General features: G+C 47.2%; 26 protein-coding genes. 13 read left to right on the forward strand and 13 right to left on the reverse strand.

Annotated features, from left to right (window positions below):
• Positions 1-171: 171 nt before the first annotated feature.
• The 9 genes from GO493_RS28575 to GO493_RS28615 form a co-directional block, all read right to left on the reverse strand.
• Positions 172-1,164, reverse strand: a complete 993-nt coding sequence (locus GO493_RS28575) for a PDDEXK nuclease domain-containing protein (protein WP_157309665.1) — start codon at positions 1,162-1,164, stop codon at positions 172-174.
• A gap of 1,357 nt (positions 1,165-2,521) precedes the next feature.
• Positions 2,522-4,711, reverse strand: coding sequence for a GH92 family glycosyl hydrolase (locus GO493_RS28580; protein ID WP_157309666.1), 2,190 nt, complete (start codon positions 4,709-4,711; stop codon positions 2,522-2,524).
• An 8-nt stretch (positions 4,712-4,719) separates the two neighbouring features.
• Positions 4,720-6,807 (reverse strand): alpha-L-fucosidase, encoded by a 2,088-nt coding sequence (locus GO493_RS28585; protein ID WP_157309667.1) that lies wholly within the window; start codon positions 6,805-6,807, stop codon positions 4,720-4,722.
• An 11-nt stretch (positions 6,808-6,818) separates the two neighbouring features.
• A complete protein-coding gene (locus tag GO493_RS28590; RefSeq protein ID WP_157309668.1) occupies positions 6,819-9,971 on the reverse strand; it encodes a glycoside hydrolase family 2 TIM barrel-domain containing protein in 3,153 nt (1,050 codons plus the stop codon).
• Between the two features lie 83 nt (positions 9,972-10,054).
• The gene (locus GO493_RS28595; RefSeq protein WP_157309669.1) at positions 10,055-11,731 is read right to left on the reverse strand and encodes a RagB/SusD family nutrient uptake outer membrane protein; all 1,677 of its coding nucleotides are present in this window, start codon (positions 11,729-11,731) and stop codon (positions 10,055-10,057) included.
• A gap of 22 nt (positions 11,732-11,753) precedes the next feature.
• Complete coding sequence (locus GO493_RS28600) at positions 11,754-15,176, reverse strand: TonB-dependent receptor (RefSeq protein WP_198315856.1); 3,423 nt, start codon at positions 15,174-15,176, stop codon at positions 11,754-11,756.
• 310 nt (positions 15,177-15,486) lie between these two features.
• Positions 15,487-16,680 (reverse strand): FecR family protein, encoded by a 1,194-nt coding sequence (locus GO493_RS28605; RefSeq protein ID WP_157309670.1) that lies wholly within the window; start codon positions 16,678-16,680, stop codon positions 15,487-15,489.
• A gap of 97 nt (positions 16,681-16,777) precedes the next feature.
• On the reverse strand, positions 16,778-17,323 hold the full coding sequence (locus GO493_RS28610; protein ID WP_157309671.1) for an RNA polymerase sigma factor: 546 nt from the start codon (positions 17,321-17,323) through the stop codon (positions 16,778-16,780).
• 180 nt (positions 17,324-17,503) lie between these two features.
• Positions 17,504-18,820, reverse strand: a complete 1,317-nt coding sequence (locus GO493_RS28615; protein WP_157309672.1) for a phosphatidylserine decarboxylase — start codon at positions 18,818-18,820, stop codon at positions 17,504-17,506.
• A 578-nt stretch (positions 18,821-19,398) separates the two neighbouring features.
• On the opposite strand from GO493_RS28615, the gene GO493_RS28620 reads away from it, so the two are divergent.
• The 8 genes from GO493_RS28620 (at position 19,399) to GO493_RS28655 (ending at position 37,380) form a co-directional block, all read left to right on the forward strand.
• Positions 19,399-21,732 (forward strand): T9SS type A sorting domain-containing protein, encoded by a 2,334-nt coding sequence (locus tag GO493_RS28620; RefSeq protein ID WP_157309673.1) that lies wholly within the window; start codon positions 19,399-19,401, stop codon positions 21,730-21,732.
• Between the two features lie 174 nt (positions 21,733-21,906).
• Positions 21,907-25,857 carry a hybrid sensor histidine kinase/response regulator transcription factor gene (locus GO493_RS28625; RefSeq protein ID WP_157309674.1) on the forward strand — a complete coding sequence of 1,317 codons (3,951 nt, stop codon included), beginning with the start codon at positions 21,907-21,909 and terminating at the stop codon, positions 25,855-25,857.
• A gap of 134 nt (positions 25,858-25,991) precedes the next feature.
• Positions 25,992-29,096, forward strand: coding sequence for a SusC/RagA family TonB-linked outer membrane protein (locus GO493_RS28630; RefSeq protein ID WP_157309675.1), 3,105 nt, complete (start codon positions 25,992-25,994; stop codon positions 29,094-29,096).
• An 18-nt stretch (positions 29,097-29,114) separates the two neighbouring features.
• Entirely contained in the window at positions 29,115-30,782 is a 1,668-nt protein-coding gene (locus tag GO493_RS28635; RefSeq protein WP_157309676.1) for a RagB/SusD family nutrient uptake outer membrane protein, read from the forward strand.
• A gap of 1 nt (position 30,783) precedes the next feature.
• Positions 30,784-32,268, forward strand: coding sequence for a glycoside hydrolase family 30 protein (locus tag GO493_RS28640; protein WP_157309677.1), 1,485 nt, complete (start codon positions 30,784-30,786; stop codon positions 32,266-32,268).
• Between the two features lie 10 nt (positions 32,269-32,278).
• Positions 32,279-34,105: a glycoside hydrolase family 35 protein gene (locus GO493_RS28645; RefSeq protein ID WP_157309678.1), complete on the forward strand. Its 1,827-nt coding sequence runs from the start codon at positions 32,279-32,281 to the stop codon at positions 34,103-34,105.
• Positions 34,106-34,456: 351 nt separating this feature from the next.
• Positions 34,457-36,115: a sigma-54-dependent Fis family transcriptional regulator gene (locus GO493_RS28650; protein ID WP_157309679.1), complete on the forward strand. Its 1,659-nt coding sequence runs from the start codon at positions 34,457-34,459 to the stop codon at positions 36,113-36,115.
• A 167-nt stretch (positions 36,116-36,282) separates the two neighbouring features.
• Positions 36,283-37,380, forward strand: a complete 1,098-nt coding sequence (locus GO493_RS28655; protein WP_157309680.1) for a hypothetical protein — start codon at positions 36,283-36,285, stop codon at positions 37,378-37,380.
• 33 nt (positions 37,381-37,413) lie between these two features.
• On the opposite strand, the gene GO493_RS28660 is transcribed toward GO493_RS28655, so the two are convergent.
• Together GO493_RS28660 and GO493_RS28665 are read right to left on the reverse strand one after the other, a co-directional pair.
• Complete coding sequence (locus GO493_RS28660) at positions 37,414-38,772, reverse strand: sigma-54-dependent transcriptional regulator (protein ID WP_157309681.1); 1,359 nt, start codon at positions 38,770-38,772, stop codon at positions 37,414-37,416.
• Positions 38,765-41,044 carry a tetratricopeptide repeat-containing sensor histidine kinase gene (locus GO493_RS28665; RefSeq protein WP_157309682.1) on the reverse strand — a complete coding sequence of 760 codons (2,280 nt, stop codon included), beginning with the start codon at positions 41,042-41,044 and terminating at the stop codon, positions 38,765-38,767. Before GO493_RS28665 ends, GO493_RS28660 begins: the two co-directional genes overlap by 8 nt.
• Positions 41,045-41,270: 226 nt before the next feature.
• Here GO493_RS28665 and GO493_RS28670 point away from each other — a divergent pair, with 226 nt between their 5' ends.
• Together GO493_RS28670 and GO493_RS28675 are read left to right on the forward strand one after the other, a co-directional pair.
• Positions 41,271-42,515, forward strand: coding sequence for a PQQ-dependent sugar dehydrogenase (locus GO493_RS28670; RefSeq protein WP_157309683.1), 1,245 nt, complete (start codon positions 41,271-41,273; stop codon positions 42,513-42,515).
• Between the two features lie 312 nt (positions 42,516-42,827).
• The gene (locus GO493_RS28675; RefSeq protein ID WP_157309684.1) at positions 42,828-43,409 is read left to right on the forward strand and encodes an LOG family protein; all 582 of its coding nucleotides are present in this window, start codon (positions 42,828-42,830) and stop codon (positions 43,407-43,409) included.
• A 223-nt stretch (positions 43,410-43,632) separates the two neighbouring features.
• On the opposite strand, the gene GO493_RS28680 is transcribed toward GO493_RS28675, so the two are convergent.
• Together GO493_RS28680 and GO493_RS28685 are read right to left on the reverse strand one after the other, a co-directional pair.
• Positions 43,633-45,399, reverse strand: coding sequence for a glycoside hydrolase family 2 protein (locus GO493_RS28680; protein WP_232539147.1), 1,767 nt, complete (start codon positions 45,397-45,399; stop codon positions 43,633-43,635).
• Between the two features lie 16 nt (positions 45,400-45,415).
• Positions 45,416-46,108 carry a DUF2461 domain-containing protein gene (locus tag GO493_RS28685; protein ID WP_157309685.1) on the reverse strand — a complete coding sequence of 231 codons (693 nt, stop codon included), beginning with the start codon at positions 46,106-46,108 and terminating at the stop codon, positions 45,416-45,418.
• A gap of 160 nt (positions 46,109-46,268) precedes the next feature.
• Between GO493_RS28685 and GO493_RS28690 the strand changes: the two genes are divergently transcribed.
• From GO493_RS28690 to GO493_RS28700, 3 genes are all read left to right on the forward strand, one after another.
• On the forward strand, positions 46,269-52,559 hold the full coding sequence (locus GO493_RS28690; RefSeq protein WP_157309686.1) for a LamG-like jellyroll fold domain-containing protein: 6,291 nt from the start codon (positions 46,269-46,271) through the stop codon (positions 52,557-52,559).
• 275 nt (positions 52,560-52,834) lie between these two features.
• Complete coding sequence (locus GO493_RS28695) at positions 52,835-56,938, forward strand: hybrid sensor histidine kinase/response regulator (RefSeq protein WP_157309687.1); 4,104 nt, start codon at positions 52,835-52,837, stop codon at positions 56,936-56,938.
• A gap of 30 nt (positions 56,939-56,968) precedes the next feature.
• Positions 56,969-57,535 (forward strand): T9SS type A sorting domain-containing protein, encoded by a 567-nt coding sequence (locus tag GO493_RS28700; RefSeq protein WP_157309688.1) that lies wholly within the window; start codon positions 56,969-56,971, stop codon positions 57,533-57,535.
• Positions 57,536-57,671 lie beyond the last annotated feature (136 nt).

Consider the following 57,671-nt stretch of genomic DNA (forward strand, 5'->3'; position numbering starts at 1 on the left):
TCGTTACTGAATGATATTTTTTGGACCTTTGGGATCAATGCCCCGCTGCATCAGAAAAAATATCATTCAGTAACGAGGCCTGTTAAGTACTTAAGTTTTATTGACACAGTTTATTTTACACACCCGGACAGTGTATTTGCTTAGGTTACATATTATATCGGCCCAACCTCACTATAACTTGCCATCAAGCTCATATCTTGCCCTATCTTCTTCAATCAATTGCTTTAGCTCATTTTCGTCCGGAAGATATAATCGATATTTGCTAGCAAACAACTTTTGATTTTCTGCCAATACAGAATATTTTACGATAGTCTCATCCTTTTCGGTACATAAAATAATACCAATCGTAGGGTTATCATCATCGCTCTTTTTCAAATCATCATACATTCTTACGTACATATCCATCTGACCAATGGCTTCATGAGTAAGTTTATGTGTTTTTAACTCGAGTAATACGAAACACTTCAAATAATAATTATAAAAAACCAGATCAATATAAAAATCAGAAGTATCAGTAACGATATGCTGTTGACGGGCCACAAATGCAAACCCCTTCCCTAACTCCATTAAAAATTGCTGCAGATGATTTATTAGTGCTGATTCTATTTTAGTCTCCGTTTGTTCCTTATCCAGCGATAAACCTAAAAACTCAAAAAGGTATGGGTCTTTAATAAAATGCGCAGCCTCCTTTGATTCATTTTCAGGAAGTTTAAGCATTCTTCCTAAATATTGACTATCTACGTTACGTTGTAATGTCCGGCTATTCCAATTTCCGTCAATAGCGTGACCAACCAGCAGTATCCTAAGAGACTGATTATCAATCCTACTTATAATCCGATAATGAGTCCAACTCAATTCAGGACGCACCGCGTCCCAATTCTGAAATGCCAGAAAAAAATTCCGCATATTCCTTAAATTACTCTCATCAAAACCTTTTCCAAACTCTAAGGTGAGTTTAGTAGCAAGGCTTTTCAGAACTGCTCGCCCGTATGCCGCCCTATTCTTACCATTTTGCTCATCCTCAATAATGAGCTTACCTATTTCCCAATACGTTTTTAACAATATCGTATTGGTACTCCTATAAACTGTTTTCCTTGCATGGGCTATTACCTTAGCAATGGAATCATACAAAGAGGAATTAAATTTATCAATAACATGACTCATTTATTACAAAATTTTTAGCCCGACCGCTTAGTCAAATACTGGTTTAATGTTTGGCAAAATTATTTTAATTATTGACAACTATCAAGTCAAAAAAAAATCATTAAATCCATAAAACATTGAATATCATAAAGATAATCACCAGTCAAGAATTAACACTGTCCTTCCTTCCAATTCTACTAAGGGATTAAATTGCTAATAGGGTATACGTTTCTTTTCATTTGACTAAGTAAAGGATGGGATGGATAGATAATCAACAATATTATAAGACCATAAAATTATCAATAGCAAGGATGCCAGCATATTTCCCCGATAAATTCATGAATTCTAGATAAATCTCCGGCGAACAGGTTCGAACTTCGTCCCCCATAGCCCGTAAACAATGCCCAGGTCATTAAAAGGTCGGCTGTTCCCCCGGTCATTAACTATTGGCCCGGTAGAGCAGCAGTATACAAGTGTTGCGGTATTGGGTTTATATCCTGGTCTATAAGTCCTCCAGGTACAGCGGTCTCACTGCGGGCTCGGTGCGAACAAAAACCGGTGCCAGGCTGCGCAGGGTTCGTTATCCCGCCATGTTCTGAATGCAGCCTGTCACGGTTTTTGCGCCCCTTCGTTCTACGTTCGGGCAGCTCTCGGGTTGGCGGCTGGCGCACGCTGGCTCTGCTACAGCCACCCCTGCGCTGCCCCTGGTTGGTCCGCCACCTGCCTTCGCCGCCACGGCCTTCGCTTTTTGATTTTGCCGTCCGCTGCGCTCCCGGCGGTTGATATGGACTAGCCGCGGCCTGCTGTGGCTTCGTGCTCCGCTGCGCTGCGCACTCCCGCCCCAGCGGCCGTGGCAGCATGGCGGTGGTGGCGGACGGATCGCTACCTGAGCATCGGTTATAGCTGCCAGACATTGTACCGCTGATCCAACGGCAGATGATACGCTGCGCGAACGTCGGCGTTAGTACGTCGATCAGCTGTAGCACTATCTTGCTTCCGTATGCAGGACAGTGGATGGTGGCAGCATCAGAACAAATGTTGATCAGTATTACGATCTTCAACAGCAGGATAAATGCTCAGCATCTGTACCCCAGCCACTATCCCGCCTACACGCGCGTGTTCTTATTTATTTCTTTCAATTGAAAAATCAGATGAAATAAAAAAGTATATCTTAGGCTCAGTTCTTTGAGTAGAAAACGGGTGCAGGGGTCAGCAATCGGACAGGTGGAATGGCTTGGGGCTATACCGTTTTTGTTTTAATGTTCCTGTTCCTTATGATGACTGGGATATGCCACAATGATATAAACTGTAGCCAGTAAGCACTGCTTACTGGCTATAATCTCCTGACATCTTCTGTACATTAAAATAATGCTCCCTACTACTCCCCCGAAAGAGAATACGGCGCATCTTCATCCCGTACCCCTCTTCCCTTCGAAGGAACCAAAGACATATCAAACTGCAAAACCCCTCCCTTCATCAACGCCTGATGACTTACCCAGTTCTTAGAATAGAAGCTCCCATTAAAACTAACCTTACTCACATACCTGCCATTCCCCCGGCCGACAATCACCAGCTGCTTACCGTTCTCCAACGATAACTTGATCTTTTTAAAAAGCGGAGCGCCGAGTACATACTGATCTGTCGCCGGACAAACAGGATAAAACCCCATGGCAGAGAACACATACCATGCGGAGGTCTGGCCATTATCCTCATCTCCGCAATAGCCATCAGGGGTGGCGGAGTAGAGGCGATCCATTACCTCTCTTACCCAGTATTGCGTTTTCCATGGCTCTCCGGCATAATTATACAGGTAGATCATATGCTGTATAGGCTGATTACCATGTGCATATTGACCCATATGCATGATCTGCATTTCCCGGATCTCGTGGATAACATTCCCGCCGTAGTAGGATGCTTCAAATAAGGGAGGCATAACAAATACTGAATCCAGCATGGCGGTGAACTGTTTCTTGCCTCCCATTAAGGTGATAAGCCCTTTTATATCATGAAAGACGCTCCATGTATAATGCCAGCTGTTTCCTTCTGTAAAGGCATCTCCCCATTTGAACGGGTTGAAGGGCGATTGGAAGGTGCCATCAGCATTTTTTCCCCGCATCAGTTTATGTGATGGATCAAAGAGGTTTTTGTAGTTCATTGCCCGTTTACGAAACAGGTCAGCCTCCGGTTTGTGTAGTGCTTTTGCTAAGCGGTATACGCAGAAGTCATCATAAGCGTATTCCAGTGTCCTGGCGGCATTCTCGTTAATGTTTACGTCGTAAGGCACATATCCCAGGGTATTATAGTACTGAACTCCTTTTCTTCCGGTATTTAGCGGACCTTCATTATTACAGTTCTTCAATACGGCTTCATACAATGTGGCGATATCATACCCTCTGCCGTTCTTCAGATAGGCGTCTGCAATAACGGACGCGGAGTTGGAACCTATCATACTATTCCTGTGACCCGGGCTTGCCCATTCGGGCAACCAGCCGCTTTCTTTGTACGCATTCACAAGCCCGGCCTGCATCTTTGCATTGAGCGACGGATACATCAGGTTAAAGAAAGGAAAGACAGCTCTGAATGTATCCCAGAAACCGGTATCAGTGAACAGGTATCCGGGTAACACCTGCCCGTTATACGGACTATAATGCATTATTTTTCCGGCAGCATTTATCTCATAGAATTTTCGCGGAAACAGCATCATACGGTACAGGCAGGAATAGAACGTCCTTGTCTGATCAACAGTTCCGCCTTCCACTTTTATCCTGCCAAGTTCCTTATTCCAGGTATCCCTGGCTCTTGACTTTACCGTTTCAAAATCAGCCGTCTCCCGGAGATTCAATTCCGCCTGTTCATGGCTGATAAAGGAAGACGCAGCGAACGCGCTTACTTTCTCGCCTTTCGCGGTTTTAAAGCCTATTATGGCGCTGGCATGATCTGCATCGGTAGAACGCACTTCCTGGAATGTAAATGGCTTATCAAACCGGATCACGAAGTAGTTCCTGAAATTGGCGGGCGCATCATCCGTATGTTGGGTACTATACCCTATTATCTTATTTTCTGACGGAACGATCTTTACAGACGAACCATCTACCACCACAAACGCACTATCTGTCTCAGGAAATGTAAAGCGCAGCACGGCCGCCCGTTCAGTAGGCGCCATCTCTGCCGTTACATCATGATCTGCCAGGTATACGCTGTAATAATATGGTTGGGAAATTTCAGCCTTGTGCGAGAACCAGCTGGCCCGCTCTGCTTCATCAGACACGGACTTCCCTGTTACAGGCATGATGGAAAACTGCCCGTAATCATTCATCCACGGACTCGGCTGATGCGTTTGTTTAAAGCCGCGTATCTTATCTGCATCATAAGTATACATCCATCCATCACCCCTTTCCCCCGTCTGCGGTGTCCAGCTGTTCATCCCCCATGGCAGGGAGACAGAAGGGTAGGTGTTCCCGGTTGACAGGCTGCCTTTAGAGTCTGTTCCCATCAACGGGTTCACATAATCAACCTGTGAAAAAGCCACACGGGATATAAGTAACAGGCATAAAAGAACAATTCTCATAATTACATTTATTTTGAAACAATACCCAGCTCAGCTACCATCACACCTTTTCCCGTGTTAATATGCAACGCAGAGAATTTAAAATACCGCGCTTTCAGCGTTTTAGGCAGCAACACCAGCTGTTGCACAGGATTGGCTTCTATATTATGAAAATCGCCTTCCCTTGCTAACTCCCAATCACGCCCGTTATTGCTTACATAGAAGGCATATCTGCCTATTAGCCCCTCGGTTTTCTTATCCTGCCTTGGCAGGTAGGTAAATGCCCTGATCGTTCTTGCTGCCCCCATATCTATTGCCACATCAACCGGTATCTTACCTGACAGCTCAGGCGTAAGCGTATTCCAGTTGGTGCTTTCATCCTCATCAATTACATTCTCCGCATCACTCCCGGAAGGAGCCTCTATCACCTTCCATCCCTTTTTACCGATACCAAAAATTTTGGTGCTGACATCTCCCGTTAAATGTGCCGCCTTTATGGTACCTCCTTCCGCTAACAGGAAAGGCCCTTTATATAGGGGAGATAACGACGTAGGATTTGTCCCATCCAGCGTATAATGCACCGGCAGCTTAGATTGCGTCGCGGTGATCGTCACCACACCGCTCTTATCCCTTTTAATTACGGGTGCTTTAATATGGAACGGCTCCTTATAAAGCCCGAAATCACTCAACGCAATACATACCGGCGCTCCTGTTATACGCAACCTTACCTTAGCAGCAGTGACATCATGCTCCAGTCGTATCAGCCTGTTGGCCCCAATACTGGTAGCCTCGGCAATCTGCTTCCATTGTCCCTTTTCAAAAACATCTATCGCCACAGAATCTATACGCTGGCCCAGCTTGATATTCTCACGCAGACGTATCACGTTGAATGTTTTAGGAGTACCCAGATCAAGCGTCAGCACCGGTGTCGTTACCGAATCATCCGTAGCCCAGTAGGAATACCGGTCATTGTCCATCAGGAACTTCGGGCCATAAACAGCAGCATTATTCTCACGGACATTACTGGCCTTCAGCTGTGCGCCTTTGGCAAGGTTCACGGCAAATGTCCGGCGCAGCAGGTCGCCGAAACCTTTCAGGGATGCTACATCAGCATCATTTAACAACCCTCTCAGGTCGGGAGATAATCCCAGGTCCAGCGCAGCACCCCGGCCAACACTTTCATAATACAGGTCCAGCAGCTCGGAAGGAGTTTTAACCTGGGGATTCTGAGACTCATGATAAAACCATCCCGGCCGCAAAGGAACATCGCACTCTGCCGGCATCCAGTATTTGCCGTTACGGGTGCCTTCCGTGGCTTTTTCTGTTTTAGCATAACCATTTGCAGGTTTCTTTCCCTCATCCGGGGCTTCCGGCGTATAAGTAGCCCAGCATGTTTGCCCGGCATGTCCTTCTTCATTACCTACCCAGCGTACATCAGGACCTACATCCCCAAACAGCACAGCGCCGGGTTGCATCTGGCGGGTAATACCCCAGGTAGAGTCCCAGTCATAATAAGTAGTACGGTCAATGCTCCTGGTCTCCCTGGCGCCTCCATAATAGCCATTGCCGCCATTAGCGCCGTCATGCCACGAAGTGAAGAGCGGACCGTAATTGGAATACAGCTCTTTCAGCTGGTTACGATATATCTCCAGGTAACCGGCCTTCCCATATTCAGGATTGTTCCGGTCCCACGGAGAACAATAAGCACCCAGCTTTAACCCCAGTTGATCACATGCCTGCTGATACTCCTTTATAAAATCTCCTTTGCCGTTTCTCCAGCCACTTTGGGAAATATTATGAGGCGTGGTTTTTGTAGGCCAGAGGCATAGCCCATCGTGATGTTTGGCTACTACTATGATGCCTTTAAATCCACCGGCTTTGGCTGCACCCACAATCTGCCTGGCATCAAACTGCTTTGGATTGACCAGCCTTGGGTCTTCATCTCCATATCCCCATTCATGGTCAAGGTAAGTATTAACACCATAGTGTATCAGGCAGTACATCTCCATTTCATGCCATTTCAACTGGGCATCAGAAGGAAGCGCTCCATATGGAGCAGGTTGTCCATATAAATTTAATGTAGTAAACAACCCTAAGAATAAGAGGATCTTTTTCATCAATAGTTCATTTAAAGTTGGACCTGTTTTCTTGCATATTCGGATGCATCGCCCATTACAGGCTGATACGGCATAAGACGGTAATGAATGATGGCGGGCGCTGTAGCAATTTTATATTCCGGCAACTGGTCAGGACCACAACTGGCATTACCAATTCCCTGTTGTGCATAGTCAAGGCTCAGCACCGTTTCCCGTCGTGGCTGTAACTGGTAAAGATGGGCTGCGCGATGAAGGTCCTGGTCAGTATAATGCAAAGCAGTAAAGCTCAGCTGACTGCCGGCAACTATCATTATCCCTTCATTATCTTCATTTGTAAGCTTTACCCAGCGGATATCTTCGCGGTTGCCCATTCCCTGCGGACGCTCATACTGCTCCAGCATACCTGCAACAGTCCCTTCGTACCGGCCCATAGAAGCCGATTCTTTGCGGTCAGCATAGTTCTCATGCGGCCCCCGGCCATACCATTCCACATTTTCAAGCCCTTCTTTCAGCATCATTCTCAATCCCAGACGTGGAATGGCCAGCTCAGCACGGGCAGGATTAAAAGCGGCTTTCACATCAATGTAACCATTGCCGTATACAATATACTCAATGGTAGTAGTAGCCGCAAACCCTGTACCCGCAGTAGCATCTGTGACAGTGGTAATACGAACATACTTCTCATTGACAGTGTCCACTTTGAACGAGATCAGCTTATACTGAAGACTGTCATAACCGGCCTTTTCCCATTCAAGATACGGACCTCTTTCTTTGGTACGGTCATTATCCATAGTGGCGCGGTATAGATTAAAAGAGGGACCAGCCGCTATAACAGCCCGTCCGTTATATATCAGGGATAACAAGTATCCCGTAGCAGTATTGAAAGATGCTTCAAATGTTTTACCATGTATAGTGACAGTACTATCATCCCGTAACACCTCCAGGGAAGCCACCTCATCCTGCTGAATAACAGGAGCAGCAGGCGTCTGGAACGGAACAGCAAACTGCTCAAAAGCAACGGAATGTCCCTGTTTAGCCCAAAGAGCATCTTCTTTCAAACTAAAATCCACTTTCAGCCAGTAGGCAGCGCCAGACCTCAGCTCGGGCATTGTAAATGGTATCAAAACCTCTGCAGATTGGTTCGGCCGCACATCCAGAGAAGGCAGTACACCAGATTGTATTACCTTCCCATCTTCCGATAACGACCATGAAGCCGCGAACCGGTTCAGGTTAATAAAATCATACCTGTTCTCCACCCTGATCTTTCCCTGTAAGATATCCTCCGCCTTTATCCGGATATATTGATATACTTTCTTTACTTCATTCAGCTCCGGCTTCACTTTCCTGTCTGACGTGATCAACCCCTTTATACTGAAGGTGCCATCATTGGGAACATCTCCGAAATCACCTCCATAACCAAAGAAGGTGCCGCCACCAGGCAACTGCTTGTTCACACCCTGGTCCACCCATTCCCATATACATCCGCCAATAAGGCGCTGATGAGATTCGATCACGTTCCAGTACTCTCTCAGGTTACCTATGGCATTACCCATTGCATGCGCATATTCACACATAAAGAACGGCTTGGCTGAACTCTTTTCCCCCTCTTCTTTTAAAGTATTAACAGAAGGATACATAGAAGACTCTATATCGGCAATTTCATTATAGCCTTCGTAATGGATAGGGCGCGACTTGTCAATAGCCAGTATCGCAGCCTTGCCGGCAACAAAATTCTCTCCACCCCATGACTCATTGCCGAGCGACCATATAACCACCGACGGATGGTTCTTATCTCTCTCCACCAGCCTTACCTCCCTGTCCACATAAGCGCCTTTCCAGCGCGGATCTTTGGTAAGCAGATCATCCGCTCCATGCGTTTCAAGATTAGCTTCATCAACAACATACAGGCCATACCTGTCACAGAGCTTATACCACTCCGGGTCATTAGGATAATGACAGGTACGCACCGTGTTGATATTGTATTGCTTCATCAGCGTAATATCCCTGATCATCGTCTCCAGCGGTACAGCCTTACCATAGGCCGGATGTACTTCATGACGGTTCACTCCCTTCAGCAACACTGGCTCTCCGTTTACATACAACTGCCTGTCCCTGATCTCTACTTTCCTGAAACCAAAGTCTGAACGCAGCACCTCCAGCACTTTACCTTTATTGTCCTTCAGGGTTAGGAGACAGGTGTAAAGGTCCGGCGTTTCAGCACTCCATAACCTCGGACTGGCAACAGGGGTTTCTAACGTAAACGATTGCCCGCCATTAGCCGCAATAGCGGGAATATCCTTTTTAAGAAGGGACAATTGCTTTCCGTCAGGAGTATAAAGCACTGCTTCAAGAACGCCTGCTACAGATCTTCCGGGGCCATTGTTCTTAACAGCAGACTTCACTCTAAAGACAGCCTTGCTGAAATCCGCTGTAAGCTCCGGCTGAATGAAATAATCCCTTATATGCGTTTTAGGCGTAGCAAAAAGGAATACATTCCTGTGAATGCCACTGAAACGGAACATATCCTGGTCCTCCAGGTAACTGCCATCGCTCCATTTATACACCTCTACTGCCACCAGGTTCTTCCCGGGTTTCAGATACGGCGTAATGTCAAACTCCGCGGGACTCATACTGTTTTCACTATAACCAACTTTCTGCCCGTTTATCCAGATATAAAAAGCGCTGATCACCCCTTCAAAATGTATGAACACTTCCTTACCACTCCATGCTCCCGGCAGCTCAAAATAACGCCGGTAAGAGCCTACCGGATTAGGCTCGCGGAAAGTAGTCCAGTCGGCTGGCACTTCTCCCATCACCCTCGGCGGATCTTTCTTAAAAGGATAGATAATATTCGTGTAGATAGGCGTACCATATCCCTGCATCTCCATATTGGAAGGCACAGGTATGGTTTTCCATGAAGCATCGTCAAAAGCAGCGCTGTAAAAATTAACAGGTCTTTCCGATGGCTGTTTCACCCAGTTAAACTTCCATGTACCATTAAGAGACAGGTAGTAAGGTGATACAGCAGGTACATCCTTTAACGCCTGTTCAGCGTTGGCATAAGGAATATAAGTAACATGCGTTGCTTCCTTATGAATACCGTATACCTGTTCATTCTCCCAGTCATTGCTTTGCGCTGAAACGCAGGCGGGCAGGAAGATGGCAATTAATAACTTTCTTATCATAGTGTGTTTATGTGTCGGTAAAATGCCTGCTGGCGGAATAGTACTCTCTACATAATTCCGCCGGCAGGATTGGCGGGAACGATTTACCACCCGGGGTTTTGAGGTAATAAGTTAGGATTGAGCGTCAGTTCCTGTGTAGGTATCGGGTACAGGTACATTTTATCATGCCAGGCCCTGGCAGTGATGCTTGTATACAACCTTATATAATTGTTGGCATCTACCTGTACACTGTTCACCTGGCTGGCTGGATATTGCGCACGTACCGCCGGCGTAAGTTTCATACCCAGTATAGTTTCAGGGTTCTCAATGAGCTTACCTGCTTTCCAGCGCAGAAGATCATCAAAACGGAAACCATCTGCCGCCAGCTCTATACGCCTCTCCCTGCGTATCTCGTCTAAAAGTACCGGAAGGGTAGGGAAGTCTGATGCAGGATCTTTTACCAGGCTGCCTATCTCCATATGCGGCATGGCAACCCTGTCACGTAGCTTGTTGATAGTATTGTCCAGTACGGATTGTGTACATTGTCCAAGTTCTGCCTTTGCTTCAGCTTCATTCAGCAATATCTCTGCATACCTGAATATAAAGAGGTCAAGCGTTGACTGTGCCGCATTCCACTGTGCAGGATCAGGAGACAGTGCCTTGATGATCATATAACCTGTTGGCGCAGTAGCTGTGCCTATCTGTGGCAGGGTGAATACGTTCTTTGACCCGTCGGCATTATTTAGCAATACAAATCCTCTTGTAGCTATCAGTTGCCGGAAACGCGGATCACGATTGGTAGCTTCTGCTTCCAGGGAATCATCTCCCTTGTATAATGGGCTCAATGAAGTAGGCAACCCATCCGTACAAAGAAAGGAGCGGACAAAATTCTTGCTGAACCCTGTTGAGCTTTCTCCCAGTTCCCGCGTAAGATTATGCGTATATACATTCTGTATATAGAGGCGGGGCATAATAGCTTCCTTGTTATTGCTCAGGTCTTCCTGGATGAAAAGATTATAATAATCCGTTTGCGGTTTACCTGTGGTATAAATATCGTATTTACCGGAATTGATGATGGCTTCAGATGCAGCAGCTGTTGCTTCCAGGTAAGGCACTTCATCCCCAAGTCCATGATACTTCCTGAATGTCCCTTCCCACAGGCATATACGGGATATTAAAGCATAAGCGGCATTCTTATGCAGCCGCCCTGCTTCTTCCGAGCCCGTCTCCGGAAGATTGGCCACCGAAAAGTTCAGGTCTGCCAGCACAGAATCCATTACCTGCTTATGCGGCATCTTGCTGCCATACAGAAGGGTAGTAGAGGTGTCCGTCAGATCAACCGTCAGCCAGGGAACATCGCCATAGGTCTTTACTTTCTCCCAGTAGTAATAAGCCCTGAAAAAACGGGCCTCAGCGGCATATCTGTTCAATGTGGCTTCATCTGCAACTGCTCGCCTGTAACGTTGTAAAAAGTAATTGCATGATCTGATAGAGCCCCAGTTCCAGTCGCCTCCGGTAATAGGTACAACATAAGAGCCATACAGGAAATCATCTGCATCCAGCGGCACCTCATTGTCTGAATTCTTTTCTGACCAGAAAGAGTTCTGAGTAGGCAGGTCCTGGTAGAACTGGTTACAGTATATCCTGAGGTCATTTGCATTTTTGAAGAAGGTCGGTTCACTCAATGCATCCTTGGGATAAAGGTCAAGCTGGCTGTTACAGGCAGCTGACAGCAAGGTGGTAAAAGTGAGTATATATTGAATGAAATATCTGTTTTTCATAATAAAGCGTTTAATCCTTGAATTACAGGCCTAATTGTACACCAAATGATACCGCCCGGCTTAACGGGTAAGTACCGAACCCGATTATCTCAGGGTCGTAAGCTTTGAACAGACCTGTCAGTTCAAACAGGTTCTGCCCCGTTACATACACCCTCAATCCCGTTATTTTAGCGCGTGAAAGAATAGATGCCGGCAAGGTATACCCCAGAGAAATATTCTTTAGCCTGCAATACCCTGCATTCTGCAGGTATTTGGTCTGCGTCTGGAAATTACTGCCCCCGCCAAACCTGAGCCTGGGAAAATAAGCATTGGTATTCTCCGGCGTCCAGTGGTCTTTCATATATTCGAACGGTACGCTCCATTCTGAATAGAAACCAAAGAACGCATTGTCCGAAGGCATTATATCCCGTTTTGCAACACCCTGTACAAATACGGTCATATCAAAATTCCTGTATTGCGCGGTCAGGTTCACTCCATACTGATAACGCGGAGTACTGTTGCCAATAACTTTCTGATCACCAGGATTGGAAACAGTATTATCTCCATAGCTGATCTTGCCGTCCTTGTTCAGATCCTTATATTTTATATCTCCGGCAAGCTGTGTAACACCGGTCAGCTGTGACTGATCATATGCAGCAGCTTCAGCGTCGGTTTTGAAATAGCCGTCTGTCTCAAATCCCCATATCTCGCCGAACTTCTGTCCAACATAGTAATTGCCCGGCCCAAACAACTTATTAGGATTCAGATCATACCTCGTAATAGTGGATGAATAGTCTGACAATGCTAACCTGACTGAATAACCGAAATCCTTACCAATCTTATCTTTCCAGGTCAGGCTTAATTCCCAGCCCTTTGTGCGCAGGTTGGCGGCATTCTTTAACGGTGGAGTTACACCGAGGATGGCCGGTAACGGCTGACTACCCACCAGCATATTTTTGGTGTCCCGTATATACCAGTCAAAACTACCGTCCAGCCGCTGATTTAGCAGGGAAACGTCCACGCCTACGTCTTTTGTGACCACTTCCTCCCAGGTGAATGACTGGCTTACCAGTCCTGGTGCACCTACATATATACTTTGCTGGGAACCGAAGATATAATTGGATTTACCGGTAGATGAAAGCGCTATATAAGGATATACACTTGCATCCGAAGGACTGGCCGGGTTAAAGAGCTGGTTAGGTAACTGTCCGTAAGAAGCCCGTAACTTCAGATCATTGATAGTTGTTTTGAAAGGAAGAAAAAAACCTTCCTCCGAAATACGCCAGCCGGCGGAAGCAGAGGGAGACCATACAAACCTCCTGCCCCTCGGGAAAGAAGAAGTACCATCATAACGGCCATCTACCTCCAGCAGATATTTATTCCTGAATATATAGTTCATCCGGTACAACAGGCCATTCAACGCCCATTCAAATTCATCACTGCCTGCAAAAGGCTTAAGATCATCATTCAGCCCTATGGAAGGAGTACCAGGGTCAATGAGGTTCTTCGCCGTTGCCGTCACTTTTTTAATATGCCTGTACTCCTGGTTATACCCGGCAATCAGCTTGAAATAATGAGAGCCCTTGAACGTATTCTCATAGCTGGCAAACAGGTTCAGGGCATTGTAATTGTTATTATAACTGATCTCTGTGGTAGCATCAGGATAAGTCCACGGATAATAATTCAGGAATACATGGTCAACCCCATATTCCGCAAACTGCTTCTGCACCTGCTGCTGGAAACCTGTATAGTTATTGTAAGTATAATCTGCATTCAGCTTTACATTTTTTACCGGTGTGATAACGGCTCCACCAGTGAACCACAGGTCATTTTCAGCAAATTTATTACGGCCGTTCTGCGCCATTACAGCCACCGGGTTCGTCCAGCTGCCCTGTCCTGAATAATCTTTCCCGCCAGGATTAAAAACAGGCATATTAGGCCTGGAATCCCCCTGTATATAGCTGTTGGAATTACCATTGGTAGGTGCATTAGGCGCATCGCTGACAGTACGGTTCAGGCTTGTTCTCAGGTTTAGGCTTAACCAGGAAGTCGCTTCCGTGCTTATTTTCAGACTTGGGTTGATACGCTGGAAATCCTCATTGCTGTAATTCAGCGTACCTTTCTGATTAAAATAACCCATAGAGCCTATAAATGAAGTCTTTTCAGAACCACCGGAAACAGAGACATTATGCTGTTGCTGCGGCCTCCAGCCGGAATACAGCACATCCACCCAGTCTGTATTACCCACATAACGGTATTTGGAAGGATTACCAGGGTCAGGATACCCGGAAGGATTATTGGCAGGGTCTTCAAAGTACCTGGCGGCCATAATGGAATCCTGCTCCGTGAAAGGGAAAGAGGCTGTAGAACCTCCGCTTAACTGCCCCGTCCTGTCGGCTTCCCGGTGCATCGCAATATAATCTACAGAATTAAGATATTTAGGCAAACGGGTAGCGCGTGTAATGGTATAGGAGCCTGCATAGTTAACCCGCATAGGACTATTCCTTTTCCCGCTTTTTGTAGTGATCAGTATAACCCCATAGGCGCCACGGCTGCCATAGATGGCAGACGATGCAGCGTCTTTCAGCACGGTCACCGTTTCAACATCACCCGGGTTGATCATGTTGGGGTCCATCTGCACCCCGTCAACCATCACAAGCGGGCCGCCCAGGAAACTATTACCGGAGTTGATAGAGGTAATGCCCCTGATATTGAAATTGGCGCCGGTACCTGGTTTACCATTGTTTAAATTGATATTCAGATTGGGAACTATACCCTGAAGGCCCTGGGCCAGGTTCACCAGCGGACGGCTCTCCAGCTCTTTAGCACTGACCGTTGCAATAGCCCCGGTAAGGTTCTCTTTCTTCTGAGATCCATAACCTACTACCACAACATCACTCAGCGCCTGCAGGTTGGGCGCAAGTTGTACATCAAGCCTGGACCGGCCGGTAGATTGGATCTCCACAGGCTTATATCCAACAAAATTGAATATAAAGACAGCATCCCTGCTCACCGAATTAATGCTGTATTGCCCATCTGCATTGGTAATCGCTCCCTGCTTTGTCCCTTTTACCAGCACCGTAGCACCCGGCAACGGATTACCTGCCGTATCCGTCACCTTCCCCGAAATATTGAAAATGGTAGTATCAGCAGGTACCACACGCACCGGCGGCAGCCTACGGCTGATGATAATTGTTTTGTCCTCGATAGAAAAATCTACCGGCTGATCTTTGAGCGCTTCCTGCAGCACCTTTTCCACAGGTGCATTCTTCATGTTGATAGATACAGGCTTTGTTTCTTTCAGAATACGGGCGTCATAGAACACACCATAGCCGGCTTGCTGCTCAATAGCCTTAAATACCTTTGTAAGTGGTGCATTCTGCGCAGAAATGGTAACCGTCTGCGAGAAACTATTTGCACTTACATACATGGAGCCTGCCAACAGTATTAACGCTGTTATTCTCATGACCCTTAAAAATTTAATTGATAGACGTGGAATGCCAATACCGTTTTGGCATAGAGAACTTAAATTCATAACTTGGGATTGGGTGATAAAATTTGTTTAGAGAACACTTTTTTGCCCTTGACCGGGCCCGATGGCGATCGGGTTCCGGTTTTTATAACGGGCGTCGATTTTGGCTAATTTTTTTTGATCGATAGCTACCCTTTTAGTTGGTTAAAAAATATCAGCATGGCACATGGCAGCTAACCACGTCCACAGCCGCTGATGTTAAAAGCGGGTATAACGGCAATGATGAAGAGATTTGGCAGGTGTTTCAGCCAGGCAATACAGTGATCGTCTTCCCTTCTATCCGGAAGCGAACATGATATTTTTCAAGTATCCTGAGCACCTGTGTCAGCGAGAGGTCCCTTTGCATTCTGCCCTCGAACGTTACGTCATCAATATTTCCCTGATAATTTATTTCTATATCATACCAGCGGGCCATTTGCCGCATTACTTCCTGCAGGCTGGCCGTATGGAACTGGAACCAGCCTTCCTTCCAGGCTACCACCTGCATGGTGTCCACATCGTTTAACACCCGCATCTGCCCGTTGGCGGCAAGACTGGCCTGTTGACCAGGATTTAATACCGTGCCTTTTACCCTTATTTTCCCCTCCAGCAGGGTAGTGTTTATAGCCGCTTCATCCCTGTAAGCGTTAATATTAAAATGAGTGCCTAATACCTCAACATCTGCACGGTTATCAATGTTTACAACAAATGGCATAGCTGCATTCCCTGCTATCTCAAAATAAGCCTCTCCTGTGATGGTCACCCGCCTTTCCTTCCCTTCAAACGCAGTAGGATACCTGATGGAAGAGGCGGCATTCAGCCATACCCTTGTGCCATCCGGAAGCCGGACCCGGAACTGTCCGCCCCTGGGAGTAGTTAAAGTATTATAGCCTATACCAGCCGTCCCGGCAGCTGCTTTGTACTGTAACTGCCCATTATTCTGCTGAATAGTAGTAGTACCCTGGTGAATAAGCTGATTGCCGGCGCTGTCCAGCGGAACAGTAGATCCATCGCTCAAAGTCAGAAGGGCCCTGTTCCCACCTGGAGCTATATCATTTTTATAAGTAGTATCATTGGTAACCAGGACAGGCTGTTGCCGGGAAGAACGCAGGAAAAAATAGTATCCGCCGGCACAGCAGATCATTAGAATAACAGCCGCCGCCCACCAGTAGCTGCTTGCAGATATAAGCTTTGCCATAACCCGCCTCCCCGCTGCCGGCTCAGGAATAGCGGCGTTTGCCGTCAGTACCGGCAACAATTTCTCAAGTACTTCCTGCCTCTTATTATCATCTGAAAGTCCCTGGTAAACAGGATTTTCCCATGTATCGCGGATCTTGTCCAGCCATACCTCTTCACTCCCGGGCTCCTGCAGGGCAGTCCACAGGGCATGAAATTCCTGCTCCGACAGTTCTTCCGCCAGGTACTTATCAATCAGTGCTTTTAATTCTTCCTGCGTCATATATTAAAGACAGCTGAACAGGAGGGAAGGAAGTGCCGGAGAGAAAAAAAAGTTTGGGTTGTCAGCAGGCCCCGTTAAGGCATATTAATCAGTCAGCTTACCATAAATAGCAAATACTTAATATAATAAGCAGTATTGTCCGGTCACGGAGATAATTCCTCAGAAAAGCAATAGCTCTTACAATATAGTCCTTCACAGTAGCACGGCTAACTCCCATGATCCGGCTTATTTCTTCATGAGATAGCCCTTTTTCCCTGCTTAACCGGAAAGCTTTTTGCTGCTGCGCAGGTAGTCTGCTTATACCACCCTCTATGATCTCCCTCAATTGCCGGAATTCAGTCTGCGCTTCGGCATCCATGTCAGTTAGGGCAACCTGGTACTGCAGGTAGTTTTGATAGGCAGTTTCAAGCCTGGTACGGCTTAATTTATTATAAACCAGGTTGCGAACGGTTATAAACAGGAAACTTTCAAGATTTTCAATAGTAGTGGCTGTAGCCCGGTTCAGCCACATGCGGAGAAAGACCTCCTGGGCTATATCTTCCGCTATCTGAGCCGATTTTGTAAAAAGAAGGGCCGTAGAATACACTTTATCCCAGTAACTGTTAAAAAGCTGGCTGAATGCCTCTTCCTCACCGGCAGCCATCCGGAGAAGTAATGTTTGATCAGTATAACGGGAGCTAGTCAAATTTCAAGCAAGACCTTTGCCTCAAACATAATAAAATAAATCAAACCCGCAAATGTACTGTAGCTAACCCTCCTTTTAAACAAAAATGCTTTCACCAAAGATGGCAAAAGCATTTTCTATGAAATGAAGACTTTACATTCACCCATTCCCAACAATCACCGAAACCTCCCCATATTTAAAATGGAACGGGGCAACATTACTATAACTATCCGGCACTTCCGCATTAGCAACAGTTGTTATAAACTTCAACGCACTGGAAGGCTGCTCAAACAACATAATAATATCAGAACCGCCAAAAGCAAAATACCCAAACTCCTGGCCCTTCACTACCTGCTGTCCCTGCAATTCACTGGTATACATATTTACAGATGATACCTGCGCCATACCAATAGGAGCTACCACTACTTTACCGATGCTGGTATCACCCGTATCTATAATGAGAATACCTCTTGCCTGCGTAAACTCATACCCATCATCTGAGCTATCAGGAGCATCGAACTGCCCTTCACTGATATTTACAGCGAGGTAGACATTACCGGGAACAGCGTCGAGGTAGAGCACCTTACCGCTTACGGGCGTATGAAAACGGTGATAGTCAAACGGACTTAAAAAATAATGAACAAAAGTGCCATTATTGAAATAGCTGGCATACTGACTGGCATCTGGCCCCAGCAGTTCACTCACGGTACCTATACTATGTGTTTGCTTTAACACTACTTTAGTGGCACTGCCATCATTATCCAGCACATTACCATTAGCATCGATATTATATAAAGCTTTAAACGTACAATCTGCCGGAGAGGTGACAATGGTATTGTCACCAGGATTAGCGACAGGACGCATAGGAGACCCATCCGGTTCAGTAGAATTCAGCTGCCTGTAAAAGAAAGTATTGAACGAATTCCAGTTCGGCGCATCATCAGAATAATCCGGGAGATTGTACTCAGGATCATTCTCGAACGACTGCAACGTTTCCGGTGTCAGTGATTCCGGTGTGTTCAGAAACTCTCCCCACGAATCAGCATACTGGTCCAGCCATTTTGCAAAAGAAAAATTGTTGATAGCGCTGGTATAATCCTGAAGAGTAACGCCGTTATATGGCTGATCTACCAGCCAGTAGAAATGACATAGCCGGTCATATACTTCCTGACTATAACCATTCTGGCTATTGGTATTCTTCCACGGATCATAGTTAGGATCTGTGTTCTCACTGGGTATCACCTGCTCAAAATTCTGGAGATAGATGATGTATTCAGCCGGCGTTACTGGCCAGCCATAGGAAGAATAAAGTTCATTCAACGCTTCATATAACGCAGGATCAAGCGTGCTCTTTGCATTGGTATTTGCAGCTATCAGCGATGCGGTCAATGCCGCTGCAAAAGCAGGGTCCTGGTCAATCTGGTTCTGGAGCACAACGATAACGTCGTTGGAAGAAATTGAGGTTACTGAGATCATGGTTTTGAGGTTTTGAGTTTGAGGGTAAATAATTAGTAGGGGCTCGGTCTGTCGGTTCTATCAGTATCATCTTTAAGATACCTAAGTTAGGGTATTAAATGCTATTCGGCGGAGTTAAATTTTTAATCCTGTCCCATGCACCAGCCTCACCTGTTTGTCCATACTAGCCTGATCAGTTACAAACATCAACATACTACGTAACCATTCCTGTTATCTGGTAAAATACAATTTGAAATGGTTAAAATCCGGACGTACAGTTAATGAAAAATATCTATATTTGCATTGTAAAGAGTAAAGAGTCTGAATCGCTGCTTTTTGAAAACCTTTAATAAAAGAACCATAACTCTCAACGTAGTATAACCATTAAAATGAACTTGTTTCCCGGTATGTAATTGATACGAACCCTGACCGTACTGTATCTTGTCAGACCATATTATTTCATACCCATTTATTGCAGATGAACACATAACCCGGTAAGGACTATACGCCCTCATCAGGAATACCTGTGCCTCTGAAAAGAAAACCTGTATATCTGTTTTTTATTGTTCACCCATTCATAACAATTTAAGCACAACAACATGTTTAAATTTACACTCACATCTATCCTTGTGTCCTGTAGTACACTCGCGGCCCTGGCGCAAAGCAATATCGCGCCCCAGGCAACGTCAACTACATCCTATGTTTCTTCGTGGGAAACCATCGCCGCGCTGAATGATGGTTACACTCCTGCAAACTCGAACGACAAATCCCACGGCGCCTACGGTAACTGGAACAATCCGAACTCAACTCAATGGGTACAGTATGATTGGAGCCAGACGTATAAAATTACTTCTGTAGAAGTATACTGGTTCAACGACGGTGGTGGCGTTCTCACCCCAACCACTGCTTACCTTGATTCGTGGAACGGTACTGCATGGGTAAGAGTAGGTAACGTGCCTCTGCAAACAAACGCATTCAACACACTGAGCTTTGATACAGTAAGAACAACCCGCCTACGCGTATCTATGCTCAACACAACTCAATCCACCGGCCTCCTGGAATGGAGAGTAATAGGCTCCGTACAGTCAACCGGCGGTGGCAACGGTGGGGGAGGTAACGGCAGCGCATACACCTGGCCTGCGTATTCTCCAACCATCTCTTACGATTTCAGAAGCGAATACCCAAGCCTGCAAACACCACAACAGGTGCTGAACGATTGTCCGCAGGTTGTAGGTACTCAGTCTTCCGACTGGTGGACATTCCGCTGGGGACCAAAAAAGAAATCCGTAGTTACATCTGCTGCTATCACTCCCATGCTGGCCAGGATGAATAAAGACTTCGCCTACTTCCGCGATACTATGGGATGGCCACCTGACCTCAGAGCAAGAAGCGGATATAAGAGCGCTGTTTACCTGTATGGTTCAGGTCTTTGCACCGACCAGGCAGATAGCACAGAACTTGGCGGATGGCAGAGCTCCATCTACTACAACGGTAAAAGCTGGCCAATGGTACTGGCTTCTTACTATCCCGTATATGCCTTCGATCCTGCTTTCAAAGGCAGCGACGCTGAATTCCAGAAAAGCGCAATGGTACACGAAGGTATCCACGCTATGATCGCTGACTTCCCCGGCGTTAAACAATCTGCATGGTTCCATGAAGGCGGTAACGTTTGGTTCCAGCAGACAGCTGACGCTAAAAGATCAGGTAACTATAGCTCTATGGGCTTCCTGAACGGTACCGATTTCATCGCTCCGTTTATGCCTATTGAATGTTATTCAGGCTGGTTGCAGGACGGTAGCTTCGGCGGACCATCAGCAGAAGGCGTGAACATGTTCAACGGCGGACAACAGATCTGCACCTGGCGCCGCTTCCTGGGCGGTCACCAGTACAGCTCCACATTCCCTACCTTCATCGGCAACACCCTGGGAGATAACGCAGTTCCCTGGATCTGGAGAAACGCGCCTACACGCGTACTGGCCGGTATCGCAAGCGGAATCGGAGATGCCCAGATGCGCAGGCTCATTATCGAATACAGGTCTAAAATGGCAACGGTCGACTTCGGCAAATGGAAAAGAGCAGCTGTTGCTCTGCTGGACGACAACTTCGGTTCCTCCATCGGCGCAGAATGGCAGCCTTCCTGGTTAAATCCTGCTCCATGGACAGCCACTCCATATGTTAAAACTACCAACAACGGCGGTACACTGACTCCGGATACACTTACCCTGCCAGGTTGGTCTGGTTCCAACCAGATCCCGCTGACCGTAAGCGGTAATACCGTTACCGTAAACTTCCAGCCTATCGGTGCTAACATGACCTGCCAGCTGGTATACTGGACTGCAAACGGTACTCCTGTTTACAGCGGGTATGTTTCCTCCGGCAACCTTACATTAAATCTTACTTCCACTCCTGCAGGCAACGTAGTGATCGCAGTTATCACAAACTCTGACTACATCTACGAAGGAGAAGCTACCAGGAAAAGAAAGTACGATTACCGTTTGCAACTGGTTACAGGCGTTACCGGCACTGCAAGCATCAATACCAAATGGTACAGGGCTGCACTGAATGCTGCTGCAAGACTGGCTGGTGCCGATGCTGAAGAAGGCCGTGTAGGTATGGACTGGTCTTTATATTGTAACCAGCCTTTCAACGGACAGGCAAGACCTGAAGAATATAAAGTGGCATATGCTGAACCTCAGTTCCAGCTGTATCCTAACCCTGCTATAGGAAACACTACAGTTCAGCTGCGCTTTAAAAATCCAAAAGCTGAAAGAAGCCTGATCTCTGTATTTACGCTGGATGGTGAACTGGTATTCCAGGCGCTTTCTACTAGCGAGACTTATAACATGAATTCTAAGAAACTTGCACCGGGTGTGTATCTTGTGAAAATATCAAATACCGCAATAAACGCTACCCAGAAGCTGGTTGTACAGTAATTCATAACTGGCCGCAGGCCCAAATACCGGGCCGCAGGCCAAAAAATCTTCTCTCAAAAACAGGGTTTTGCCGAAGGCGAAACCCTGTTTTTTGAGCAGTTTCCCCCCTGCCCACAATGCCCATCCCCCCAATTCGATAAAAAGTTGTTATTTTAACGCCAAATAGGGGCCCGAATGCGGTGGACAATGTTATTATTTATGACCATCATCACCAATGGTCTTTTCGCAGCTGAAGAACCTGTGAGATATCTCAGTATTGAAAGTGGGCTGTCAAATAACGCGGTATTAAACGTATACCAGGACTACAAAGGCTTCATGTGGTTCGGTACATATGACGGATTGAACCGCTATGACGGCTACAGGTTCAGGATCTACAAAAACAAGATCGGCGATACTACTTCTCTCATAGATAATGCTATCTATACCATTGAAGGAGATTCCGACCACCGCTTATGGACCGGTGGCCGCAGAGGTATCTGCATCTTCAACCCGGCAAACGAACATTTCACCGTAGCCAGGTATGCAAAGAACGGAGCTCCCGTTCAGGGAACCATTCACATTATAAAGGCAGGCGATAACGGCGTAGTCCTGGCAGGATCTGAGAACAACGGACTACTGCGCTTTGACCGGCATGCCGCTCTCTGCCGCCAGGTACCGGTGAATGGCAGCACCAATTACGAAGTGACCGCCATCACCTTTAACCGCACAAAAACCATCGCTTACTTCTTTGTACAGGAAACAGGCCTCTGCAGCTATGATTGCCGCACAGGAGCTGTCAATATCATCAGCCGGGAATTGAAAAGCGCAAACTGCCTCGAATATGACAGGGACAGCATGCTCTGGGTAGGTACCGACCAGGGACTTTTCAGGTACAACGGCATCTATTCCACCAATTACCTGCATGAGAACAGCAAGATCGTAGACGTCTGCGTTGACCGGGAAGGCATAACCTGGGCTGCTTCCGATGGGGGAGGAGTATTCCTTGTCAGCAACGGCAGGATAATACCACGTAAATACGATCTGAGCAGCAACGCCGTATATTCCATATATGAAGACCGGGAAAAACGTAAATGGATAGGCACCCTCAGAGGCGGAGTGAACATCATCGATTCCCGCCAGAACCCCTTTGAACAACATTCCTTCAACGGAAGAACAGTCGATAATTTCATCCTTTCCTTCTGCGAAGCAAAAGACGGGGATGTCTGGATAGGTACCGACGGCGGTGGCATAAAACGCTGGAACAGGGCCAATAACACCTTCAGAGACTATCACCACAATCCGGCGGTAAGCAGCTCCCTCAGCAGCAACTTCATTACCGGCATGCTGGAAGATTCCAGGGGAGAGCTCTGGGTAACCACCTGGTTTGGCGGCATTAACCGCTATAACAAGAACGGAGACCTGTTCACTCATTACACCTGCTTCAACCCATTCACCCAGGCAGAAGAAAGGAATGTATGGCTGGTATATGAAGACGCCCAGAAAAGACTATGGGCAAGCACTACCAACAATGGTACCCTCTATCTCTTTGATCCCGCCAGGAACACCTTCGATCTTTTCGATAAAGAACTGGTAAATATTCAAAGCCTGACGGAAGACAGCAAAGGCAATCTCTGGGGAGGGAACTACACCTCCCTGATCAAAATAGACCGGGAAAACAAAAAACATCACATTTACCCCATAGGCAACACCGTCCGCGCTATCCACGAAGACAGGAACGGACATCTGTGGGTAGGGACGGAAGGCGGCGGACTTTTACAGTTCGATGCCGCCACCGGCAGGTTCACCCGCTTTACAGAGGCGGACGGACTGCCAGGCAATACCATTCTCCGCCTCCTGGAAGACGATAAAGGATACCTCTGGCTCAGCTCCTTCAACGGCCTGGCCAGGTTCGACCCGGTAAAACATACAAGCAGGAACTTTTCCCATTCCGACGGGCTCCAAAGCAACCAGTTCGCCTTTAACGCCGCCCTGAAACTCAGATCGGGAGAGTTCATGTTCGGAGGTATCAAAGGATTCAATATCTTCCACCCGGACAGCGTCTATGAACGCAACAATTTCTCCCCCGTATTCCTCACAGCCATCCGTATTAATAATACCCCGGCAGAACAGCAGGAGAATTATATTATCAGCCGCTCATTTGACGATATCAAAGAATTACGCATCCCTTATAATAAGGCAGCAGTATCGCTGGACTTTGTAGCACTGGAATACACCTCGCCAGACAAGATCAGCTATTCCTACCTGCTGGAAGGCTGGGACAAAGGCTGGAACGATGCCGGGCAATCCCGTACCGCCAATTACACCCGCCTGCAGGAAGGGACCTATACTTTCAAGCTGAAAGTGACCAATGCCGACGGCAGGTGGGGGGAGGAGATCCATTTACTGAAAATTACCGTACTGCCCCCCTGGTTCCGTACCATCTGGGCATATATGGCATACCTGGCGCTGATAAGCGCCGTCGTTTACCTGGTCATTCAATACAGGGCCCGGCAGGAAAGACTGAAATATGAAATTCAGCTGGCCCACCTGCAAAGCGAGAAAGAAAAAGAGATCAACGAAAAGAAACTCTCCTTCTTTACCAATATCTCACATGAATTCCGTACTCCGCTCACACTGATCATCAACCCTCTCAAAGAGTTGAAAGACAACGCAAAACTGGGCGTTGTGTACCGGAATGCACGCCGTTTACTAAGCCTGGTAGACCAGCTGCTCCTTTTCCGGAGGGCGGATAATGACGAACTGAAGATCACCCGCCTGGATATTGTAGCCCTCTGCCAGGAGGTCTTTCTCTGTTTCAGTCAGCAGGCAGAGATCAGGAACATACAGTACAACTTTATAACATCGGAAGATGAAATAGAAGTCTATGCCGACTTTGAGAAAATGGAGATAGCACTCTTCAACCTCCTGTCCAACGCCTTTAAATTCACCCCCGACGGTGGAAAGATCTCCTGCCAGGTCTCCTATCAGGGAGAAGAGGTAGAGATCATCATGAAAGATTCCGGGACCGGTATCTCCGAAACAATGGGGAATAAGATCTTTGAAAAGTTCCAGCAGGGAGAAAATAACAGCTCCGGTTTCGGCATAGGCCTCTACCTGGTAAGACACTTTATTGAAAATCATAAAGGTACCATCACCTATTCCAGCAAGATCAATGAAGGTACCACCTTCTTCATACGCCTTAAAACCGGTACCGCCCACCTGGACACCTCCCTGCTGAGAGAGGAGCCGGTAAGAAAATCCGCCATTCTCGAAGAGCTGGTGGAAGATGTTTACACCAAACCGGTAAAACAGGCGGCCACCGAAGAGATGGTCACTGAAAAACGCTCCATCCTGCTCATAGACGATAACACCGAGATCCGGAACTACCTCCGGGAGCTTTTTGCAGATAGCTATATTATATATGAAGCAGATAACGGCACCGACGGATTTGACGCCGTCATGAAATATATGCCCGACCTGGTCATCAGCGACGTGCAGATGGAAGGCATGGACGGAATAGAACTATGCCGGAAGATCAAAGAATCTGACATCGTCAACCATGTACCGGTCATCCTGCTCACTTCCTCCTCTGCCGATGAAACCCGCCTGAAAGGGATACAGGGTGGGGCAGACGATTATATCACCAAACCTTTTGACGCCACCCTGCTCCAGGTAAAGGTACAGACCATCATCAGGAACAGAAACCTGTTACAACAATATTTCCAGGAAAGTATCACCCTCAGGAAAAGCTATCTGAAAGTACCGGCAGAATACCAGGATTTCCTGCGCCACTGTATCGAAATAGTGGAAGAGAACCTTGGAAATGAAGATTTTACAATAAAATCCTTCACCCAGGCCATTGGCATGAGCCATTCCAGCCTCTATAAAAAGGTAAAATCTATCTCCGGGCAAACCATTAACGCCTTCATACGTTCTATTCGTTTAAGGAAGGCTGCAGTTTTAATGCTGAAAGAGAACTATACGGTCAACCAGGCTGCCTTCCAGGTGGGTATAGGGGATATTAAATACTTCCGGGAACAGTTCGTGAAACTTTTCGGGATGAATCCTTCTGAATACGTGAAGAAGTACCGGCATTCCTTCAACCAGGATCTGAACGTCATAAAACAGGAAACTTTAAGGGGGTAAAATACGAAAGTACCCCCTTTTTTAAATGATTTACCCCCTCTTCGGGTCCCGGATAACCCCCTAATTTACACCCGTTATTACCACGTAATCTACGCGCAACCAACTAATTGTCAATTTTAAAGGAACGTAACGTTATGAAAAAATGTCTATCAGGGGTAGTGGACGCAATCTCACTAAAGCCGTCACTTCTCTTTCTCCTTTTTTTCCTTTGCCAGACATCTGTACTGTTGGCACAAAAACGAAGTGTTACCGGAACGGTCACTGAGGGAAAAGAAGCTATTCCGGGTGTCAGTGTCCGGGTGAAAGGGACCAATCAGGGTACACTCACCAACAACGAGGGTAAATTTACCCTGCAGGTAGGTCCGGGCGATACACTGATTTTCAACCACCTTTCCTATTCTCCACGGGAAGTAGCAGTAAAGGAAGGGGCTACATTAAATGTGTCACTTATTTCTTCCAGCCAGAACGTGAACGAAGTAGTGGTAGTAGGGTACGGTACCCAGAAAAAAGCTACCCTTACAGGTTCTATCTCTGTAGTAAAAGGGGCAGACATCGTAAAAAGCCCTCAGCCAAACGTATCCAATGCGCTGGCAGGCCGTTTTTCCGGTGTGATCGCCAACAACAGGTCCGGCGAGCCTGGTTATGACGGCTCCAGCATATCTATCCGTGGCCTGGCCACAACCGGTAACAACGACGTACTGGTAGTGGTAGATGGGGTGCCCGGACAGATCGGCGGACTGGAAAGGCTGGATCCTAACGATATCGAAAGCATCAGCGTACTGAAAGACGCTTCTGCTGCAGTATACGGTAGCCGTGCGGCAAACGGGGTGATCCTGGTAACCACCAAACGTGGTAAAACAGGTAAACCTTCCATTAACTACAGCTTCAACCAGGGCTTCTCTTCCCCTACCAGGCTGCCAAACATGGCAGATGCGGCAACTTATGCAACTATCAGGAATGAAATTGCATACTGGGGCAGCCCTACCGGCGGTATGAACCAGGTTTACAGTGCTGACCAGATCCAGAAGTTCAAAGATGGTTCAGATCCGCTGAACTATCCCAACACAGACTGGCAGAAAGAAACGCTGAAAAAAGTGGCTACGCAGAACCAGCATAGCCTCTCCGTAAACGGTGGTAACGAGAACGTAAGATATTTCGTGTCTCTGGGCATGATCAGCCAGAATGGTATCTATAAACAAGGCGTAACAGATTACAACCAGTATAACTTCCGTTCAAATATCGACGCAGACGTTACCAAACGCCTGAAAGTGAGCGTATACCTCAACGGTCGCCAGGAAGATCGTATCTATCCCCAGGCAGGTGCAGGCGATATCTTCCGTTCTATCTACCGTGCTTACCCTACAGTAGCTGCCCGTTATCCAAACGGCCTGCCTACTTCCGGTATAGAGAACAACAACCCTATAATGATGGTAACAGCAGCCGGTGGTACTAACCGCAACCCTACCTCCGTATTCAACGGTATCCTGAAAGGTAGCTATGCTATACCAGGTGTGGACGGACTTTCATTAGACGGATTTTTCTCTGCAGATAAATCATGGAGCTTCTCCAAAAACTTCAATAAGCCTTATGCTGTATACAGCTATAACGCAACCACAGATACTTATGACAAAAAAGTAGTTGGCGGGTCCGGTGGCAACGCAATGTTAACTGTTGCCCAGATGAACAGGTCCATGCTTACATCCAATATCAAACTGAACTACAACCGTAAGTTCGGTAAGCACGATATCGGCGCTTTTGTTGCATATGAGCAGAGCAAAACTTCAATGGACAGCCTTGGGGCCTTCAGAAGGAACTACCTGACAACCGAAACTCCGGAACTGTCCCAGGGTGGCTCCGCTGCTTCAGATAAAGGCAGTGAAGGTAAGAGCTATAACTTTACAAGGAAAAGCTACTTTGGCCGCCTTGCATATAACTATGATGAGAAATACCTCCTGGAAGCACAGGCCCGTATAGACGGATCTTCCACCTTCCCTAAAGGTAAACAGTACGGCTTCTTCCCTTCAGTATCTGCAGGCTACCGCATTTCACAGGAAGACTGGTTCAAAGACCAGGTTAGCTTTATCAACGATCTGAAGATCCGTGGTTCATATGGTACACTGGGTAACGATAACGTAGGCCTGTTCCAGTCGTTCGATAACTATTCTATCAACAGCCAGTACGTGATCGGTACCGCCGCTCAGCCAGGTATCGACCTTACCAAACTGGCCAACCCGAACATCACCTGGGAAAAAGCACAGAAACTGGACGTTGGTATCAACGCACAGGTCCTGAACCACTTCAACCTGGAGTTCATCTACTTCCAGCAAAAACGTACCGATATCCTTACACAACGTAATGCTTCCATTCCTCAGCTGACCGGTATCGTAAACCCGTCTACCGGCGAACCACTGGTACCTGCTGAAAACATAGGTAAAGTGAACAGCAACGGTATTGAAGCTACACTGGGATATAACGGTCGCGCTGGAAAAGACTTCAACTTCAACATCAGCGGTAACTTCACTTACGCAAAGAGCAAAGTTGTTTTCATAGACGAAGCAGCAGGTACACTGGACTATCAGAGAAAAACCGGCAGACCACTGAACGTAGATCTGCTGTATAACGCCATCGGTATCTACAAAACACAGGCTGACCTGGACAAATATCCCCACGTACCTAACGCAGGACTGGGTGACCTGATCTACGAAGATTACAATAAAGACGGCAAGCTCGATGCTAATGACGCTACCCGCACCAAATACAGCAACATCCCTCAGATCACTTATGGTATCCTGATGGGTGCAGAGTATAAAGGTTTTGATCTTTCTCTCGTATTCTCCGGCCAGGCACAGGTAAGCCAGTATGTACTGCCTGAATCAGGCACCATCGGTAACTTCTACAGCAGCTGGGCAGACAATCGCTGGAGCCCTGATAACGTGAACGGTACCTATCCAAGAGTGCCCGAAAGAGCTTCTTCTGCTGTTAGCGGCGGTTTATACAAGAATAATTTCTGGCTGAACAACGCCTCCTTTATCCGTCTGAAGAACGTTGAGGTTGGATATAACCTGAACGCTGGCCTCCTGTCAAGATTAAAGATCTCCGGTCTGCGCGTGTATGCAAATGGATTTAACCTGTTCACTATTACCAAAGTGAAAGATTACGATCCGGAAGGTAACAATGCAAGCGGACAGTTCTATCCTCAGCAAAGGATTATCAACGCAGGCGTGAATGTTAGATTTTAATAGGTAAAAATTCCATCAATGAAAACTAGAAATATTATATATAGCCTTGTTATCGGAGCCGTGACATTTACCTCCTGTAAAAAGAATTACCTGGACGTTGTTCCTACTGACAGGGTTAACGATGTGGCAGTATTATCAGATTCCTCCCTGTTCCAGGCCTATGTGATCAACCGTTATATGGGCGTTAAATTACAGGATAAAGAAGCTGAAGGTACTCCTCCCGGCTTTGGCAGAGGCTTTGAATATGCTATGTGGAGCTCTCTGACAGATGAATCTATCTACAATAACGACGATAATACATGGGTGATCCAGCAGGGAGCACTGGCGCCTGAAAATACAGGGATTGCAGGCACCCTCTGGGGCAGAAGCTACCGCAGTATCAGGGAATGTAACTATGCACTGACCAACATCATGCAGGTGAACATGAGCGAGCTGCTCAGAAACAGGCTGAGAGGCGAACTGCACTTTATACGCGCCTTCCGTTATCATGACCTGATCCGTAACTACGGTGGCGTTGTACTGATGGGAGATAAAGTATACAACCTGGGCGAGAATCTGACAGATCCTGCTAACTTTGTTAAATCATCCCTGGCAGATTGTATGAAATACGCTGTAGCCGAACTGGATTCAGCAGCACAATACCTGCCCGATGCGAACGACGACAGCTGGCTGGCAGGAAGGGCCACCAAAGGCGCTGCCCTGGCACTGAAAGCACGTCTGCTGTTATACGCGGCAAGCCCGCTCTATAACGTAGGTACATGGGCAGATGCAGCCGCTGCTGCAAAAGCTGTAATGGACATGGGCAAATATTCCCTGGTATCAGACTACACCTCACTGTTCATCAACCCGAATCAGACAGAGGCTATCTTCGAAAGACTGTATGTAACAGGTACCCGCCACGTATGTCTTGAAATTGCCAACGGTCCGAATGGTTACGATGCCTGGGCAGGTAATACTCCGTTACAGAACATGGTAGATGCCTATGAGATGAATAACGGTAAACCTATTACCGACCCCACTTCCGGCTATGACGCAGCAAATCCTTACGTTGGCAGGGATAAAAGGTTCTATGCCACTATCCTTTATAATGGCGCTCGCTACAGAGGCGATACCATCAAGGTATATACACCCGGCGGAAAAGATGGCGGCGATGGTCCTTCCAACTGGAATGCTACCAAAACAGGTTACTACCTGCGTAAATTCATGAACGACGCATTTCCTATCATCAGCCCCTGGGACGTAGCCGGATTACAACCCTGGATCTACATGCGCTATGCAGAAGTATTACTGAACTACGCAGAAGCACAGAACGAAGCCGTAGGCCCTGACGCATCTGTATATGCTGCGATCAACCAGATCAGGCAGCGGTCCAGCGTTAATCAGCCAGCTCTGGTTGCCGGTCTGACACAGGCTGAAATGAGAGACGCTATCAGAAGAGAACGTCAGGTAGAACTGGCCTTCGAAGAACATCGTTTCTATGACGTTCGCCGCTGGAAAATTGCAACCCAGACTGAAAATCAACCTGCTTACGGCATGGACGTGAAAATTGTGAACGGGGTAACTACATATACCCGTAAAATAGCACTGAAAGACCGTAAGTTCGAAGAGAAAAACTACTGGCTGCCTATTCCAAGATCTGAGATACTGGCTTCCAACAATCAACTGGAGCAAACTACAGGATATTAATATGAGAAGACTGCTGGTATCACTGGTCGTATTACAGGCTTTCTTAAAAACCGCGGCGGGCCAGCCCGCCGCGGTACATATACACATAGATCCGGCCCGGACGTACCAGACAATAGACAATTTCAGCGCTTCCGACGCATGGTCCGCACAATTTGTTGGCCAATGGCCGGAAGAAAAGAAGAACGCAATGGCCGACTGGCTGTTCAGCACAGATACTACTGCCGCCGGACAACCACTGGGAATAGGCCTTTCCATGTGGCGCTATAACGTAGGCGCAGGAAGTACAGAACAGGGAGATAGCAGCGGTATCGCAGACATCTGGCGCCGTACCCACAGCTGGCAAAACCAGCAGGGACAATACTGGTTCCTCCGCGCAGCACAGAAAAGAAATGTGAAGAAATTCCTCGCATTCCTCAATAGCCCGCCGGTACACCTGACCACCAACGGAAAGGCATTTGCAACCAAAGGGAACTGTAATATCGGTCCGGCTAAGTATGAGCAACTGGCCACATATATAACAACAGCTATCAAAGGCATTCATGACAGTACAGGCATCCTGTTCAGTTATATCAGCCCTTTTAATGAACCACAGTGGGACTGGAGCGATGGCAACCAGGAAGGATGCCCCTACAATAATGAAGAGATCAGCGCACTCACAAAGATCATCAGCCGGAAACTGTCTGCAGAAAAACTACAGACAAAGATCCTGATCGGTGAAGCAGGTCAGCTGGATTACCTCTATTCAGCTGCTGGCAAACCCGCCAAAGGCACGCAGATCAAAGCCTTCTTTGATAAAACCTCTCCATACTATATAGGTAGCCTGCCAAACCTCAGCTACAATATCTCCGGTCACAGCTACTTTACCACTTCTCCGGCAGCCGTTGCTGTCCGCACCAGGGAAGAGCTGAGAAAACACCTCGCTACCGTACCCGGCCTGGGCTTCTGGCAATCCGAGTACTGTATCCTTGGCGATAACGCAGGAGAAATAAACGGCAACAAAAGAGACTATGGCATGGATGCAGCCCTATACCTGGCAGGCGTCATTCACAGGGACCTTACCATTGCCAACGCTGCTGCATGGCAATACTGGCTGGCAATTTCGCCCTACAACTACAAGGACGGATTGATCTATATAGATAAGGATACAGCCAACGGACAGTTCCACGACAGCAAAATGTTGTGGGCACTGGGCAACTACAGCCGTTTCATCCGGACAGGCGCAAAAAGGATTGCAGCGTATACAGACAACGACAGCTCCTTACTGGTATCCGCATACAGGAATACAGACCGTACCGTAAACGTTGTAATTGTAAACAATACCGGGAATGATAAGCACGTGCGGCTGGATACTCAGAAAGGCCGTTTAAACAGACTACGTTCCTATGTTACCGATGCCAACGGTAATCTGCAGCCATTTACTGTAAAGAATGACCTGGTTATTCCTGCACGTGCGGTTGTTACCGTGACAGGAAGTATTAATCAATAAAAGACAAAGGATGAAACGACTTGGAATTATCACATTATTCAGTGTGTTTTTGGGCCTTTCCTCTCAGGCACAGCAGACACAAAAACATACCTTCACATTAGGGGATACCGCATTTCTACTGGATGGAAAACCACTCCAGATGATCTCCGGCGAGATCCACTATCCCCGCGTACCCCGCGAATGCTGGAGAGCCAGGATGAAAATGGCCAAAGCAATGGGGTTAAATACCATAGGCACCTATGTTTTCTGGAATGTACATGAACCGGAAAAAGGACAGTATGACTTTTCCGGCAACAACGATATCGCCGCTTTTGTAAAAATAGCACAGGAAGAAGGACTCTGGGTAGTATTACGCCCAAGCCCATATGTTTGCGCAGAATGGGAATTCGGTGGATATCCCTACTGGTTACAGAAGATCAAAGGATTACAGGTACGTAGTAAAGAACCGCAATACCTGGAAGCCTACAGGAACTATATCAAAGCTGTAGGTAAACAATTGTCACCTTTACTGGTGAACCACGGTGGCAACATCCTGATGGTACAGATCGAAAATGAATACGGTTCTTATTCGAACGATAAAGACTACCTTGAAATAAACAGGAAAATGTTCGTAGAAGCCGGATTTGACGGTCTGCTCTATACCTGCGATCCCGAAGCTGCTATCAAAGACGGACATCTGCCTGGCCTGCTGCCCGCTATTAACGGCGTAGACAACCCTGTAAAGGTAAAAAGGCTGATCAATGAAAATCACAGCGGCAAAGGCCCATATTATATAGCTGAATGGTATCCGGCCTGGTTTGACTGGTGGGGCACAAAACACCATACCGTGCCTTATACCCAATACCTCGGCAGGTTAGACAGCGTTTTATCTGCCGGTATTTCCATCAACATGTACATGTTCCATGGCGGTACTACCAGAGATTTCATGAACGGCGCAAATGCTAACGATCACACGCCATACGAGCCACAGATCAGCAGCTACGACTATGATGCTCCACTGGACGAAGCAGGTAACGCAACAGAAAAATTCATGCAGTTCCGTAAAGTGATAGCAGCGCATTTGCCTGCAGGAACAGTACTGCCTGAAGTACCGGCTGCAAGACCGGCAATCACCGTTCCTGCCATCAGCTTCACCCGCTCTACAGCCCTGACAGATATGCTGCCTAAACCGGTAAGCAGTGTAAAGCCACTTACCTTCGAAGACCTCAGTCAGGCATATGGTTGGGTATTATACAGCACCACACTTGAAGGCAATACCAGCGCCTGGCTGAAAGTAAAAGAGCTGCGCGACTATTGTGTAGTGCTGGTGAACGGAAAGAAAGCAGGTGTACTGGACAGAAGGTCCAGACTGGATAGCGTACAGCTGCAACTGCCTGCAGGCAAGGTGAAACTGGAACTGCTGGTAGAAAACCTGGGCCGTATCAACTTCGGGCCTTACCTGCTGGAGAATAAGAAAGGTATCACTGAAAAGGTATTATGGAATAATAAGGAAGTAACGAACTGGCTGCAATACAAACTGCCTTTCAACAAAAAGCCTGTTGGCAAAGTAGTGAAAGCAAAAGCCGGCTCGAATGGCCCCGTACTGAAAGAAGGTACATTCGAACTGGCAGCCACCGGCGATACTTACCTCGATATGAGCAACTGGGGTAAAGGCGCCGTATGGATAAACGGTCATAACCTTGGCAGATACTGGGAAGTAGGTCCTCAGCAAACATTATACATTCCGGCTGAATGGCTGAAGAAAGGTAAGAATGAGATCGCAGTGCTGGAACTGATCAAACCTGAAGCTGATAAAGTATCAGGCCTTGATCACGCCATACTGGATGTGCTGAAGTAGTAAATAGTATAGCCGCTTTTTAAAAACAATAACTTCTTCCTGAAAGCAGTAGTTAAAAACAATAACTTCTTCCTGAAAGCAGTAGTTAAAAAAAATAACCTGTTCCTGAAAGCGGTAGTTAAAAAAAATAACCTCTTCCAGAAAGCAGTAGTTAAAAAAAATAACCTGTTCCTGAAAGCAGTAGTTAAAAACAATAACCTCTTCCTGAAAGCGGTAGTTTTTAAAACAGTAGCTTCTTCTTTTCAAAAAAAAAGCCGGCCGCAGGCCCCCACCATCAAAAAAAACGCTTTTGCCGCAGGCAAAAGCGTTTTTTTTGATATGTTTGCCCCGAATACCTACAAATACAGTGAAATGGAAAAGAACGTCGGAGAAAGTGCTATTTCTAACAATGAAACCCTTTTAGAGCAACTAAGACAGAAAGAACAGGAACAGGCAATACTACTAAACGTAGGTAGCAGTATCGCCGCCGCCAGGAAAAGAGAAGACCTCTGGAACATCATAACCAGGCAGTTGCTGGACCTGTTTGGAGGAAAATACTATACCCTTTGCCTGATCAATGAAGACGGAAAAACACATACACCTTTTTTGCATAGTGATGAACGCACTATCAGGTCAAGAACAGAAGACAGCCCTATCATTCACGAACATCACCCTGTTGAAGATGGTATTTTCAATGTAGCCATAGCCTCAGACAAACCGCTGATCTACGATCTTGCAGGCCTCATCAGAAACAAAAATATACCCGCCTATATTTATCACTGGTTCAACGCCGGCATTAAGGAAATGCTGCTGGTAAAGATCAGTAATGGTAATGAGACGAAAGGACTATTATACTTCTACAGCACAACAGCTAACGCTTTCTCCCCATCAGGCTTCAGATTGCTGACAGGTATCGCCGATCAGCTGGGAACAGGCATATCTAATGTCCTGGCCAATGAAAAGATAGAACAGCAGCTGGAAGAGATAAACAGGTATAAACAAAGACTGGAGAATGAGAACCTCTACCTGCAGGAAGCCCAGAGAAACAGTGGAGATTTTTCAGAGATCCTGGGTACTTCGGAAGAGATACAGAAAGTATTCACACTCATTTCGAAAGTAGCGCCTTCAGATTCTACTGTATTGTTGTCTGGCGAAACCGGCACAGGTAAAGAGCTCGCAGCAAGAGCTATTCATAATGCCTCTCCTCGGAGTAAAAAACTGATGATAAAGCTGAATTGCGCGGCAATGCCTCCCAACCTCATAGAAAGCGAGTTGTTCGGGCACGAGAAAGGAAGCTTCACCGGTGCATTGGACAAGCGCATAGGAAAATTTGAACTGGCCAATAACAGTACCCTGTTACTGGATGAAATAGGAGAGCTCCCGCTTGAAATGCAGGCTAAGCTATTGAGAGTGCTGCAGGAAAAAGAGATAGAAAGAATAGGAGGGAGGGGAACTATCAGGGTAAATGTACGCATCATAGCAGCCACAAACCGCAACCTGGAAAAGGAAGTACAGGCCGGCCGGTTCAGGGCAGATCTCTATTACCGCCTCAATGTATTTCCTGTCACATTACCCTCTTTAAATAGACGCAGGGAAGATATCCCGCTGCTGGCCACTCATTTTGCTGAAAGATATGCACGGAATGTAGGTAAGCCGGTCCCCGCCATAACACCCAAAGCCATGGAGACATTGATGGAATACTCCTGGCCGGGTAATATCAGGGAACTGGAACACCTTATTGAAAGAACTGTGCTGCTAAATAACGGCCCAACTATCAAACAGTTCTACCTCCCCGTTGTAAATAAAACTTCCGGGGCAGTAAAAGAAACCGGCTTTAAAGTGCAGACCCTGGAAGAAGTGGAACGTGAATATATTCTGAAAGTGCTCAGGCTTTGCAACGGCAGGATAGCAGGGCCTAACGGAGCCGCTGTGCGCCTGGATCTGCCATCTACTACGCTCAGTTCAAGAATGCAGAAACTCGGTATTAAGAAGGAGCATTACGTGAAACCGGATGAAACTGATACGAATTAATCTGCCCTTATAACTATGATTTATTCAGATAATCATTAAAAAATTGAAGATTCTTCTGAATTTAAGACAAAAAAGTTTAATATTTGCCCCTCCGGCCAGCAAAGCTTAAGCCTTCAAAACCCGAAAAACCCGAAGGCTTTCTTTATGGAGTATAACCAAATAAAACTATGGAACAGGATTTCCCCATATCTTCCTTTCTGGAGATAAAAAAGCACTTCAGCACGGAACAAAAGAAATTTGAAAAAGAAAAAGCCATCTGGAAAACCATCAGGGCATCTCTTACTGAAGCTGAAGCCAATCAGCTGGACGAACAGTTTAAAACCATCTTTGAAACCACTACAGACCCGCAGTTATTAGAGCAGCTAATGAAAAAAGGCGCCTCTGCCAGGTTGCTGGGAAACGATGAACTGGGTTCACACAATCTGGCTATGGTTGTCCGGGAGCTTGTGGATGCCAAAACAAAGGAAGACCTGGAAATTGCCGCCGGCATCATCAGAACAACGATCATTGCAGGCGCAGACCTCAACAGCCAGAAAGCATATTGGGGGAATGGAGGAGCGATTGCTATCATATGGCTCTGTGTGTATCTGGCACGTGCGCTCGATACCTATGGAGATTTGAAGACTCTTGATCAATATCACTATTGCTACAGGATCTTTACATGGGTAGCAGACAATACTGCCGTCACTGAAGCTATGCAGGGTGATTGGCATCCTTTTTATGTATTCCTGAATTGCCTGAAAAAGTCCCCTGAGGTGGAAGATCTTCAGGAGAAATTAATATTGCAGATGATGGGACTTGATTGGACCATCTTCACCTCAACACATGAACACCTCAGCACTTCCTTTTTCAGCCGGATTATTAACTTCAATCCCGGATTCCTGACCCTGCTCGTTCCTTATGAACATAAACAACTGGAATCCTACCTGGACGTTGTTCAGAAAAACATAAGTCCTATGGTTATAAAGAACTTCTTAAACGGCTTTACCAGCAATAATAAAGCAAGAAAACATTTCAGGGTGTTCTTTTCACTCAGACCGCACTGGTTGTTGCAGCTGATTATCACCAGTGCTCCGGAAACAGTCTTCAATCTAGTTAAAAGGAATGAACAGGATCTCCTGGTCCCATTCCTGAAACATTATAAGCGGGAGATTGCTGAACTAAGAGATGAAAAAAAACAGACCTTATTGCAACATGCCATGGCATCCAGAGGGGTAGTAGAAAATACTATTCAGCTTTTACGTCAGTATGTTCAGCAGGCCTGATAGGGAAGGCCTGCCAATTAAGGGAACAATATGTTATTTGTAAGCCTGCTTTATTCCCAGCCGCTTTATCTTCGAATACAAAGTAGGCGCAGGTATTCCTAACATCTCAGCTGCCCCTCCCGGCCCTGACACCTTTCCATCTGCTGCCTGCAACGCATTCATAATATGCGTCCTTTCCATTTCATCCATCGTCTTTGTCTTGCCGGGAACAGCTATGCTCTCTTCAGTCAATGTTGCAGATAAAGGCAGGTCAATATGATCTATTTCACTTCCTGCATATAAAAGTACATAACGCTCCATCAGGTGCTCCAGCTCACGGATATTACCCGGCCAGGAATATTGCGCCAGCTGCTGCATAGCATCCTCGCTGACAGAAGGCGCCGGCAAACCATTCTTCTGCGCATATTTTTCAAGGAAATGATAAACCAGCGGCGGGATATCTTCCTGTCTTTTTCTCAGGGGAGGAAGCACTATCGGGAAAACGCTGAAGCGGTAATACAGATCAAGCCTGAACCGTCCCTCCGCCACTTCTCTTTCCAGCGTTCTGTTGGTAGCCGCAATGATCCGTACATCAACTTTTATACTTTCATCCCCACCAACCCGTTCTATCTCTTTTTCCTGCAGCACTCTCAATAATTTGACCTGCGCATCCGGGGGGAGTTCTCCTATCTCATCCAGGAAAATAGTACCACCATCGGCCTGTTCAAATTTCCCATGTCTTTTCTGACTGGCGCCGGTAAATGCTCCTTTTTCATGACCAAAAAGTTCTGTTTCTATAAGCGACAGGGTAATTGCGGCACAGTTAACAACAACAAATGGTTTATTGCTTCTCGAAGATAACCTGTGAATGGTTCTTGCGGCAAGTTCTTTACCGGTGCCGCTTTCGCCGGTTAGCAATACGGAAGTCTCTGTGGGAGAGACTATCCTGATCTGTTCCATAAACTCCCTCGCCGCAGGACTGTCACCGGTCATTCCTGGCTGAGCCGGAACATCTTCATCCGGCACTCTTTCCTTCTCAATATTATACCTGTAGCTGGCAATATCCAGCATCACAAAAAGATCTTTTTCCCTGAAAGGCTTAATGAGAAAACCATAAGGCCGGGTTACTTTCGCAGCTTCCAGGATACTGGCATTGGTATTGGCTGATATATACAGGAAAGGTATCTTCTTCTGCATTAGTTCTTTTCCCAGGTCTATTCCCGTCAGTTGCCCTTTCAGCATGATATCAAGCAATACCCAGTCCGGCTTTTTTTCGTCTATCAGTTCATACGCCTGCTCAACAGAAACTGCAATACCACAAACAGTATATCCTGCTTTCTTCAATATATGACGGAGATCATTGGCTACAATGAACTCATCTTCAACTATCAGTATTTTCCCATTATCAGGCATTGGTAGTAGTAAATGCAGTTTTATTAAAAGTAAAGTCCCGGCACAGGAAATGCACAGTGATGATCACCCCCGGATTATTATTACGGATACTGAAAACACCGTCCAGCTGCAGACTTAAACCCTGCATCAGGCTCATGCCCAGTGAATCCCGTTCGGTGATATCTGTCTCTTCATCAAAGCCAACGCCGTTATCTGAAATAGATAACAGTGAATCCCCATCTGGCTTGTGTTTTAACGATACCCGGATAATTCCTTTCCTGTTATCAGGAAAAGCATATTTGATGGCATTACTGACAGCTTCGTTCAGTATCAGTCCCAGCGGAGCGGCCTGCACAACATCCACCTCAACGGCATCAATATCCAGCTCAAAAGTTATTCTTCTCCCTGTTTCAAAGCTATCCTGCATGTATCCGACCAGTTCCCTGATATACCATGCCATATTGATCTTGCCGGGATTATCCGTCTGGTAAAGCCGCTGGTGAATGAGCGACATGGCATACATCCTGTGCTGGCTGTTACGGATAGCCGCCAGGGCGTCTTTATTGTCAAGGTACCTGGACTGTGTATTCAGCAGGCTGATAATAACCTGTAAGTTATTTTTTACCCGGTGATGGATCTCTTTTAACAGCCATTCTTTATCCTCCAGCAGCTTTTTCAGCACCACATTCTGCGCATTGATCTCTTCCTGCTTGATCTCCAGCTGGATGTTTGTCTGTTTTCTAAGCCGGTAACGGTTATACATCAGGAAAAAGAAGACAAGCAGCACAAATACCCCGGCAATAATAACATTCCTGACCACTTTTTCTTTCTGCAGAGATGCTTCCTGCAACTGGCTTTTCTGAATAAGGAGCCTGATGTTCTGATCTTTCTGCTCCGTTTCAAATTGTATCTGTAGCTGCCCCAGCTGTCGGGACTGCATAATGTGCATCAGCGAATCAGAAAGCAACTTGTAATTTTTAAAATGGATAAGAGCGGAAGACGTATTGTCACTGGCCGAATCTGCCCTGTAAGATAGCAGCTCTGCCTGCGCTGTCCTTAGTAATGTTGCGTGGTTGGAAGATTGTGCAGCAAAAAAGGACAACAGATATGGATGGCTTTCCTTGTATTTCCCCAATGCCTGAAGATATTCAGCAATGAACACACGCATCACCTGGACCAGCGTCCCGCTTAGCTGATCACTCTCATAGATGCTGAGCACCCGCCGGAAATATTGCTCTCCGTCCCTGTACTTCTTCATAGACATCATAATGTTGAGAGCCAGCAGGTTAAATTGGAACTGGTCATATACATCTGTCGACGGCAGGATAGCTGCTGCTGCCATAAGGGTATCCAGCGCCTGTCGATATGCCCCCTGTTTCCTCAGTGCATCCGAGATATTGAACAGCAGCAGCTGTATAGAGCCGGTATCTGTGTTGCTGTGCGCATAATGCAACCCCTTCCGGAAATAGAAAAGTGCTGTACTATCTGCGTTTATACTGAAATAACTGAGACCAACACGATTGTAGATAGTAGACATCAGTAAACTGGTATCTTTAAGCTCCTCGCCGGTCTTCATTGCAAGAAGATTATATCTCAGGGATTGTAGGAAATCACCCTTGTTATTATATATTTCTCCGATTATTCCGTATGCCCCCTGAAGCCGCTTAAAACCAATACTGTCATAAATTGCAAGTGCCCCATCGAGGTATGCCAGCGCAGTGGCATGATCCTGCTTCAGATGATACAGGTCTCCGATAAATTCTTTCAGTACCCCCTCCTTGTACCTGTTACCCAGACTATGATAGATACGCAACCCCTGCTCATATAAACTGATCTTCATAGGAAGGTCCCTCTCCTGGTTAGAGTAGGTTCCTCCAAGTTCTATCACTGCTTCTGCTTCCAGCCATAACGGGCCTGTCTTTTTGAATATAGCCAGGGCCTCACCGGCAAGTCCCCGGCCTTTCTCCGATTGCCCCATTTCCCTGTAGGCCTTGGCCAGCAGCAAACGGCTTTCTCCCACACCCTGCTCATAATGTAATGTGCGGCTCAGCTTTTCCATTTTCCCGGAAATAGCCATCGCCTTCTCCATATCTGCTTTAAGAGAACCAGGCCTGTCCAGGTATGACTCCCCAAGCGTTCTTAGCTTTGTTATTGCAGATGTATCTGCAAACTTTTGATCTATTGCTTTTCCGATCGATGCCGGTTCTTGCGCAGATTGTGCATAGCATATACCTGCCGCTCCGAAGAAGATGGCAATAAGAACAAGCAGCAATACTGGTTTTACATTTTTCATTATCAGCTGGCAAATTTACAAAAGACACCTGCATTTTTTGAAATTCTCAAAACCTTAAAGAAAAGTTACCTCCACATCTGGTTCACATCAGGTCCGCGTTAACTCCACTGTTAAAGCATGGATAATAACTGCATAAGACCAGGATAACACCAGGATAATACCTTGTATAAGCCGCTCAACCTTATTCCCCTTCCCCGATCCACTTTTTTCTGTTAACTTGAAATCTATGAAAACATCTCTTCAGGCAATCATTACCGGGGCAACCCTCGTCCTCGCATCCTGTAGCACACCAGCTGATCCACACACAGGAAATGGAACTGATACTACAGGTACTGACAGCACTTACGCTCCGGTAGAAACCAAGCCGCCAAATACAGACTACAAACCTGCATTTGCAGGCCAGACCCGCATTGCCGGGGTAAAAACTAAAACGCCTTACGGATTTACTATTCTGAGTAGTGCACTGGAAAGCCCCTGGGGCATCACCACATTACCGGATGGCAGATTGCTCATCACCGAGAAAAAAGGTGTAATGCGCATAGCTACCACAACAGGTCAGCTGAGTGCGCCCATCACCGGTCTCCCGAAAGTAAACCCTGACGGACAGGGCGGTTTGCTCGGCCTCCGCATAGATCCTGATTTCAGCAATAACAGGATGGTATACTGGGTTTTCTCAGAACCACTGCCGGAAGGAAACCTCACTGCTGTAGCGAAAGGCAAACTCTCGGCCAACGAAAAAAGCATCGAAGGCGCCACCGTTATCTACCGGGCAACACCTGCCTACAAAGGAACACTTCACTATGGTGGCAGGATCCTGTTTGATAAGAACGGCAACCTTATAATAAGCACAGGAGAACGTTCCGACCTGCAAACCAGACCACAGGCCCAGCAACTGAACTCCGCATTAGGAAAGGTACTGCGCATCACAAAAGAAGGAAAACCAGTAGAAGGCAACCCATTTGCGGGACAGGGAGACAATCGTCCCGAGATCTATAGCTACGGCCACAGAAATGTCCAGGGACTGGCATTCCACCCCGAAACCGGCGACCTCTGGGAAACAGAATTCGGCCCAAGAGGAGGAGATGAGCTGAACCGTATTCAACCGGGGAAAAACTACGGATGGCCTACCATCACCTACGGTATTGAATATAGCGGACAAAAAGTGGGAGACGGTATCCAGCAGAAAGCAGGACTGGAACAACCTGTTTATTACTGGGATCCCGTACTGTCGCCCAGCGGTATTACATTTTATTCAGGAACCGGTATTCCTGAATGGAAGAACAACCTCTTCATAGCCGGCCTGAGCAGCATACATATTGCCAGGCTTGTTATCAAAGATAATAAGGTAGTAGGAGAGGAAAGACTGCTGGTAAGCGAAGAACAACGCTTCCGCGATATAACCGAAGGAAAGGATGGTGTATTATACGCTGTTACCGACAATGGCAGATTATACAGCATTCACAAAAAATAATTCACAAACCTTTAACCGACCGTAGGCCGGTTAAAAAAAACGCTCAGGAAAATGAGTTTTGCTTTCGGCAAAACTCATTTTCCTGATCAATTCTTTCCAACAAAAAACTATCCGCAACCTCCCCCGCAATCCCCGCTAAAACCCCCACCATCTCTGCTCAGGACTTGAAAGAGTACCGTAAAAGATCAATGCTATTGAAGGAGTGACAGGCACTAAAAGCCAGGTAGTATTATCCACTTTGCTGGAAAGAGGGCCATCCCCCGATTTCTGATGATGGATTGATCTTATATTTGCGCTCAATTAATAAAGGATATGAAAAGACTAACAGTTTTCTGCGGCTCCAGTTTCGGTACTGAAAAAGTGTTTGAAGAACAGGCGTACTTATTAGGAAAGACTTTGGCAGCCAGGAAGATAGGACTGGTATATGGAGGCGCCAACGTTGGCCTGATGGGCGCTGTAGCCAACGGAGCTATGGAAAACGGGGGAGAGGTGATAGGCGTATTACCACATCACCTGAAGGCAAAAGAAATAGCACATGAACACCTTACTTCCCTCATCCTGGTAGATACCATGCACGAGCGGAAAACAAAGATGAATGACCTGTCTGACGGCGTGATTGCACTCCCCGGCGGCTTCGGGACATTTGAAGAACTCTTTGAAATGTTGACATGGGCCCAGCTTGGATTACACAAAAAACCAGTAGCGCTTCTGAACATAAATGGATTTTATGATGATCTGCTGACAATGATCCAACGCACTGTAGATAAAGGATTTCTTAAGGAAACGAATCAGAAAATGTTGCAGGTAAGCGATAATATCGACGACCTGCTGGAAAAAATGGCAACTTACAAAGCGCCCGACCTTCCAAAATGGATCAAAAAAGACGAAGTCTGAATTTTTTCTCAGCGGGCCGCAGGCCCGCCTCTCTACACAAAAAAATAGCTTTGGCTTTCGGCGAGGGCACTGAAAAAGTAGTTTTCTTTAAAGAAATATTCGGGTAGGGGGTGGAGAATATTTTCGAATAGACGATTCTCAGAGCCTACGTAAGGACTTTTTCAGTGCCCTCGCTTTCGGCCAAAGCTATTTTTTTGCGCAATTCCCTCCCCGTTAAACAAAACTACTTCTCATCATAATACCCCCTCAACACATACCACGCCCTCTTCCTCTCTCCATACTCCGACAACAACCCCTTCCTGTTATAACCATCCTGGTACCCAGGCCTCATCCTTCCCATAGAACGATAATCAACCAGCAACCATGCACATACCCCCGCCAGCTGCGGCACACGCCTGAACATCACCACCTGCTCCCTGTATATCTTCGCCTGGTAATCCTCACTCCAGCTATCCGCAACATCCCCGGCATTCCCATATTTCGCCTCCCCGCCAAATTCAGAAATGATAACAGGCTTTTTATAATTGATCTCCCACTTCACATCCTCCGGTTTTCCCTGCCACGGCACATACCAGCCAATGTACTCATTCAGGGAGATGATATCTGCATATTTATACAGGCTGTCATGAACATGGAACATGTTATTACTGTAACCCTGGTTATTGATAACAACAGTATTCAGCCGGGTAGTATCCAGCATCCGGCACTTGCCGAGCAGTTCAATCAGCGCTTTATCTCTCGACGGAGTGAAGGAATACGTTTCATTGGAAAGACTCCATATAATAACTGCACAACGGTTCCTGTCCCGCTTTATCATTTCACGCAGCATCAGTTCCATCTTCCCAGGCATAGAAGTATCCGCAAATGCAATATGCTGATAAACAGGTAGCTCATCCCAGACCATTATCCCCATTTCTTCCGCCAGTTTCACCATGTATTCATTATGCGGATAGTGGGACAACCTCACCATATTACAACCCAGTTCCTTCGCCCAGGAAAGCAGCACCCTGGCATCTGCTTCAGTATTTGCTTTTCCGGCTTTAAAAGGACGTTCCTCATGAATATTCACTCCTTTGATGAATAGCTTTCTGCCATTCAGCAGTATATCGGTACCAGATACTGCGATATTCCTGAACCCTATACGCTCCGTCACTGTATCCGATACAGAAGATATAATAACGTTATACAGCCTGGGTGTATCAGGGCTCCAGCGTACAGGTCTCGCATTGAACCTGAGCAGAGCCATTCCTGAATCATTTGTTTTTGTACGATAGCTTATCTTGAGCTCAGGAATGCTGACCTTCACTTCCTGGTTCCCTGCATTCCCGCCATCTAATTTTACCCATCCTGCTATTTCATGATCAGAGTGCTTTGTCAGCTGGACCAGGTAATCATTGATATAAGTGGACGCAGTTTCCACCAGGCTTACCTCCCGGGTAATACCACCATAATTGAACCAGTCGTATGACAAAGCCGGCAATCCGTTCTTCTGCCGTGTATTGTTCACTCTCACAATTATGCTGTTAATTCCTTCCTGTACATCGGTCAGCTCAAACTGGAAAGGAGTGAAGCCTCCTTCATGCGCTCCCAGGTGCTTACCGTTCAGGTAAACATCAGCCAGGTAATTCACTGCGCCAAAGTACAGGAACAGGCGTTTATCTTTCTTCCGGGTATAGCTGAACGTCTGCTTATACCATACAGTGCCTTCCAGGTAAGTATATTCAGGGCGCTGGGTATTGAAATCGCCGGGTACATGTAGCTCCGGCGTGCCGGTAAATGAATATTCCACGAAATCTGTCTTGCTGACAGGCGTTCTTTCTTCCCATATCCGTAGCCAGTCGCCCGTACCTGTCGGGTCAATCAGCGCTTTCCAGCTGCCATTCAGGCTGACTACCTGCCGGCCGCTGATATTGGTCATAGCTGATTGTGCATGCAGGACATTGGCCGGCAAGAGCAGGAATAACAGGACAGTAACTGATCTCAGGTTCATTTCTTTATTTGTTTTTTTATTCTCCGTTTCCATCTGAAGTCAACACCTCGCTCATATGATCAAAGAACGGGCGCATAGCTTTGAACGTACTATTAACCTCTTCCAGGAACGAAGCGCTCAACACCTCCTTATCCGTGAAATTCCTGATCAGCAGGAACTGCTTATACCGTAACAGGTCAATTGCCTCATGATCTGCCGGGAAACCCTTAGGCGCAGTTTTCACCTGGTCTCCCTTCAATGTCCCGAAATTCGATACGAACAATTTACTTTTAAGGATCTTCCTCAGCGGGGCCGCATCAAAAGCAATATCATTCCGGATCAGCCTCAGGTCGTCCGGCGATGGGCCAAAGAATCCGCCGGCCACAAAACTGTTCCCCTGCTCTATATGAAAATAATACCCACCCCGGCGTTGTTGGGTAGCACGCTTAAAACTACCGCTCCAATGCGTTTTATAAGGCGTCTTATCATTAGAAAACCGGGTATCCCTGTATATCCTGAAAAGACTGCTTTTACCGGTGGGCGTTTCTATCAGGTCATGTTCACTGAGTTTCCCCAGCAATGCCTCCGCAAAGTTCTCTACCTGTGACAACTCCTGCTGATAAGCAGGTTTATGCTCATTGAACCATTCCCTGTTGTTGTTTTCTTTCAATGCCTGCAAAAAGTCAAATCCTGACTGACGTATATATTGTTCTTTCGCTGATTTTGCCATAGATCTTTTTTTAACGGCGATAAAGATACTAATTGCAACACTTACCGCCCATAGTGAGCGCATGATGCCAAAATCAATCCCTTATTTTACGAAAATGTGCCCCCTCCCTTTAAAATAAGGGGGATATTTTCGCCCTGCTATCTTACTCAAAGTTCCACTTATGCAAAAAAAGACTACCCTCTTTCTTCTGCTGTTATTGTTCGTATATACTCCTGCATTGTTTGCACAAAGGTTTGTACACCCGGGAGTGCCCTTTACCCAGGGCGATCTGGACCTCTTAAAGCAGAACATTACACAGGAGCCCTGGCTCACTGCCTATAATAATTTTAAGAATGACAGCCACTCTAAACTGACCTATGGCATGCGCGGACCGGTCACCACCGTTGGCCGGGCGCCTAACCTGAACGTAGCGCAGTGGGAGAACGATATGATAGCCATCCACAACCTGGCCTTTATGTGGGTCTTCACCGGTGATACAGCCTATGCCCGCAAGGCGACAGACATGCTGGAGGCCTGGGCGGTCACCAACAGGCGCTGGATGGGGGATGAAGATTTTCTGGAGATAGCCGACTATGCCTTTTATGTGATACCGGGGGCGGATATACTCCGGTCAACCTACCCGGGATGGACAGCCGCCAATACAGCCCACGTAAAAGACTGGTTCGGCAACGTGCTCTGGAAAGCGGCAGATGTGCCCAATCCTATCCGCGGCCATAACCAGGGCGCGGCCCAATGTATGATAGCCGTAGGTCTCGCCGCTTTCCTGGACGATCCCGTAAAATGGCAGCAAGCCATCGATGTCTATAGGACAGACGCCGGCGGCGGACTGGCATGCAGCCTGCCCAACGGGGAAGTTGGAGACGCCGGCAGAGACGAAGGGCACTGGTTCGGCGAAATAGTACAACTGGCCTGGTGCGCAGAAGTTGCCTGGAAACAGGGTATCGACCTCTTTGCGGATCTGGATAACCGCGTACTGGCCACCAGCGAGCTATACGCAAAATTCAACCTGGACACTACCGGCATGAGAAGCCAGTTCATTCCCTTCGGCGGCACCTATGCCTATTATACAGGCTTTAACGCCCCGGGAGGCTCCCGCCGGCAACATATGCTGTACAACATCATTCAGGGCGCCTATCCGCTCCGCAAGGGCGTACAGTCGCCTTATTCCACTACCATGAGGGACCTGCTCACAGAAAACAACCTGACCTTCCTGTACCGCAAGTCTGCCGATACCAGCACCGCCGCATCTGTAAGCCCGGTGGTATATCCCACAGGTACACCAGCTGCCAGCCTGACCAACAGGGACGTCGGTAAGACCGGTCTTGCCGGCAGCGCAGCCTTCAGCAACGGTACCTGGACCCTGAACGGAGCAGGAGATATTCCCGTACCCCCGCTTTCAGTGCCGGACGCTTTTAACTACGCTTTTCAAAAGATAACGGGAGATGCTGTCATCATAGCAAAAGTGACTTCCATAGGTAGCACAGATCCCAACGCCAGGGCAGGCCTGATGTTCCGCGAGTCCCTGGCAGCAGATGCCCGCTTTGTAGGAATGTTCCTGCAAAACCAGAAAGTAAACCTTACCTGGCGTGCAGCAACTGCCTGGAGCAAAACAAACCTCTCCTGGAACAACCCTCCCGGCGGATACCTGGAACACTGGGTGCCACAAAACACCTGGTGGCTGAAACTGGTACGCCGGGGTAATAAGATAGCGGCTTATCACACCCGGGACAGCATTAACTGGACCTGCCTCGGTATAGCGGTAAGCCCCATGCCGGAGACGGTTTACGTCGGACTGACATCCAGCTCCCACAACACCTCCGCCCTCAGCACCGCTACCTTTACAAACGTAGCTATTACAAAAGGAAGCCCCGAAGGCGCACCGGAGATCAGCAGCCCCACAGCTGCTAACGCCGTCGTAGATACGCCGTTTTCCTATACAGTCACCGCAAACGGCAACCCAACCTCTTACAGCGCCACCGGCCTGCCGGCTGGCCTGAATATAGATACGGCAACAGGCATCATATCAGGTACACCTGCAACAGCAGGTACGGCACTGGTTACCCTGAACGCTGCCAACGCAAACGGCGCCGGCTCAATTATACTGGTACTGAATGTACTCAGCAACACAGCGCCAGCACCACCGGTACTATCACCCATTGCAAACAGCGGCATTAATACTAACACACTTTCCTGGAACCAGGTGCCTGCTGCTACTACCTATACGGTTAAACGCTCGCTCACTGCCGGCGGACCATACACCACCATCATATCAGGTGTCACCGATACTTCCTTTACAGATGCCAGCGCCTATCCCGGCCCCAATTACTATATAATAACAGCATTGGCGGGAGAACTGGAAAGCAACGCTTCCAACCTGGCCTCCATCATTCTTCCACCAGGTATACCCTCCAAACCTGTTATTGTCAACCAGGATAGCCAGCTTAACATCAGCTGGCCTGCAGCAACAGGAGCTGCATCGTATAACATAAAACGCAGCACCTCCAGCGGCGGACCATACACCACCATCGCCACCGGCCTCACAGATACCAGCTACCTGGATACTAACCTCACCAACGGAACATACTACTATTACGTCATATCTTCTGTCATCAGCAGCTCTGAAAGCCTTAATTCCATTGAAGAACTGGGCGTTCCAGGAGCATGGTCAGGTACATGGAACACAACAGCGGCCGACACTGCATGGAGCACCGCCGCCAGCTGGGAAGGCGGCATCGCACCCGTAAGCCCCGCTATCCTGCGCTTCGGCACATCCGCCACCACTACGCTCACCAACAACATTACAGCACTGGAAGTCCCCCGCATCACATTTACACCGGGAGCCTCCGCCTATGTAATAAACGGCAACGAAATAACAGCCGGCACCGATATCACCAACAATTCCACCACGGCGCAGATCATCAACACACCGTTATTGCTGAACAGGACATTGACCGTGAACGTCGATTCCGGCAGCGTCCGCCTGGCAGGTGCTATAAGAGGGACCGGCGCACTGGTTAAACACGGCAGTACAGCCCTTACCGTTAGTGGTGCAAATACCTTCACCGGGGGCACAACTATATATGATAGTAACGGAGGATGGCCTCCCAACGGAGTATTGAACGTAACAGGCGTAGGCACTGATACCAGCGGACCACTCGGCACCGGCCCCATTGTAATGAGCGGCGGCGCACTCAGAAATGAAGGCACAGCAGTGCTTTACAATGACGTTATCATAAAGGAAAATACAAAGAGCTACTTCTATGCTCCGGCAGGAGGCTTTACCCTGGCAGGAAAACTGAAAGGCAGCGGTACCGTAGAACTGGATAACGACAACTACAACGGCTTCACCCTTAGTGGAGATAACAGTGAGTTCACAGGCACCTTCATCTCCAAAACACGCAGCTCCTACCAGCGCATGTGGTTCAGCACAACAACCAGCGGCAGCGCCAAAGCCACCTGGATCCTGAACAGTAACTTCACAGACGCACACAGGATTGCACAGGTAGGCACCTACCACTTTGGCGCACTGGAAGGAACAGGCCTGCTCAACATCTTCAACAACATAGAGCTGAGCATCGGCGCCCTGAATAAAGATTGCGAGTTCAAAGGACTGACCAACGGCACCAGCGCCCGCTTCACCAAAGTAGGTACTGCCAAATTCACCTTGTCAGGTCTTTGCAATAACTATGGCGTTACTACTGTAAAAGGAGGGAAGCTGATGGTTAACGGCGAAATAGCCAGCCCGGTAGTTGTCGATACCGGTCTTCTCGGTGGATTAGGATACATAGCCTCTTCCATCACCGTAAACGCCGGCGCCATCCTGGCCCCGGGCGATGATAATATTGGTGAACTGACCACCCGCGGACTGCTTACTTTACAACCGGGAGCAATCTTCAAAATAGAAACCAACGCACAACAGGCAGATACCTTATCCGCCAAAGGCATCACTATCAATAACGCGGTTCTCTCTGTTCAAAAAACAGGCAGCGATGCTTATCCAACAGGCGCCCGCTTCCTGCTGGTAGATAATACTTCCACCTCCCCGGTCACCGGCGCCTTCAACGGATTGCCCGAACTGGCCATACTTACACTGGACAGTGTAGATTTCAGGATCTCCTACAAAGGAGGTGACGGCAACGACATTGTATTGATGGACGACAGGACCGTAGGCGTGACCATCACCAGCCCCGGACAGGATACCCTGCTGGCAGGAGACACATACAGCTATCGCCTCACAGCCATCAAGTCTCCCACACATTTCTATGCCACCGGCTTACCTGCCGGATTGACAATAGATACCGCCACAGGCATCATATCCGGCGCTGTAAACCAGGCCGGCGCTTACACCGTTACACTGTCAGCCTCAAACGGCAGCACTGCCGATACTATCACACTTGCACTGGTAGTAAAAAGCACCAGCGTCGAAGAACTGATAGTCGCCTCTGGCGATGCAAAGAACATTGTAGAATGGACACCCGTCATGAGCCGCCTCACTTACAATGTGAAACGCACGGAAACAGTAGGAGGGCCCTATACGCTTTTAGCCAACACTACAACCGCTAAGTATATTGATTCTGCCGTCACCAATGGTAAGACTTATTACTATGCTATTGCACTGGTAGATTCAGCTAAGCAATATCCCAACAGTCCGGCTGTAACAGCAAGGCCCAATATCGGTCAGCATGGTTACTGGAAGTTCGATGAAGCCTCCGGCACAAAGGCCATCGATGCCTGGGGCGCCAATCACGCTACACTGGCAGCAACCGCAACACGCAATGCCGGTTATGTGAACACAGCCCTGAAACTCGATGGATCAGCTACCTCATATGCCTCATTACCCGCCGGAGTGGTAAGTACATTGAACGACTTTACCATCACCACCTGGATAAAAATGGATGCACTGACCAGCTGGATGCGTGTGTTTGATTTCGGGAACAGCACCAGCTATTATATGTTCCTCACCGTACAGGCAGGCATTTCCTCCGGGAAATCCATTGTACGGTATGCCATCAAAAATGGAGGTGCAGAACAGCAGGTAAGCTACAACTATACTTTCCCGCTCAACACCTGGGTACACTTTGCCCTCAGCCAGTCCGGCAACACCTGCCGGCTGTACATCAACGGTGTGCTGGTATCCACAAATACAAACGTCACCATCAAACCATCAGCATTGGGTAGCACGGCACTGAACTATCTCGGTAAATCCCAGTTCAATGATCCTTTACTGAAAGGATCCGTGGATATCTTTAAGATCTTCAACCGTAGCCTTAGCGCCGCAGAGATAGCGGCAGGTATGGCGGCAGAGAAAGTGACGTTGAAAGTATGGTCTGATGTACAGAGTACTGATAGTAGTATCAAGCCTTCACTGAAAGTGTTGAACGTAGATAGCACCAGTGTACCTTATAATGAACTGACATTACGCTATTGGTTCACACCTGAGAATTATGCCGGCATCAATACCTGGATTGATTACGCAGCGTTGGGCAACAGCAAGGTAAAGATGCAGTATACAACACTGGATACTCCACGTAACGGAGCTCTCGGTTACATAGAATACAGCTTCGATTCCACCGCCGGTATACTGGCAGGAAATAATAACTCCGGCATTATCTCCTCCCGTTTCGCAAATACCAACTGGGCGCTGTTAGATAAGACAAATGATTACTCTTATCAGAATGACGTGAATGAGAACATCACACTGTACCGTAACGGTAAACTGGTGTGGGGAATAGAACCCGCAGCTGTTAACTCCGTAGTACAGTTGAAAGCCTTTACACGATCAACCAGCAATAGCGCTAATACCATAGGTACTTATCTCGGGATACAGAATGAAGGTAACGTACCTGTAGCTTACAACGATCTTGCCATTAAATACTGGTTCACTCCGGAAGGCGCTAAACCACTGAACTTCCAGGTAGATTATGCCGCATTGGGAAATGATAAGGTTACCGGCATTTTCCAGTATGCTGATACCAGTCTTGAACTACATATAAACAGTAGCGCAGGCTCCTTATATCCGCTAAGCAATACCGGGAATATTCAGTACAGACTCTATAAATCAGACTGGTCTCCATTTGTTGAAACAAATGATCACTCTTATCTGCCTGTATCTTCACTGACAGAGAATATACAGGTCACTATTTATTATAAGGGACAGCTGATCTATGGTGTAGAACCTGTAGCAGCACGCATCAGCAAACCTGTAGAGCCCCTGGATGCTGCATTGAAAGTATTCCCGAATCCTGCATCTGAACAGCTGATAATATCAGTAGATAAAGTAGTACCGGATGCTCTGCTGCAGGTATTTGATAATAAAGGAATGTTGATACATACAGAACGTCTTGTAAATACTATTAGTACAGTGAATATCAGTAAATGGGCGCAGGGGACCTACTATGTGAAGATAAAGAATGGAGGTTCAGTTTCCACTCGCAAAGTTGTCAAATACTAAGCTTACCCTTCACCCAAAAAGCTGCGCGCAACGCCCTCTCCTCCCTCAGAAAAACATTTCTCAGGCGGGCCGCAGGCCCGCCTCCTCTCTCAAAAAAAACTCTTTTGCCGAAGGCAAAAGAGTTTTTTTTGAGCAATTCCTCACATCACACATCAAAAAGAAACTCAATCATATAAACCACCAACACTCAAAAACCCGGATTATTTTACTTACCTTGTAATTAGGTGTCATTCACACACCACACAACCATCCACGGCGCGTTTAAATGAAGCGTTATGAAATTGATCTCTACAACCATTCTATTACTGGTTATCTATATAAACAGCGCAATCTCCTGCCCGCCAGTCACTCATCTGGGCATAGAACAGGGATTATCTAACAACACAGTCCGCTGCATCTACCAGGACCACTACGGCTTCATCTGGTTCGCTACTTACGACGGACTCAACCGCTACGACGGTTACGGCTTCAAAGTATTCCGCAACATCCGCAGCGATGCCAGTTCCCTTGTGCATAATATCGTCACTTCCCTTACAGAAGACCAGCATAATTTCCTGTGGATAGGTACCCGCCAGGGCCTGAGCAGGTATAACCCCGTCTCCGGAAAATTCACCACTATTACTTACCAGCCGGCAAAAGGACAGGCTCAGAAGCTGAATGCTGTAGTCAAAAGCGTAAAGGCAGATAACAACAATGTCTTTATAGGAACAGAAGGATTAGGATTATTGCTCTGCCGGTTGGGAGATACCATATGCCGCCAGGTACCCCTTGTACAAAACGGAAAGAGAATAGAGCATTATGGAATACAAACCGTCATGAAAGATTCAGCCAACCGCATCTGGGTACATGTACAGAACCGCGGACTAGGCCTCTTTGACCGGCAAACCAATCAGCTGCAACTGGTAGACAATACTCTGCCCACAGCTACCTGTCTTGCTACAGACGGGATCCACATGTGGGTCGGCGCAGAATACGCAGCATATGAATATGATATCCCTTCCGGTAAAATGAATAAAGTGTACGAAATACCCTCTGCTCCGCTTACTCCGGGGTTTGTTGTATCCCTCATGCCGGCAAATGGAAAACAGGAACTCTGGATGGGAACAGAAACAGGAAATATATACACCTTAAACCTGCACAATGGAAAGACCGGATTTATCAAAGCAGGAGAAGATATAAATGAACTGGCCAGCGGTGCTATTCACACCATGTATGAAGACAAAGCTTCCCGCAAATGGATAGGTACCATCAGGGGAGGTGTAAATATCATCGATCCCGAGAAGAACCGCTTCCAGACCATCCGCCGGGAACATTCCAGTAACAATACCCTTTCAGGCAATGTAGTCTCTGCTTTCTATGAAACACCAGACAGCACCCTGCTTATAGGTACAGACGGTAACGGGTTGAACCTCTGGGACCGCCGTACAAACAAGTTCCGGGTATATACGCACGACCCGGGTAACCCTCATTCCATTTCCGATAACTTTATTACTTCCATAACAGAAGATAACCGGCAACAGATCTGGCTATCCACCTTCACAAGCGGTATCCAGCAGTTCAATAAAAAGAACGGACAATTCAGAAGTTATCACTGCTTTAACCCGGTAGCCAAAGCCGGGAATAAAGTGGTCTTTGCCCTCTATAATGACAGCAACAACCAGCTCTGGGCCAGTACCCTCCGTAGCGGCGGGGTTTACGGAGCCCTGTATCATTATAATCCGGCTACAGACAACTTTGAAATGTTTGACGAAAACCTCTCAGACCTTTTCAGCCTCTATGAAGACAAAGAAGGAAATCTCTGGGGAGGGAACCTGAATCAGCTCATAAAGATCGATAAGATAAACCGGCAGCATCAGTTCTATTATGTGGGGCATTCTATCAGGACCATGTATGAAGACAGGGACGGCCGGTTCTGGATAGGCACGGAAGGCGGTGGATTACTGCTCTTTAATAAATCCCGCCAGACAATTACTGACCGTTACACGACAGAGAACGGGTTATGCAACGATGCGGTACTGAATATCCTGGACGATGGTCAGGGCAACCTGTGGATCAGCACCTATAATGGCCTCTCAAAATTCGACCTGGAAAAAAAGAACTTTACCAATTATTACCAGGGAGATGGCCTGCAGAGCAACCAGTTCTTCTACAACGCAGCTCTGCGCCTTCGCTCAGGTGAAATGGCATTCGGCGGTATTAAAGGGTTCAGCCTTTTCTATCCGCAGCATATTAAAAGTGAGTCGGGCGATCTGAACCTGGTACTGACAGACCTCAGGGTCAACAATACCAGCCTTGAAAAGAGCCAGTCATTTATCAGTGGTTTTACGGAGGATGCTGTCACTTCCCTGGAAGTGCCTTATAACAAAGCAGTGTTCTCTTTCTCTTATACCGTACCTGAATTTTCATCACCCAACAAGATCACATACGCCTACTATATGGAAGGCTGGGATAAAGATTGGACCATTGCCGGCAATCTGCGTTCCGCCACCTATACACACCTGAATGAAGGAAGGTATACCTTCCGCGTAAAATGCTCTACTGCAGAAGGCGTATGGAGCCCACGGGAAATCACATTGAGCATCACCGTACTGCCTCCCTGGTATAGAAGCTGGTGGGCTTATGTAGCTTACATAGCCCTGCTTTGCGGCTCCATTTACATGTATTTCCTCTACAAGATGCGGCAGAACCGGTTAATGTACGAGATCCAGCTGGCCAATATGAACGTACAGAAGGAGAGAGACCTCAACGAGAAAAAGCTCTCTTTCATTACCCATATCTCACACGAATTCAGAACACCGCTCACACTCATCGTAAACCCCGTGAAAGAGATCCTCTCCGGCGATGTCAAAGGAGCCGTAAGGGAAGAACTGAATACCGTACACCGGAACACCCGCCGGCTGCTCAGTCTTGTTGACCAGCTGCTGCTCTTCCGCAAAACCGACAGCGATCAGGACCAGCTCAGGATAGTAGAGCTGGACCTTGCCGCCGTTTGCCGGGAAGTATACCTCTGTTTTGTATACCAGGCCAGGGCCAGGAAGATAGACTACCGCTTTGAGTGTCCCGAAACACCGCTACATATGTATGTAGACAGGGAAAAGATCGAGATCGTACTCTTCAATCTCCTCTCCAACGCATTTAAATTCACACCGCAGGGAGGCGCTGTTACCTTCCGCGTAACAGAAATGGCAGATAAAGTTGCTGTCAGCGTAACCGATACCGGCTGTGGCATTCCACCTGAAGCAGGAGATGACCTGTTCCGTAAATTCTACCAGGTAAAGTCAGCCAATACGCCTTCCCGCAGTGGCTTCGGTATTGGCCTCTACCTCGTCCGTCATTTTATGGACCAGCACAGCGGATCAGTGAACTATGAAAGTAAAGTAGGAGAAGGTACCAGCTTTACCATCATGCTGCGTAAAGGAAGAGGGCATTTTGGAACAGAGACCATCCTGCAATATGTCCCGGAAACCGCCGTTTTCCTCCAGGAACTGCCGGAAGAAACAGTGCCTGAAAAACCGGAAACAGACCTTGCTGCACTGGTCACAGAAAAGAAGACCATTCTCATCATTGACGACGATACTGAATTACGCAATTATGTATCCCAGCTTTTTGCAGATGGCTTCACCGTACTGGAAGCCGACAGCGGGGAAGTAGGACTACAGGCGGCGAAAGACTATCTGCCGGATGTTATTATCAGCGATATCACCATGCAGGGAATGAATGGTATAGAAGTATGCCGTAACATAAAAGGGAATGCAGCCCTGAGCCATATCCCTGTGATACTGCTTACGGCAACAACTGCATCTGAAACCCAGCTACTGGGTATTGAAAGCGGGGCAGACGATTATATCACTAAGCCGTTTGAGAAAGAACTGCTTAAAGCCCGCGTACAGGGAATGCTTCGCAAACGGAACATCCTGCAGCAATACTTCTATAACGAGATAACCCTGGCCGGCAATGATCTCAAAGTATCTGTAGAATATAAAGAATTCCTGGACCGCTGTATCAGGATCGTAGAAAGTCACCTGGAGAACGAAAATTTCTCCATCCGCACCCTGGCCAAAGAAATGGGCATGAGTCATTCAGGCCTGTACAAAAAAGTGAAATCAGTGTCAGGGCAGTCCATCAATGGCTTTATCCGTTTTATCCGCCTTCGGAAAGCGGCAGAAACCATGATCAGTACAGAATTGAATGTTGGCGAGATAGCTACCATGGTAGGGTTCAATAATATTAAATACTTCCGGCAGCATTTCAATGACCTTTTCGGCATGAACCCATCTGAATATATCCGGAAATTCCGCAAGCCTTTTCATAACACCCATAACCTGAACGTAAAGGTGTATAAGGATGAAAATTCCAGGAGAGGGGAAGGTGAAAAATAACTACAGGTATATAACCACTATGCTAACCGCATGGGACTTTCCGTTCCCGCTATGGCTGCCTTTGCGGCGGTACACCGTCCTGAAGGCGGTGGTGGCAATTATGGCTCCGCCAGCGGTGGATATGACCAGCTGGGTTTCGGTTCCCTTACCTTCACAAGGGACCCTCTGCCTGCCACCGGTCCCGCAAACGGCACTTATAAGATCTTTGCCCGCCATAGCAGCAAAGCCATGGAAGTTGCCAATAACGGAACAGCCAACGGCAGCAATGTAAGACAATGGGTATCTAATGATTGCACCTGCCAGCAATGGCAACTCATCCCTCTTTCCACTACCTCTGCCCGCATGGAAGCGGTAACAGTCAGCACAACGTCAACAGAGGTGACGGTTTTCCCCAACCCCTCAACAGGTAATGTAACGGTCACCTTACCTCATGGTTCATCTGTTATTACCCTCACAGACCTTACAGGTAGAGTCTTATATAGGGTGGTGGAAAAAGATAACAGGCATATCCTGGACATGAGCGGAAAAGCCCCCGGTATTTATTTCATTACTATAACAAATGGTGATAAACAGGTAACAAAAAAGATAGTTAGGTAGAAAAGAGGTGAAAAATGTCCCTTTTTTTACGAATTGATACCCCATCCTTTCCAAAGGATGGGGTTAATTTTAACCCACAAGGGGGACAAAAAATTCGACCAAAGTCAACAGTTTTTCCACGTAGCATATTACATGA

The organism is Chitinophaga tropicalis (assembly GCF_009758205.1).
In the GTDB taxonomy this organism is placed as follows: domain Bacteria; phylum Bacteroidota; class Bacteroidia; order Chitinophagales; family Chitinophagaceae; genus Chitinophaga; species Chitinophaga tropicalis.

Bases quoted from the DNA above. Each gene is read 5' to 3' on its own strand.
- GO493_RS28575 (WP_157309665.1), bottom strand. From the start codon at position 1,164: ATGAGTCATGTTATTGATAAATTTAATTCCTCTTTGTATGATTCCATT.
- GO493_RS28580 (WP_157309666.1), bottom strand. From the start codon at position 4,711: ATGAGAATTGTTCTTTTATGCCTGTTACTTATATCCCGTGTGGCTTTT.
- GO493_RS28585 (WP_157309667.1), bottom strand. From the start codon at position 6,807: ATGAAAAAGATCCTCTTATTCTTAGGGTTGTTTACTACATTAAATTTA.
- GO493_RS28590 (WP_157309668.1), bottom strand. From the start codon at position 9,971: ATGATAAGAAAGTTATTAATTGCCATCTTCCTGCCCGCCTGCGTTTCA.
- GO493_RS28595 (WP_157309669.1), bottom strand. From the start codon at position 11,731: ATGAAAAACAGATATTTCATTCAATATATACTCACTTTTACCACCTTG.
- GO493_RS28600 (WP_198315856.1), bottom strand. From the start codon at position 15,176: ATGAGAATAACAGCGTTAATACTGTTGGCAGGCTCCATGTATGTAAGT.
- GO493_RS28605 (WP_157309670.1), bottom strand. From the start codon at position 16,680: ATGACGCAGGAAGAATTAAAAGCACTGATTGATAAGTACCTGGCGGAA.
- GO493_RS28610 (WP_157309671.1), bottom strand. From the start codon at position 17,323: ATGGCTGCCGGTGAGGAAGAGGCATTCAGCCAGCTTTTTAACAGTTAC.
- GO493_RS28615 (WP_157309672.1), bottom strand. From the start codon at position 18,820: ATGATCTCAGTAACCTCAATTTCTTCCAACGACGTTATCGTTGTGCTC.
- GO493_RS28620 (WP_157309673.1), top strand. From the start codon at position 19,399: ATGTTTAAATTTACACTCACATCTATCCTTGTGTCCTGTAGTACACTC.
- GO493_RS28625 (WP_157309674.1), top strand. From the start codon at position 21,907: ATGCGGTGGACAATGTTATTATTTATGACCATCATCACCAATGGTCTT.
- GO493_RS28630 (WP_157309675.1), top strand. From the start codon at position 25,992: ATGAAAAAATGTCTATCAGGGGTAGTGGACGCAATCTCACTAAAGCCG.
- GO493_RS28635 (WP_157309676.1), top strand. From the start codon at position 29,115: ATGAAAACTAGAAATATTATATATAGCCTTGTTATCGGAGCCGTGACA.
- GO493_RS28640 (WP_157309677.1), top strand. From the start codon at position 30,784: ATGAGAAGACTGCTGGTATCACTGGTCGTATTACAGGCTTTCTTAAAA.
- GO493_RS28645 (WP_157309678.1), top strand. From the start codon at position 32,279: ATGAAACGACTTGGAATTATCACATTATTCAGTGTGTTTTTGGGCCTT.
- GO493_RS28650 (WP_157309679.1), top strand. From the start codon at position 34,457: ATGGAAAAGAACGTCGGAGAAAGTGCTATTTCTAACAATGAAACCCTT.
- GO493_RS28655 (WP_157309680.1), top strand. From the start codon at position 36,283: ATGGAACAGGATTTCCCCATATCTTCCTTTCTGGAGATAAAAAAGCAC.
- GO493_RS28660 (WP_157309681.1), bottom strand. From the start codon at position 38,772: ATGCCTGATAATGGGAAAATACTGATAGTTGAAGATGAGTTCATTGTA.
- GO493_RS28665 (WP_157309682.1), bottom strand. From the start codon at position 41,044: ATGAAAAATGTAAAACCAGTATTGCTGCTTGTTCTTATTGCCATCTTC.
- GO493_RS28670 (WP_157309683.1), top strand. From the start codon at position 41,271: ATGAAAACATCTCTTCAGGCAATCATTACCGGGGCAACCCTCGTCCTC.
- GO493_RS28675 (WP_157309684.1), top strand. From the start codon at position 42,828: ATGAAAAGACTAACAGTTTTCTGCGGCTCCAGTTTCGGTACTGAAAAA.
- GO493_RS28680 (WP_232539147.1), bottom strand. From the start codon at position 45,399: ATGAACCTGAGATCAGTTACTGTCCTGTTATTCCTGCTCTTGCCGGCC.
- GO493_RS28685 (WP_157309685.1), bottom strand. From the start codon at position 46,108: ATGGCAAAATCAGCGAAAGAACAATATATACGTCAGTCAGGATTTGAC.
- GO493_RS28690 (WP_157309686.1), top strand. From the start codon at position 46,269: ATGCAAAAAAAGACTACCCTCTTTCTTCTGCTGTTATTGTTCGTATAT.
- GO493_RS28695 (WP_157309687.1), top strand. From the start codon at position 52,835: ATGAAATTGATCTCTACAACCATTCTATTACTGGTTATCTATATAAAC.
- GO493_RS28700 (WP_157309688.1), top strand. From the start codon at position 56,969: ATGGGACTTTCCGTTCCCGCTATGGCTGCCTTTGCGGCGGTACACCGT.